The sequence below is a fragment of the Cytobacillus sp. IB215316 genome (assembly GCF_033963865.1).
Lineage (GTDB): Bacteria > Bacillota > Bacilli > Bacillales > SM2101 > Nanhaiella > Nanhaiella sioensis.
The window spans coordinates 1-57671 of record NZ_JAXBMC010000016.1; the positions used below are offsets into that span (position 1 = coordinate 1).

General features: G+C 36.1%; 57 protein-coding genes, 1 pseudogene, 1 riboswitch and 1 other annotated feature (1 of these 60 running past the window's edge). Of the genes and pseudogenes, 45 read left to right on the top strand and 13 right to left on the bottom strand.

Annotated elements, in window-relative coordinates; all coding sequences use genetic code 11:
• Positions 1-448: 448 nt before the first annotated feature.
• Positions 449-898, bottom strand: coding sequence for an Hsp20/alpha crystallin family protein (locus tag SLH48_RS18715; RefSeq protein ID WP_320259395.1), 450 nt, complete (start codon positions 896-898; stop codon positions 449-451).
• A 94-nt stretch (positions 899-992) separates the two neighbouring features.
• Here SLH48_RS18715 and SLH48_RS18720 point away from each other — a divergent pair, with 94 nt between their 5' ends.
• From SLH48_RS18720 to purD, 13 genes are all read left to right on the top strand, one after another.
• Positions 993-1196 (top strand): NETI motif-containing protein, encoded by a 204-nt coding sequence (locus SLH48_RS18720; protein WP_214484594.1) that lies wholly within the window; start codon positions 993-995, stop codon positions 1194-1196.
• An 83-nt stretch (positions 1197-1279) separates the two neighbouring features.
• Positions 1280-1381: riboswitch (purine riboswitch) on the top strand.
• 132 nt (positions 1382-1513) lie between these two features.
• Positions 1514-2002 (top strand): 5-(carboxyamino)imidazole ribonucleotide mutase, encoded by a 489-nt coding sequence (purE, locus tag SLH48_RS18725; protein ID WP_320259396.1) that lies wholly within the window; start codon positions 1514-1516, stop codon positions 2000-2002.
• Positions 1998-3134, top strand: a complete 1137-nt coding sequence (gene purK / locus SLH48_RS18730; protein ID WP_320259440.1) for a 5-(carboxyamino)imidazole ribonucleotide synthase — start codon at positions 1998-2000, stop codon at positions 3132-3134. Before purE ends, purK begins: the two co-directional genes overlap by 5 nt.
• The gene (gene purB / locus SLH48_RS18735; RefSeq protein ID WP_320208805.1) at positions 3131-4423 is read left to right on the top strand and encodes an adenylosuccinate lyase; all 1293 of its coding nucleotides are present in this window, start codon (positions 3131-3133) and stop codon (positions 4421-4423) included. Before purK ends, purB begins: the two co-directional genes overlap by 4 nt.
• Positions 4424-4448: 25 nt before the next feature.
• Positions 4449-5168 (top strand): phosphoribosylaminoimidazolesuccinocarboxamide synthase, encoded by a 720-nt coding sequence (gene purC / locus SLH48_RS18740; RefSeq protein ID WP_214484591.1) that lies wholly within the window; start codon positions 4449-4451, stop codon positions 5166-5168.
• Positions 5161-5415, top strand: a complete 255-nt coding sequence (gene purS, locus SLH48_RS18745) for a phosphoribosylformylglycinamidine synthase subunit PurS (protein ID WP_214484590.1) — start codon at positions 5161-5163, stop codon at positions 5413-5415. Before purC ends, purS begins: the two co-directional genes overlap by 8 nt.
• Positions 5412-6098, top strand: a complete 687-nt coding sequence (gene purQ / locus SLH48_RS18750) for a phosphoribosylformylglycinamidine synthase subunit PurQ (protein WP_320259397.1) — start codon at positions 5412-5414, stop codon at positions 6096-6098. The genes purS and purQ overlap by 4 nt, the downstream gene beginning before the upstream one ends.
• Positions 6082-8301: a phosphoribosylformylglycinamidine synthase subunit PurL gene (gene purL / locus SLH48_RS18755; RefSeq protein ID WP_320259398.1), complete on the top strand. Its 2220-nt coding sequence runs from the start codon at positions 6082-6084 to the stop codon at positions 8299-8301. Before purQ ends, purL begins: the two co-directional genes overlap by 17 nt.
• Entirely contained in the window at positions 8286-9704 is a 1419-nt protein-coding gene (gene purF, locus SLH48_RS18760; protein ID WP_320259399.1) for an amidophosphoribosyltransferase, read from the top strand. The genes purL and purF overlap by 16 nt, the downstream gene beginning before the upstream one ends.
• Positions 9705-9738: 34 nt before the next feature.
• Positions 9739-10779 (top strand): phosphoribosylformylglycinamidine cyclo-ligase, encoded by a 1041-nt coding sequence (gene purM, locus SLH48_RS18765; RefSeq protein ID WP_320259400.1) that lies wholly within the window; start codon positions 9739-9741, stop codon positions 10777-10779.
• Positions 10776-11360 carry a phosphoribosylglycinamide formyltransferase gene (purN, locus tag SLH48_RS18770; RefSeq protein ID WP_320259401.1) on the top strand — a complete coding sequence of 195 codons (585 nt, stop codon included), beginning with the start codon at positions 10776-10778 and terminating at the stop codon, positions 11358-11360. The genes purM and purN overlap by 4 nt, the downstream gene beginning before the upstream one ends.
• A 12-nt stretch (positions 11361-11372) precedes the next feature.
• The gene (purH, locus tag SLH48_RS18775) at positions 11373-12905 is read left to right on the top strand and encodes a bifunctional phosphoribosylaminoimidazolecarboxamide formyltransferase/IMP cyclohydrolase (RefSeq protein WP_320259402.1); all 1533 of its coding nucleotides are present in this window, start codon (positions 11373-11375) and stop codon (positions 12903-12905) included.
• Between the two features lie 345 nt (positions 12906-13250).
• On the top strand, positions 13251-14534 hold the full coding sequence (gene purD, locus SLH48_RS18780) for a phosphoribosylamine--glycine ligase (protein ID WP_320259403.1): 1284 nt from the start codon (positions 13251-13253) through the stop codon (positions 14532-14534).
• On the opposite strand, the gene SLH48_RS22540 is transcribed toward purD, so the two are convergent.
• Entirely contained in the window at positions 14497-14601 is a 105-nt protein-coding gene (locus SLH48_RS22540; protein ID WP_413785442.1) for an EYxxD motif small membrane protein, read from the bottom strand. The two genes, purD and SLH48_RS22540, sit on opposite strands and share 38 nt — an antisense overlap.
• A 264-nt stretch (positions 14602-14865) precedes the next feature.
• On the bottom strand, positions 14866-15123 hold the full coding sequence (locus SLH48_RS18785) for a DUF2892 domain-containing protein (protein ID WP_214484582.1): 258 nt from the start codon (positions 15121-15123) through the stop codon (positions 14866-14868).
• A 268-nt stretch (positions 15124-15391) separates the two neighbouring features.
• Between SLH48_RS18785 and SLH48_RS18790 the strand changes: the two genes are divergently transcribed.
• The 10 genes from SLH48_RS18790 (at position 15392) to trpS (ending at position 29349) form a co-directional block, all read left to right on the top strand.
• The gene (locus tag SLH48_RS18790; protein ID WP_320259404.1) at positions 15392-17134 is read left to right on the top strand and encodes an adenine deaminase C-terminal domain-containing protein; all 1743 of its coding nucleotides are present in this window, start codon (positions 15392-15394) and stop codon (positions 17132-17134) included.
• Between the two features lie 54 nt (positions 17135-17188).
• Complete coding sequence (locus SLH48_RS18795; protein WP_320259405.1) at positions 17189-18271, top strand: DUF3048 domain-containing protein; 1083 nt, start codon at positions 17189-17191, stop codon at positions 18269-18271.
• A gap of 118 nt (positions 18272-18389) precedes the next feature.
• Positions 18390-18689 carry a YerC/YecD family TrpR-related protein gene (locus SLH48_RS18800; protein ID WP_214484579.1) on the top strand — a complete coding sequence of 100 codons (300 nt, stop codon included), beginning with the start codon at positions 18390-18392 and terminating at the stop codon, positions 18687-18689.
• Positions 18690-18966: 277 nt separating this feature from the next.
• Positions 18967-19653, top strand: coding sequence for a heptaprenylglyceryl phosphate synthase (locus SLH48_RS18805; RefSeq protein WP_214484578.1), 687 nt, complete (start codon positions 18967-18969; stop codon positions 19651-19653).
• Positions 19654-19713: 60 nt separating this feature from the next.
• On the top strand, positions 19714-21918 hold the full coding sequence (gene pcrA, locus SLH48_RS18810; RefSeq protein WP_320259406.1) for a DNA helicase PcrA: 2205 nt from the start codon (positions 19714-19716) through the stop codon (positions 21916-21918).
• Between the two features lie 152 nt (positions 21919-22070).
• On the top strand, positions 22071-24077 hold the full coding sequence (ligA, locus tag SLH48_RS18815) for an NAD-dependent DNA ligase LigA (protein WP_320259407.1): 2007 nt from the start codon (positions 22071-22073) through the stop codon (positions 24075-24077).
• Between the two features lie 13 nt (positions 24078-24090).
• Entirely contained in the window at positions 24091-25281 is a 1191-nt protein-coding gene (locus SLH48_RS18820; protein ID WP_320259408.1) for a CamS family sex pheromone protein, read from the top strand.
• Positions 25282-25578: 297 nt separating this feature from the next.
• Entirely contained in the window at positions 25579-27126 is a 1548-nt protein-coding gene (gene pruA, locus SLH48_RS18825) for an L-glutamate gamma-semialdehyde dehydrogenase (RefSeq protein WP_214484574.1), read from the top strand.
• 197 nt (positions 27127-27323) lie between these two features.
• Positions 27324-27586: a binding site (T-box leader), on the top strand.
• Positions 27587-27679: 93 nt separating this feature from the next.
• Positions 27680-28249 (top strand): hypothetical protein, encoded by a 570-nt coding sequence (locus SLH48_RS18830; RefSeq protein WP_320259409.1) that lies wholly within the window; start codon positions 27680-27682, stop codon positions 28247-28249.
• Positions 28250-28359: 110 nt separating this feature from the next.
• Positions 28360-29349: a tryptophan--tRNA ligase gene (gene trpS / locus SLH48_RS18835; protein ID WP_250886844.1), complete on the top strand. Its 990-nt coding sequence runs from the start codon at positions 28360-28362 to the stop codon at positions 29347-29349.
• 386 nt (positions 29350-29735) lie between these two features.
• On the opposite strand, the gene SLH48_RS18840 is transcribed toward trpS, so the two are convergent.
• Positions 29736-31010, bottom strand: coding sequence for a helix-turn-helix transcriptional regulator (locus tag SLH48_RS18840; RefSeq protein WP_320259441.1), 1275 nt, complete (start codon positions 31008-31010; stop codon positions 29736-29738).
• A 514-nt stretch (positions 31011-31524) separates the two neighbouring features.
• Between SLH48_RS18840 and SLH48_RS18845 the strand changes: the two genes are divergently transcribed.
• Positions 31525-31761, top strand: a complete 237-nt coding sequence (locus SLH48_RS18845; protein ID WP_320259442.1) for a GNAT family N-acetyltransferase — start codon at positions 31525-31527, stop codon at positions 31759-31761.
• A gap of 267 nt (positions 31762-32028) precedes the next feature.
• Here SLH48_RS18845 and SLH48_RS18850 read toward each other — a convergent pair whose 3' ends face one another.
• Positions 32029-32166: a hypothetical protein gene (locus SLH48_RS18850; protein WP_320259410.1), complete on the bottom strand. Its 138-nt coding sequence runs from the start codon at positions 32164-32166 to the stop codon at positions 32029-32031.
• Positions 32167-32504: 338 nt separating this feature from the next.
• Positions 32505-32960, bottom strand: coding sequence for a metal-dependent hydrolase (locus tag SLH48_RS18855; RefSeq protein ID WP_320259411.1), 456 nt, complete (start codon positions 32958-32960; stop codon positions 32505-32507).
• A 242-nt stretch (positions 32961-33202) separates the two neighbouring features.
• Between SLH48_RS18855 and SLH48_RS18860 the strand changes: the two genes are divergently transcribed.
• The 8 genes from SLH48_RS18860 to SLH48_RS18895 all read left to right on the top strand — a co-directional run bounded on the left by SLH48_RS18860 (position 33203) and on the right by SLH48_RS18895 (position 41785).
• The gene (locus SLH48_RS18860; protein WP_320259412.1) at positions 33203-34123 is read left to right on the top strand and encodes a phosphotransferase; all 921 of its coding nucleotides are present in this window, start codon (positions 33203-33205) and stop codon (positions 34121-34123) included.
• Between the two features lie 34 nt (positions 34124-34157).
• A complete protein-coding gene (locus tag SLH48_RS18865) occupies positions 34158-34682 on the top strand; it encodes a cysteine hydrolase family protein (protein ID WP_320259413.1) in 525 nt (174 codons plus the stop codon).
• A gap of 101 nt (positions 34683-34783) precedes the next feature.
• Entirely contained in the window at positions 34784-36316 is a 1533-nt protein-coding gene (locus tag SLH48_RS18870; RefSeq protein ID WP_320259414.1) for a M1 family metallopeptidase, read from the top strand.
• Between the two features lie 292 nt (positions 36317-36608).
• Positions 36609-36899 (top strand): Asp-tRNA(Asn)/Glu-tRNA(Gln) amidotransferase subunit GatC, encoded by a 291-nt coding sequence (gene gatC / locus SLH48_RS18875; protein WP_320259415.1) that lies wholly within the window; start codon positions 36609-36611, stop codon positions 36897-36899.
• 13 nt (positions 36900-36912) lie between these two features.
• Positions 36913-38370 (top strand): Asp-tRNA(Asn)/Glu-tRNA(Gln) amidotransferase subunit GatA, encoded by a 1458-nt coding sequence (gene gatA / locus SLH48_RS18880; protein ID WP_320259416.1) that lies wholly within the window; start codon positions 36913-36915, stop codon positions 38368-38370.
• A gap of 14 nt (positions 38371-38384) precedes the next feature.
• Positions 38385-39815: an Asp-tRNA(Asn)/Glu-tRNA(Gln) amidotransferase subunit GatB gene (gene gatB, locus SLH48_RS18885; RefSeq protein WP_320259417.1), complete on the top strand. Its 1431-nt coding sequence runs from the start codon at positions 38385-38387 to the stop codon at positions 39813-39815.
• A 117-nt stretch (positions 39816-39932) separates the two neighbouring features.
• The gene (locus SLH48_RS18890; RefSeq protein ID WP_320259418.1) at positions 39933-40820 is read left to right on the top strand and encodes an aminoglycoside phosphotransferase family protein; all 888 of its coding nucleotides are present in this window, start codon (positions 39933-39935) and stop codon (positions 40818-40820) included.
• A 467-nt stretch (positions 40821-41287) separates the two neighbouring features.
• Positions 41288-41785: a DinB family protein gene (locus SLH48_RS18895; RefSeq protein ID WP_214483957.1), complete on the top strand. Its 498-nt coding sequence runs from the start codon at positions 41288-41290 to the stop codon at positions 41783-41785.
• Positions 41786-42049: 264 nt separating this feature from the next.
• Here SLH48_RS18895 and cyoE read toward each other — a convergent pair whose 3' ends face one another.
• Both cyoE and SLH48_RS18905 read right to left on the bottom strand, forming a co-directional pair.
• Positions 42050-42967: a heme o synthase gene (gene cyoE, locus SLH48_RS18900; protein WP_214483958.1), complete on the bottom strand. Its 918-nt coding sequence runs from the start codon at positions 42965-42967 to the stop codon at positions 42050-42052.
• A gap of 198 nt (positions 42968-43165) precedes the next feature.
• On the bottom strand, positions 43166-43498 hold the full coding sequence (locus SLH48_RS18905; protein WP_214483959.1) for a cupin domain-containing protein: 333 nt from the start codon (positions 43496-43498) through the stop codon (positions 43166-43168).
• 485 nt (positions 43499-43983) lie between these two features.
• Here SLH48_RS18905 and SLH48_RS18910 point away from each other — a divergent pair, with 485 nt between their 5' ends.
• Complete coding sequence (locus SLH48_RS18910; RefSeq protein WP_214483960.1) at positions 43984-44322, top strand: zinc ribbon domain-containing protein YjdM; 339 nt, start codon at positions 43984-43986, stop codon at positions 44320-44322.
• Between the two features lie 118 nt (positions 44323-44440).
• Here the strand turns inward: SLH48_RS18910 and SLH48_RS18915 are convergent, their stop codons facing one another.
• Positions 44441-45226, bottom strand: coding sequence for a DUF817 domain-containing protein (locus SLH48_RS18915; RefSeq protein WP_320259419.1), 786 nt, complete (start codon positions 45224-45226; stop codon positions 44441-44443).
• A gap of 465 nt (positions 45227-45691) precedes the next feature.
• A complete protein-coding gene (locus SLH48_RS18920) occupies positions 45692-46072 on the bottom strand; it encodes a nuclear transport factor 2 family protein (RefSeq protein WP_214483962.1) in 381 nt (126 codons plus the stop codon).
• A 334-nt stretch (positions 46073-46406) separates the two neighbouring features.
• Here SLH48_RS18920 and SLH48_RS18925 point away from each other — a divergent pair, with 334 nt between their 5' ends.
• Complete coding sequence (locus tag SLH48_RS18925) at positions 46407-46874, top strand: DinB family protein (protein ID WP_320259420.1); 468 nt, start codon at positions 46407-46409, stop codon at positions 46872-46874.
• A 75-nt stretch (positions 46875-46949) separates the two neighbouring features.
• Here SLH48_RS18925 and SLH48_RS18930 read toward each other — a convergent pair.
• Positions 46950-47270 (bottom strand): annotated as a pseudogene (locus SLH48_RS18930) (GNAT family N-acetyltransferase); the annotation flags it as partial.
• 20 nt (positions 47271-47290) lie between these two features.
• Here SLH48_RS18930 and SLH48_RS18935 point away from each other — a divergent pair.
• The 6 genes from SLH48_RS18935 to SLH48_RS18960 all read left to right on the top strand — a co-directional run bounded on the left by SLH48_RS18935 (position 47291) and on the right by SLH48_RS18960 (position 51326).
• Positions 47291-47698, top strand: coding sequence for an alpha/beta hydrolase (locus SLH48_RS18935; protein ID WP_320259421.1), 408 nt, complete (start codon positions 47291-47293; stop codon positions 47696-47698).
• Between the two features lie 124 nt (positions 47699-47822).
• Positions 47823-48251 (top strand): hypothetical protein, encoded by a 429-nt coding sequence (locus SLH48_RS18940; RefSeq protein WP_320259422.1) that lies wholly within the window; start codon positions 47823-47825, stop codon positions 48249-48251.
• Positions 48252-48328: 77 nt separating this feature from the next.
• Positions 48329-48532, top strand: coding sequence for a tautomerase family protein (locus tag SLH48_RS18945; RefSeq protein WP_214483971.1), 204 nt, complete (start codon positions 48329-48331; stop codon positions 48530-48532).
• A gap of 460 nt (positions 48533-48992) precedes the next feature.
• Positions 48993-49334, top strand: a complete 342-nt coding sequence (locus SLH48_RS18950) for a PadR family transcriptional regulator (protein ID WP_214483972.1) — start codon at positions 48993-48995, stop codon at positions 49332-49334.
• Positions 49331-49843 carry a hypothetical protein gene (locus SLH48_RS18955; RefSeq protein WP_320259423.1) on the top strand — a complete coding sequence of 171 codons (513 nt, stop codon included), beginning with the start codon at positions 49331-49333 and terminating at the stop codon, positions 49841-49843. Before SLH48_RS18950 ends, SLH48_RS18955 begins: the two co-directional genes overlap by 4 nt.
• 4 nt (positions 49844-49847) lie before the next feature.
• Positions 49848-51326, top strand: a complete 1479-nt coding sequence (locus tag SLH48_RS18960; RefSeq protein ID WP_320259424.1) for a serine hydrolase domain-containing protein — start codon at positions 49848-49850, stop codon at positions 51324-51326.
• 129 nt (positions 51327-51455) lie between these two features.
• Here the strand turns inward: SLH48_RS18960 and SLH48_RS18965 are convergent, their stop codons facing one another.
• Positions 51456-52436 (bottom strand): alpha/beta hydrolase family protein, encoded by a 981-nt coding sequence (locus SLH48_RS18965; protein ID WP_320259425.1) that lies wholly within the window; start codon positions 52434-52436, stop codon positions 51456-51458.
• 588 nt (positions 52437-53024) lie between these two features.
• Here SLH48_RS18965 and SLH48_RS18970 point away from each other — a divergent pair.
• A complete protein-coding gene (locus SLH48_RS18970) occupies positions 53025-54062 on the top strand; it encodes a serine hydrolase (protein WP_320259426.1) in 1038 nt (345 codons plus the stop codon).
• A gap of 114 nt (positions 54063-54176) precedes the next feature.
• On the opposite strand, the gene SLH48_RS18975 is transcribed toward SLH48_RS18970, so the two are convergent.
• Positions 54177-54260, bottom strand: a complete 84-nt coding sequence (locus SLH48_RS18975) for a hypothetical protein (RefSeq protein ID WP_413785443.1) — start codon at positions 54258-54260, stop codon at positions 54177-54179.
• A gap of 112 nt (positions 54261-54372) precedes the next feature.
• Here SLH48_RS18975 and SLH48_RS18980 point away from each other — a divergent pair, with 112 nt between their 5' ends.
• From SLH48_RS18980 to SLH48_RS18995, 4 genes are all read left to right on the top strand, one after another.
• Positions 54373-54981 carry a pyroglutamyl-peptidase I gene (locus tag SLH48_RS18980; RefSeq protein WP_320259427.1) on the top strand — a complete coding sequence of 203 codons (609 nt, stop codon included), beginning with the start codon at positions 54373-54375 and terminating at the stop codon, positions 54979-54981.
• A 175-nt stretch (positions 54982-55156) separates the two neighbouring features.
• Positions 55157-55885 (top strand): 5-oxoprolinase subunit PxpB, encoded by a 729-nt coding sequence (gene pxpB / locus SLH48_RS18985; protein ID WP_320259428.1) that lies wholly within the window; start codon positions 55157-55159, stop codon positions 55883-55885.
• 38 nt (positions 55886-55923) lie between these two features.
• Entirely contained in the window at positions 55924-56685 is a 762-nt protein-coding gene (locus SLH48_RS18990; protein WP_320259443.1) for a 5-oxoprolinase subunit PxpA, read from the top strand.
• Positions 56686-56688: 3 nt separating this feature from the next.
• On the top strand, positions 56689-57671 hold the 5' portion of the coding sequence (locus tag SLH48_RS18995) for a biotin-dependent carboxyltransferase family protein (RefSeq protein WP_320259429.1). The gene runs 25 nt beyond the window's last position; only the first 983 of its 1008 coding nucleotides appear in the window; the start codon lies at positions 56689-56691; its stop codon lies beyond the right edge, outside the window.

The window sequence follows — 57671 nt, forward strand, 5'->3', positions numbered from 1 at the left end:
TAAGCTCTTCAGCGCCGATGGTAGTTGGGGGTTTCCCCCTGTGAGAGTAGGACGTTGCCAGGCAATTAAAAAACACAGAGTACCTATACTCTGTGTTTTTTTTATGTCTATGTAAACAGCCAAAAGATCTAATAGTCCTTTAGCCGTTTTGTTTTTTATCGCTACGCTTTTTTGTGTTTCTATGTTCTTTTATTAATCAGCCCAGGTTTTCCTAGCGCCTATCCTCTCGAGTCACTTCGCCATTTTCTACGAAGGCAAAAAGCGCCTTCATAGAAAATGCCTCCAGTGCTTGTCGGGAATGGACAAGGTGCTTGCGCTTTTCTTTCTTGTCTAGTTCTGTCTCCTAACCTCTCGAGTCGTTTCACCTTTGCATCAGAAGACAAAAAGCGTCTTCAGTTGCAAAGGTTCCAACGCTTTTCGAGGTTAAACAGTCGACTCCACTTTTCCTTTAATCCTCTATTTTATGGACTTTTATTTTTTTCTTTGCATCTTTTGAGATTAACTTGTGTAAATGAATAATTAGAAGTCCATTATGATAGCTTGCGTCAATTCGATCATCTCTCACTGGAAACGGTAATTCAACATTTTTTTCTACATTTCCTTCTTGGATACCCTGTTCTTGTAGATCAAAGCCTTTAAATGTTAAGTTAATGCTGCCTTTTACTTCTAATGTTTGATTATTTTTATTTACATAGAGATCAACATCGCTTTCTTTATCAAGCCCAGGCATACTGACCACGACTAATAACTCATTATGAGATTGATAAATATTTACTGGTGCTTGAGATTGAAAGCCATTAAAAAGTGAATCAAACCCACTTAAAAAGTCCTTTCCGAAAAAATGTCCCCATTGATCTTTGAGGTTGTTAAGGTTTTTAAATTGATCAAAATCTAACATGTAAGACTGGCCTCCTTTACTGCTGTAATATTATATGTTATGGTTCGTTAAACGTGCCTAATAAATAGGAACTAGCATAGAAAGGAAATGTTTGATGAATAGTAAAAAGCCGAAGAAAAAAAAGTTTGTTGTTGCTGAAAATGAGACAATAAGTGATTGTTTGGATCGTATGAAAAAGGAAGGATATTCACCAACTAGACGAACGGAAGAACCGGTCTTTAAGGAAGTCGAAAAAGGCGGGGAAGTATCAGTTGTCCCTAGTGGGAGTACAATTGTCTTCGAAGGAAAGTTAATTTAGAAAACACGAACAATATAAAATAAATAAACTTAAATCGTTCGATGTTTCTGTTGACAATCTTTATCGTCCATTGTTAAGATGTCACTAGAGAAAATTATTTGCCTCATATAATAATGGGAATAAGGCCCAAAAGTTTCTACCCAATAACCGTAAATTATTGGACTATGAGGAAAAGTATTAAGCTGTAAATTAACAGCTTGGCCTGTAAAGTGGACACAAGGTGTCTTAGCCCAGGTAGAGTGCTTTTCCTTATTAGGGAGCGTTCTATGCTGGGCTTTTATTATAGGATCAAAGTGAATAATAAGGAGAGGAAAACAATGAAGCCGCTCGTTGGAGTAATCATGGGAAGTACTTCTGATTGGGAAACGATGAAACATGCTTGTGACATACTTGAAGAATTATCAATTCCATTCGAAAAGAAAGTTGTTTCAGCACACCGAACTCCAGATCTAATGTTTGACTATGCAGAATCAGCTAGAATGCGAGGCATTAAGGTTATTATTGCAGGTGCTGGAGGTGCTGCTCACTTACCTGGAATGGTTGCTTCAAAAACAACACTACCAGTTATTGGAGTGCCAGTACAATCTAAAGCTCTTAACGGCTTGGATTCGTTGCTTTCAATCGTTCAAATGCCTGGAGGAGTACCAGTAGCAACTGTCGCAATTGGCAAAGCAGGTGCAACAAATGCTGGGCTGTTAGCAGGTGAAATATTAAGTACACATCTTCCTGAGGTCGCAGCCTCATTAGAACATAGACGCGAAACTATTCGAAATAATGTATTAGAAAGTAGTGATATGCTTGATTAAGGATTGCATATTACCAGGAGAGACGATCGGAATCATTGGTGGTGGACAACTTGGTAGGATGATGGCGATTGCTGCTAAGCAAATGGGGTATAATATTGCTGTATTAGATCCTACGCCGAATTCACCTTGTGGTCAAGTCGCTGACATCGAAATCGTTGGTAATTTTGATGATATTGATGCTATTAAAAAGCTAGCACAATATAGTGATGTAGTGACGTATGAATTTGAAAATATAGATTATGATGCTTTAATATGGCTTGAACAGAATGTGCGTTTACCACAAGGTAGTCGTTTATTGGCGATAACACAAGACCGTTCGACAGAAAAAGCTACCATTGTGGATGCCGGAGTTGAGGTTGCTCCATATATATTAGTAGATTCTGAAGAGAAATTAATAGATGCATTAAAGCAAATGGAATTTCCTTGTGTGTTAAAGACATGTCGAGGTGGATACGATGGTAAAGGGCAAGCGGTAATTCGTAATGATGATGATATTAGCAAAGCATTACCACTCTTAGACCATGGTCCTTGTGTTTTAGAGGCTTGGATTTCTTTTGAGAAAGAAATATCAGTCATCGTTTCAAGAAGCCAGGCGGGGGAAGTAAAAGCATTCCCGGTTGCGGAAAATATTCATGTAGATAATATCTTACATCAATCGGTTGTACCTGCTAGAACTACTGATAAAATAGTTAATGAAGCGCATCAAATAGCAATAAATCTAGCAGAAAAATTGCAAATGGTCGGAACATTGGCAGTTGAAATGTTTGTTACAAATGAAGGCAAAATATTTATTAATGAATTAGCGCCAAGGCCCCATAACTCAGGGCATTATACGATGGAAGCTTGTAAAACCTCACAATTTGAACAGCATATTAGGGCGATATGTAATTTGCCACTAGGAGAAACGGACCTTTTGACACCAGTTGTGATGATGAATGTTCTAGGTGAGCATGTCGATGCTGTGATGGACAATATTACAAAATTCACAACGTGTAAGCTCCATCTATATGGGAAAAAAGAAGCGAAAGTAAAAAGAAAAATGGGTCATATTAACATTTTGGCGGATAATAATGAAGAAGCAATCAAGCAAGCAAATGAGCTAAATATTTGGTCGGAGGAGAATGATAAATGATTGAACGTTATACTCGCCCTGAAATGGGAGCAATTTGGACAGAGGAAAATCGCTTTAAAGCATGGTTAGAGGTCGAAATTTTAGCATGTGAAGCATGGGCAGAGCTAGGAGATATTCCAAAAGAGGATGTAAAGCTCATTCGACAAAATGCTTCGTTTGATATTAATCGGATTCATGAAATAGAGGAACAAACTAGACATGATGTTGTAGCCTTCACTCGTGCTGTTTCAGAAACATTAGGTGAAGAGCGTAAATGGGTGCATTATGGCTTAACATCTACTGATGTTGTTGACACAGCACTTTCTTATTTATTGAAACAAGCAAATGACCTTCTTCTAAAAGATATTGAAAACTTTGTTGCCATTTTAAAACAAAAAGCTCAGGAGCATAAATATACGGTTATGATGGGACGTACTCACGGTGTCCATGCTGAGCCAACAACATTTGGTTTAAAGCTTGCATTATGGTATGAGGAAATGAAACGTAATCTTGACCGTTTTAAAAGGGCTGCAGATGGTGTTAGAGTTGGAAAAATATCAGGAGCAGTAGGAACGTATGCTAATATCGATCCATTTGTAGAAAAGTATGTATGTGAAAAGTTAGGCTTAGAGGCAGCTCCTATTTCTACGCAAACATTGCAACGTGATCGCCATGCGGAATATATGGCAGCTCTTGCTTTAATCGCTACGTCAATCGAAAAATTTGCTGTGGAAATTCGTGGTCTTCAAAAAAGCGAAACACGCGAAGTGGAAGAATTCTTTGCCAAAGGGCAAAAGGGATCGTCAGCAATGCCGCATAAACGTAATCCTATTGGATCAGAGAATATGACTGGTATGGCAAGGGTCATTCGAGGCTATATGATGACAGCATATGAGAATGTCCCATTATGGCATGAGAGAGATATATCTCATTCTTCAGCAGAAAGAATTATTTTACCAGATGCGACAATAGCTCTAAATTATATGCTTAACCGTTTCGGTAACATTGTTAAAAACCTTACTGTTTTTCCAGAGAATATGAAGAAAAATATGGATCGTACACTAGGTTTAATCTATTCCCAACGAGTTTTATTAGCACTTATTGATACAGGAATGACCCGAGAAGAAGCGTATGATATTGTTCAACCAAAAGCTATGGAAGCTTGGGAAACACAAGTACCTTTCCGTCAGCTGATTGAGTCAACTGATATGATTACTTCACGCTTAACTAATGAGCAAATCAATGAATGCTTTGATTATAACTACCATATAAAAAATGTAGATGCAATCTTTAATCGTTTAAATCTTTAAGGCTTAATAAAGGAGGGCGCATGCAATGGAAAAATTAGCAATGCTATATGAGGGAAAAGCAAAAAAGATATATCGTACAAATGATCCAAACGTTGTGTGGGTAGAGTACAAAGATAGTGCAACCGCTTATAACGGTGAAAAAAAAGCACAGATATTTGGTAAAGGGCGACTAAATAATGAAATTACAAGCTTGCTATTTGAAAAGTTGCATCGCTCAAATATTGAAAATCATTTTATTAAAAAGGTGTCAGAAACTGAACAGCTTGTAAAAAAAGTTACAATTATTCCTCTTGAAGTTGTTGTGCGTAATTTAGTTGCAGGGAGCCTTGCTAAACGACTAGGAATTGAAGAAGGTACACCTATAAATCAACCTGTTGTTGAATTTTATTACAAAGATGATGATTTAGGTGACCCACTTATTACTGAAGACCATATTGCAATATTGCAAGTTGCAACAGATGAGCAAGTTTTACACTTGAAAAAAGTAGCATTAGAAATTAATAGAATATTAGCAGAACATTTTCATGGATGTGGTGTTCGTTTAGTAGATTTTAAACTTGAATTTGGAATCACTGAAGAAGGTGCGATCATTTTAGCAGATGAAGTTTCTCCAGATACGTGCCGTTTATGGGATATGGAAACGAATGAAAGATTTGATAAAGATGTCTTTCGTAGAGATTTAGGTCAGCTTACAGATGCTTATGAAGAAATACTAAAACGCTTAGGGGGCTCACAATATGTTTAAAGTGAAAGTGTTTGTTACGTTACGAGAGAGTGTATTGGATCCACAAGGAAGTGCGGTGAAAAACTCACTTCATAGCTTGTCATATAAAGAAGTTGAAGATGTCCGTATTGGTAAATATATGGAGTTGCAAATTGACAAAACTGATCGAGATATTGATGAAATCGTTCAAGAAATGTGTGAGAAGTTATTAGCAAATACTGTTATAGAAGACTACCGCTATGAAGTTGAGGAGGTCATCTCACAGTGAAATTTGCCGTAATTGTATTTCCAGGATCTAACTGTGATGTAGATATGTTTCATGCGATCAAAGATAGTCTAGGTGCAGAGGTAGAATATGTATGGCATGATGCTGTTGATATAGCTCATTTTGATGGAATCCTACTTCCAGGTGGATTCTCTTATGGAGATTATCTCCGTAGTGGAGCAATTGCTCGCTTCTCAAAGGTCATGACAGAAATTAAAAAAGCAGCAGATATGGGGAAACCTATTTTAGGAGTTTGTAATGGCTTTCAAATTTTATTAGAGGCAAATCTACTACCTGGAGCAATGAGACATAATAACAGTTTGAAATTTATTTGCCGACCTGTGGAACTTACTGTTGAAAATAGCGAAACGATGTTTACATCTAGCTATGAGCAAGGTGAAGTAATTACCATTCCTATAGCTCACGGAGAGGGAAACTATTATTGTGATAAAGAAACATTGCACAGACTGAAAGAAAACAAGCAAATTGTATTTAAATATAACTCTGAAAACCCTAATGGTAGTTTAGAAGATATAGCGGGCATTATGAATGAGAAGGGGAATGTACTTGGTATGATGCCACACCCTGAGCGAGCTGTTGAAGATTTATTAGGCAGTGCTGATGGCTTAAAGCTGTTTCAATCGATAGTGAAAAATTGGAGGGAAACTCATGTCGTTACTTCTTGAACCAAGTCCACAACAGATAAAAGATGAAAAAATATACAGAGAAATGGGATTAAGTGATGAAGAGTTTGTTACAATAGAAGGCATTTTAAACCGTCTTCCTAACTATACTGAAACGGGTTTATTTTCCGTTATGTGGTCAGAGCATTGTAGTTATAAGAACTCTAAGCCAGTGCTTAGCAAATTTCCAACAAGCGGTGAAAAAGTGCTACAAGGTCCTGGTGAAGGTGCAGGTATTGTTGATATCGGTGACAATCAAGCTGTCGTTTTTAAAATCGAAAGTCATAATCACCCATCCGCTATTGAGCCTTACCAAGGGGCTGCAACAGGTGTAGGTGGAATTATACGAGATGTTTTTTCAATGGGAGCTCGTCCAATTGCTTTATTAAACTCTCTACGTTTTGGTGAATTAGTTACCCCACGTATGAAATATTTGTTTGAAGAAGTAGTTGCAGGAATCGCTGGTTACGGAAACTGTGTAGGCATACCAACAGTAGGTGGAGAAATCCAATTTGAACCATCTTATGACGGGAACCCGCTTGTTAACGCGATGTGTGTCGGCTTAATTGATCATGAGGATATTCAAAAAGGGCAAGCAAAAGGGATTGGAAATACCGTCATGTATGTTGGTGCCAAAACAGGGCGCGATGGGATCCACGGAGCGACATTTGCGTCAGAGGAGTTATCAGAACAATCGGAAGAAAAGCGTCCTGCCGTGCAAGTTGGTGACCCTTTCATGGAGAAGTTATTGCTAGAAGCATGCCTTGAACTTGTAAAATGTGATGCATTAGTAGGTATTCAGGATATGGGAGCTGCAGGCTTAACAAGCTCTTCAGCAGAGATGGCAAGTAAAGCTGGTTCAGGAATTGAAATGAATTTAGATTTAGTTCCTCAACGCGAAACAGGTATGACTGGTTATGAGATGATGCTTTCAGAGTCACAGGAACGGATGTTAATTGTTGTTGAAAAAGGTAGAGAGCAAGAGATACAGCAAATTGTAGAAAAATATGGCCTTGATGCTGTAGCAGTTGGAAAAGTAACCGATGATAAAATGCTCCGTCTTTATCACAAAGGTGATGTTATAGCTGATGTGCCAGTTGATGCTTTGGCTGAAGATGCGCCAGTTTATCATAAGCCTTCTACAGAACCTTCGTATTATCAACAATTTCAGGAGATGGCTGTAGAAGTTCCTAAAGTAAACGACTATAAAGAAACGTTATTGCAGTTACTGTCACAGCCGACAATTGCAAGTAAAGAATGGGTATATGACCAATATGATTATATGGTACGTACGAATACAGCCGTATCCCCAGGGTCAGATGCAGCGGTCGTACGAGTTCGTGGAACAAACAAAGCGTTAGCAATGACAACGGATTGTAATTCTCGTTACCTATATCTAGACCCAGAGGTTGGCGGTAAAATCGCGGTGAGTGAAGCTGCAAGAAACATCGTCTGTTCTGGTGCGGAGCCACTTGCAATTACTGACTGCTTAAATTTCGGAAATCCAGAGAAACCAGAGATTTTCTGGCAGATTGAAAAAGCAGTAGATGGTATGAGTGTAGCTTGTGAAACTTTAAAGACACCAGTCATTGGTGGAAATGTATCTTTATACAATGAGACAAACGGAACGGCGATTTATCCGACTCCAGTTGTAGGAATGGTGGGCTTAATCAAAGATTTAGACCACATAACGACACAGCAATTTAAAGCTGAAGGTGATCTAATTTATGTAATTGGTGATTCGAAAGAGGAATTTGGTGGAAGTGAATTACAAAAATTAATTGAAGGTCGTATTTTTGGTAAGGCACCTGAACTGAATTTAGACGTTGAACAAACTCGTCAAAAACAGTTGTTAACTGCTATTCAAAGTGGAGTAATACAATCAGCACATGACATTGCTGAAGGCGGATTTGCTGTTGCTATTGCTGAATGCTTATTTGGTACTGAAGGTTTAGGGTGTAACGTTAAGATAAGTGGAAGTGCTGTCACTTCATTATTTAGTGAAACACAATCTCGATTTATTGTGACAGTGAAAAAAGAAAACCAACAAGCGTTTGAACAGCTTGTTCAAGCTACTTTAATTGGTGAAGTAAGCGCAGAACCAATGTTAAAGATCGATAACGAGCAAGGTGAAGATTTGATCCATATTTCGGTAGAAGAAGCTGAAAATGCTTGGAAAGGAGCTATTCCATGCTTGCTGAAATAAAAGGCTTGAATGAAGAGTGTGGGTTATTCGGTATTTGGGGTCATAAGGATGCGTCACAAATTACGTATTACGGCTTACACAGTCTTCAACACCGAGGACAAGAAGGAGCTGGGATCGTAGTAAGTGATGGAAAAAAATTAAAAGGTGTCAGAGGTGAAGGCCTTGTAGCAGAAGTTTTCAGCGGTGGGAAATTAACTGAAATTCAGGGCTCTGCTGCAATAGGCCATGTTCGTTATGCCACAGCAGGTGGAAGTGGAATTGAAAATGTACAGCCCCTCTTATTCCATTCGCAAAAAGGGAGCTTGGCTATGGCTCATAACGGTAACCTTGTTAATGCAATGGCTCTTAAGCATCAGTTAGAGAGCCAAGGTAGTATTTTTCAAACAACTTCAGATACTGAAGTATTAGCTCATCTTATTAAGAGAAGTGGCTTTTCTACCTTTAAGGAACGAGTGAAAAATGCCTTATCCATGTTAAAGGGTGCTTATGCCTTTTTAATTATGGATGAAACTCAAATGATGGTTGCGCTTGATCCGAATGGCTTACGACCGTTATCAATTGGGAGATTAGGGGATGCTTACGTTGTGGCTTCAGAAACATGTGCATTCGATGTAGTTGGAGCTACCTATGAACGTGATGTAGAGCCTGGGGAGCTACTCATTATTGATGAAACAGGCATTCATTCCGAAAGGTTTACAGTGACAATGAATCGTGCAATTTGTAGTATGGAATATATTTATTTTTCAAGGCCTGATAGTAATATAGATGGAATTAATATTCATACTGCGAGAAAAAGCCTTGGGAAAAAGCTAGCATATGAAGCACCTATTGATGCAGATGTTGTTACAGGGGTTCCGGATTCAAGTATTTCGGCTGCAATTGGCTACGCCGAAGCGTCTGGTATACCTTATGAGTTAGGTTTAATTAAAAATCGCTATGTTGGAAGAACGTTTATTCAGCCATCGCAAGCTTTACGCGAACAAGGTGTCAAAATGAAGCTCTCTCCTGTACGGGGTGTAGTGGAGGGCAAAAGAGTTGTAATGGTTGATGATTCCATCGTTCGTGGAACAACGAGCCGCCGTATCGTGACAATGTTAAGGGATGCGGGTGCAAAAGAGGTTCACGTTAGAATCAGTTCACCTCCAATTAAAAATCCTTGCTTTTATGGTATTGATACATCAACACATGAGGAGTTAATTGCATCCTCACATTCAGTTGAGGAAATACGGAAGATTATAGGGGCAGATTCAATTTCATTTTTAAGTGAAGAAGGGCTTGTATCAGCGATTGGAAGACCGTATGAAGGCGAATATAGAGGTCAGTGTATGGCATGTTTTACTGGGAAATATCCAACAGAAATTTACCCAGATACGGTTCTCCCTCACGAAAAAGTACTAACTTAACAATACCCAACATTTGATTTAGGAGGATAAACATATGGCGAATGCTTACAAACAAGCTGGAGTCGATATTGAAGCTGGCTATGAAGCGGTATCACGAATGAAGAAGCATATATTAAAAACAGGCAGACCTGAGGTGCTAGGTGCAATTGGTGGCTTTGGTGGCATGTTTGATTTATCAAAAATGAAGGTAAAAGAGCCAGTGCTTATTTCGGGAACAGACGGTGTAGGAACAAAGCTTATGCTCGCATTTATGATGGATAAGCACGACACGATTGGTATTGATGCTGTGGCAATGTGTGTAAATGATATCGTTGTACAAGGTGCAGAACCGATGTTTTTCCTAGATTACATCGCTTGCGGTAAATCCTCTCCTGAGAAAATAGAAGCGATTGTGAAGGGTATTGCAGATGGTTGTGAGCAAGCTGGTTGTGCTTTAATCGGTGGCGAAACTGCAGAAATGCCTGGCATGTATGACGAAGAAGAGTATGACTTGGCGGGTTTTACTGTCGGAGTTGCAGAGAAAAGTAAGCTTGTTACAGGTGAAGCTATTAAAGAGGGGGATGTCTTAATAGGTCTATCCTCAAACGGCATTCATAGTAATGGTTATTCACTTGTAAGAAAAATATTATTAGAAGAAGCTCAGCTTGATTTAACGAATACTTATGGTGACTGTACTTCAGCACTTGGAGAAGAATTATTACGTCCTACTAAAATATATGTCAAACCAATTTTATCCTTGTTAAAACAAAGTCAAGTAAATGGCATGGCACATATTACTGGCGGGGGGTTTGACGAAAATATTCCCCGTATGCTACCAAAGGGATTAGGTGCAGAGGTAGATTTCGGATCATGGCCAATACCTCCTATATTTGATCTTATTCAAGCAAAAGGAAAGCTAGATAAAAGAGAGATGTTTTCGATTTTTAACATGGGGATCGGTATGGTGTTGACGATGAGTGAAGAAAATATGCACGAAGCCATTCAATTGTTAGAAGCAGCTGGTGAAAAAGCATTTCTGATCGGTAGGGTAAAAGCAGGTGAAGGTGTAACGTACGGTGGAGGAGCACTAAAATGAAAAATATAGCTGTATTTGCCTCAGGGAGTGGCACAAATTTTCAAGCGATTGTCGACGCCGTTTATAACGGACATCTTGAGGCTAATGTAAAACTACTTGTGTGTGACAAACCACATGCGAAAGTCATACAACGCGCACAGCAAGCTAATGTTAATGTTTTTTCTTTTTCACCAAAAGGTTATGATAATAAGGAATCATTTGAGAAAGAAATCGTTTTAATACTTAAAGAAAATGATGTGGATTTCATTGTGCTGGCAGGTTATATGCGCTTAGTTGGTAGCACGTTGCTTTCTGCGTACAGTGGTAACATTGTTAACATTCATCCTTCTTTATTACCAGCCTTCCCAGGCAAGGATGCTATTGGTCAAGCATTCAGAGCCGGGGCAGCCAAGACGGGTGTAACGGTTCATTACGTTGATGAAGGAATGGATACAGGCCCTGTTATTGCTCAAGAAGAATTGCACATACATGCAGGAGAGACGATTGAAAGTATTGAGGAACGAATCCATCAAATTGAGCATCAATTTTACCCAAACACTTTACAAAAAATTTTTGCAGAAACGAATAACATGAGTAAATAGGAGGAAGAAACAGTGAGAAGAGCGCTAGTAAGTGTATCAGATAAGGAAGGAATAGTACCATTTGTACAAGGCTTAATTGATTGTGGTATTGAAGTAATTTCAACAGGTGGTACGAAAAAGGTTCTTGAGGACAATGGAATCAAAGTCATTGGTATTTCTGAAATTACTGGCTTTCCAGAAATACTAGATGGACGTGTGAAAACTCTTCATCCGAATATTCATGGTGGTTTATTAGCAGTAAGGGATAACGATGCTCATGTAAAACAAATAACTGAACATAATATCACACCTATTGATGTAGTTGTTGTGAATTTATACCCTTTTCAACAAACAATTGAAAAACCAGATGTAGCATTAAAAGACGCAATCGAAAATATTGATATCGGCGGGCCGTCTATGCTTCGTTCAGCAGCAAAAAACTATCAAGATGTAACTGTTGTAGTAGACCCAGCAGATTATGAAAAAGTACTTGCAGAAATTAGAGAGAACAACTCTGTAACATTTGAAACAAAGCAAAACCTTGCTGCAAAAGTATTTAGACATACAGCTAGATATGATGCACTTATAGCAGAATATTTGACAGAAGTGACAGGTGAAGAAAGTCCAGAGTCATATACAGTTACGTTTGAAAAGAAACAAGACTTACGATATGGAGAAAATCCTCACCAAAAGGCTACATTTTATAAGAAGCCTTTAGGAACTAATTACTCTATCGCAAACGCTGATAAATTACATGGTAAAGAATTATCTTACAACAATATCAATGATGCAGATGCAGCATTAGAAATCGTTAAAGAATTTAATGAGCCAGCTGCAGTTGCTGTTAAGCATATGAACCCTTGCGGCGTAGGTGTAGGCTCAAACGTACTAGAAGCATATAAAAAAGCATATGAAGCAGATGCTACATCTATCTTCGGTGGAATCGTTGTAGTGAATCGCGAAGTAGATAAAGAAACTGCACAGCTTATGCATGAGATATTTCTAGAAATCGTCATCGCTCCATCATTTAGCGAGGAAGCATTAAATATATTGACACAGAAGAAAAATATCCGTTTATTAAAAGTTGATTTTTCTAGCCAACAGCATGATGGCAAACGTCTTACTTCCGTGCAAGGAGGCTTACTTGTACAGGATGAGGATGCTAAGTCACTAACGGATGCATCAATCACAATTCCTACGAAACGTGAACCAACTGATCAAGAATGGGCAGATCTTAAGCTAGCATGGAAAGTTGTGAAGCATGTCAAATCAAATGCAATTGTCATTGCAAAGAATGATATGACAATTGGTGTCGGCGCTGGACAAATGAATCGGGTCGGTGCTGCTAAGATTGCAATCGAACAAGCAGGAGATAAAATTGAAGGATCAGCCCTAGGATCAGATGCATTTTTTCCAATGAGTGATACTGTTGAAGCAGCTGCTAAAGCGGGAGTTACTGCAATCATACAACCAGGCGGTTCAATTCGTGATGAAGATTCAATTAAAAAAGCAGATGAATACGGAATTACAATGGTATTCACGGGCATCCGCCACTTCAAGCATTAAGGAAGAAAAGCGAGAGCGCCTTGACCATCCCCGAAAAGCGTTGGAACTATTTCACATGAAGGCGCTTTTTGCCTTTAGGTGAAATAGTGAAACGACTCGAGGAGATAGGCGCTGTAGCTGGACAGGAAGAAAAGCGAAGCCGACTGCATTGCCTCGACAAGCGTTGGAGCTACTTCAAATGAAGGCACTTTCCTTCGGGTAAAGTAGTGAAACGACCTCGAGAGGCAAGGAGGCGGATCTGGACAAAAAGAAATGCAAGAAGCTCTTTTTATCCCAGAGATTATATCAAAGATAAATGTATGAGTTGTAATATAAAATGATAATTAGTAGCTGAGGTGAAATACGATGAATGTATTGGTAGTTGGTAGGGGCGGTCGTGAACATACAATTGCATGGAAAGTAGCTCAAAGTTCAAAGGTTAATAACGTGTTTGTAGCACCGGGTAATATAGGTATGGAGGATGTTGCAACGCTTGTAAATATTGACGAAAATGATCATGAAGCACTACTCGAATTTGCAAAGAGTGAGAAGATAGATTTAACGATTGTTGGTCCAGAGGTACCTTTAATAAATGGCATCGTAAATGCATTCCAAAGTAATAATTTACCCATATTTGGTCCGACAAAGGAAGCTGCTCTTATTGAAGGAAGTAAAACCTTTGCAAAGGATATAATGAAAAAGTATGAGATTCCTACAGGTCAATATGAGTCCTTTACATCTTATGAGGAAGCAAAGAACTATCTATTAAATGTAGGAGCTCCAATCGTCATTAAAGCAGATGGTCTTGCAGCTGGAAAAGGTGTAACTGTTGCAATAACGATGGAAGAAGCACTTGAAAGCCTACATGAAATGATGAATGAGGAGAAGTTTGGTGAAGCTAGTACTCAAGTTGTCATTGAGGAATTCTTAGCGGGTGAAGAATTTTCATTAATGGCATTTGTAAATGGAACAGAAGTTTATCCAATGGTCATTTCCCAAGATCATAAACGTGCGTACGATTTTGACAAGGGTCCAAATACTGGTGGGATGGGTGCATACTCTCCTGTACCACAAATTTCAGACGTTGTAGTTGAACAAGCTATTCAAACGATCTTGAAGCCTACTGCAAAGGCGATGGTAGCTGAAGGTCGTTCCTTTACAGGTGTGTTATATGCAGGCTTAATTAATACTACAGATGGACCAAAAGTGATTGAGTTTAACGCTCGATTTGGTGATCCAGAAACGCAAGTAGTTTTGCCAAGACTTGAGAGTGATCTTGTAGAGATATTATTGCAAATTTTGAAAGAGAATCGAGTGACGTTAACTTGGAATGATTCAGCAACTATCGGAGTTGTGTTAGCTTCAAAAGGGTATCCAAATCAATATGATAAAGGTGCTGAAATTGCAGGCTTAAATAATGTGAGCGATAAAACATTAGTTTTTCATGCTGGCACAGCAAAGCAGCATGACAAGGTTGTAACGAATGGCGGCCGTGTCTTAGCTATCGTAACAACTGGGAGCTCATTAAAAGAAGCTCAAAACAAAGTTTATCAAGAAATAGATTACATCCAAAGTGAAGGATTATTTTACCGCAAGGATATTGGTAATAAAGCTATCGAACCCGTTTCTTACGAACATACACAAAAGTAATTGCGATAATACTTCCTATTAATATGGTGAGAACAAATGTCATGTCTGTGAAATATTCTATTAGCATAAAATCAACTCCTTAAAGAGTAGCCTCCTGCGGTAAAAATTGCAGGAGGTTGTTAAAGGTAAGAATCATTTTGTAAACTCTTTTTTTTCCGGTCTTATTTTAAACTGCACGGTATTTTATAAAATTTTGTGATAAAAAAAATAGTAGCTTAATTCTTATTGCGATAAACAACTCGTTGTGCAAAAAAGCTAGAGAAAAAGAAGCTGTAATTTATCTGAATTTTCACCTACCCTACGCATCTTCAAAAATACTCAGCTGTTGTAATTAAGATGGGTTGATTGAATCCATATCATTATTAAGGTTAATTCCTTGTTCATTTTTAGATGTATATTTTTCTATACAAGCAGTTAATGGACAAAATCGAGTGATTCCTTCTCCAATTTTCATACCAGCAATCATTGCAACAACCAAATATGATTCTCTCCAGGGTCTCTTCACCATCTTTGCAGTAGCCCATGACAGTAGAGTAAAACCACAGGTAATGCGCATTAATGCATTGATTATACTAATGTTTGGTTTCATAGATGATTACACACCTTCCTATATCGATATCATTTGTTCAAATTACTTTCGTACGGTAAAATATAAATAAGCCCATATATTGTTCTTAGCAGATTTTTAGAAGGACAAATAACAATAATTGTGACAAAAACTAAATAAAATAAAGATGGTCAATATGTTGATGAAAACGCATACATAGACGTATGATTTTTATCTCAACAAGTTGATTTACTCCAGAGCATTTCGGAGCAAAGCTCTTCTTATAATTCTGTTTGAATGGAGGAATTCCATGCCTGACCAACGATATAGGTGGAAGAATAAACACCTACGTGAACATGTAGCTGTTATTGATGGAATCATACCACCAACATTGGTTTTAACCAATGCAATATATTTAAATCAAGCGTTAAATCAGTGGGTTAAAGGAAATATTTGGATTTACTATGAGAGAATTATTTATGTTGGTAAAGAACTACCATCTCATAGTGATAAATGTGAAATCGTTGATTGTAATGGGTACTATTTAGTACCAGGATACATAGAGCCTCATGCGCACCCATTTCAGTTATATAATCCCCATTCATTAGCTGAATATGCATCTCAATATGGCACAACAACGTTAATAAACGATAATATGAGCTTGGTTTTACAATTGTCAACAGAGAAAGCGTTTTCTTTTATTTCTAAATTGAAACATATACCATCAACTTTATACTGGTGGTGTAGGTTTGATCCGCAAACAGAAATTCAAGATGAAGAATTAATTTTTTCTCATACTACTGTTAAGTCCTGGCTTGAGCATGATGCGGTTCTTCAAGGTGGTGAGCTTACTGGCTGGCCGAAGCTTCTTGCTGGTGATGATATGATGCTTCTTTGGATTCAAGAAGCAAAGCGCTTACGCAAACAAATTGAAGGTCATTTTCCAGGGGCATCTGAAAAAACACTTGCAAAAATGATGTTGTTAGGTGCGACAAGTGACCATGAGGCAATGACTGGTGACGAAGTTTATTCTCGTTTGATGCAAGGCTATACGACTTCACTTAGGTATTCATCTATTCGACCAGACTTACCTATGTTGATAGATGAAATACATGCTCTTGGAATTAACAAATATGATCATTTATTCTATACAACAGATGGGTCTACACCATCATTTTATAAACAAGGCTTTATTGACAACATGATTAACATTGCAATAGACAAAGGTGTTCCACCAATTGACGCATACAATATGGCAACAATCAATGTTGCTAGATACTATCAAATAGAGTATTTACATGGCAATATTGCAACGGGAAGGGTAGCGAATATCAATTTCTTAAGCGAGAAAGACAACGCGACTCCTGTATCAGTCCTTGCAAAAGGAATGTGGTTAAAAAAAGATGGTCGTAATACAAATAACTTTGGTCATTTTTCTTGGGAAGAGGTAGATTGGCCTCAATTAAATATGAAATGGGATTTAAAATCGGAAGACTTACAGTTCTCTATGCCTTTAGGGTTGAAGATGGAAAATGATGTAATTATGAAGCCGTATTCGGTAAATATTGATGTCTCTGTGGACGAATTATCAATAAGCCATGATGAGAGCTTTTTAATGCTCGTTGACCGAAATGGTAAGTGGCGCCTTAACACAATTATAAAAGGGTTTGCCTCAAATTTATTAGGTATGGCAAGTTCATTTTCAAATACAGGGGATTTGATCTTAATTGGTAAAAATAAAGCTGACATGCTAACTGCTTACACACGGATGAAAGAAATAGGTGGTGGAATAGTCATAGCTGAAAACAATTCCATCATCTTTGAAATTCCTTTAAAGCTTAATGGAGTCATGTCTTCGCAGCCAATAGCCGAACTCATACCACAAGAACAGCAATTTAAATTAGTGTTACGTGAACGTGGCTATCAATATGAAGATCCTGTATACTCATTATTATTTTTACAATCGACACACTTGCCATATGTTCGCATCACACAGCAAGGAATTTACGATGTGATGAATAAAACTGTACTCTTTCCAACAATAATACGTTAAAATATAAAAGTATAGATATATTATGATAACATTGATAGATAAGGTTGTGTTTTAATGAGGGTTGGGAAATTAGGTATGGCTGTTCTATTAGGTATTGCTATTACTGGATGTAGTAATGAAGACGAACAGGTTGTTAAAGAAGCAGAAGAAATTACAGAGCAAGTAGAAGAAGAAGTCGATGAAACTTCGACAACTGTAGTTGAAGAAGAACAGTTTGAATACAATTATCCTTTAACAGGGATCGGTACGAATGATGAATCGGTTCATCAACGTGCTGTTGCGGTTATGGTTAATAATCACCCAAATGCTCGTCCTCAAACGGGGTTAAATCAAGCAGACTTAGTGTATGAAATGCTTACTGAAGGAGATATTACTAGACTATTGGCTTTTTACCAGAGTGATATTCCAGCAAAGGTAGGTCCAGTAAGAAGTGCAAGGCATGATTTTATTGAACTTAGTGATGGATATGATGCATTGTATGTTTACCATGGTACTTACACAATACTAGAGCAAAAATTACGAAACGGCCTTATCGACAATATTAGTGGAAGTTACCATGATAATGATGGTACTGTTTTTGAACGTGCAAACTACCGTAAAGCACCTCATAATTCCTATTTATTATTTAATGGTTTAAATGGAGTAGCTACTGATCGTTATAACTACTCAGTTACAAATGAAGCTGGTATTCCACCTCTACCATTTATGAGTGATGACGAGGAGATAAGTGGAGATGACGTTCAATCAGTGATGATTACGTATTCAAATAGTTACTATGCTACTGTCGAGTATGTATACGACCAAATGAAGGAAAAATATACACGCTTCACTGGTGAAGATCAAACAAAGGATTTCGAATCTGATAAACCCGTCTTAATAGATAATATTATGATTGTTGAAATGGATCATCAAATCATTGATGAAGTAGGTCGTCGGGATATAAATTTACAATCTGGCGGTAAAGGCTATCTACTTCAAAAAGGTAAACTTCAAGAAATTGATTGGCAAAACGTAGATGGGAGAATCCTTCCATATAAAGATGGACAAGATGTAAAATTCCTACCAGGGAAAACATGGATTAATATTATTCCAACATCACCAGGATTGGCTGGCGCTGTATCAACCGGAAATGAATAGATAAATAAGATTATGTTGAGTATCTAAAAACAGGTGGCAGTTATTATTTTACCTAAAAAAATTTCATATTTTGTGTACAAAAAACTATATTAATCAAGAGAAGAAGGATGGGATTGTCATGCAAATAGATAAATTACGTGGCAAGGAGCTAGATCAATTATTTAAAGCTGTTCTCTCTCTACGGGATCTAGAAGAGTGCTATAAATTTTTTGATGACTTATGTACAGTCAATGAAATTCAATCGCTTGCCCAACGATTAGAAGTCGCTAGAATGTTACAGGATGGCTTCACTTATCATAAAATAGAAACAGAAACAGGAGCGAGTACAGCTACTATTTCACGTGTGAAGCGTTGCTTGAACTATGGAAATGATGCATATATAATGGCATTAGATAGAGTAAATGACGAAGATAAATAAAGAACAAAAGCCGTTGCACTTAGCTCCGGCTTTTTTGTAGCAATTTTAAGGCTTGATGTTGAGAATCTAATTTAAGTAATAATCATCAAAAAGAAAAAATGCATATCCAGTACGCATGCGATTTCCTATCCGCACATTCTAGGTAACTTAGCTCATTTATCGGAATGTATAGATCGCCCTTAAAAAGGAGTTTCTGTGCTTGGCGGGAATAGCCTGTGCGCGAGCACTTTTCTGTTATAATAGTTTAATGGATATTTGATTGGAGGAAGCATAGGTAATGTATGATTATAGGGAATGGCGTCATGTTTTTAAGCTTGACCCAAATAAAGAGATTTCAGACGAGCATTTAGAAAGAATATGTGAATCAGGTACCGATGCAGTTCTTGTCGGGGGTAGTGATGGTGTCACACTTGAAAATGTACTACATTTAATGTCAAGAATTCGTCGTTATACAGTTCCTTGTGTACTTGAGATTTCTACAATTGCTTCTGTAACCCCAGGGTTTGATTTTTATTTTATTCCTACTGTATTAAACAGCCAAAATATTCAATGGACCATTGGTATGCACCATCAAGCTATTAAAGAGTATGGAGATATCATGAATTGGGAAGAAATTTTAGTTGAAGGTTACTGCATATTAAATGGTGACAGTAAAGCAGCACAACTAACAGAAGCTAACACTTCCATATCAAATGAAGATGTCATTGCATATGCAAGGATTGCCGAAAATTTATATCACCTGCCAATTTTTTATCTTGAATATAGCGGAATATACGGTGATGTAAATATTGTTAAAGATGTCAAAGACGAGTTATCTCATACGAAGTTATTTTATGGTGGCGGAATTTCATCAAAGGAACATGCCTTGGAGATGGCTAAGTATGCGGATACGATTGTAGTTGGTAATATTATTTATTCAGATATTGATGCTGCTCTTGAAACTGTTCAAGTAGTAAAAGAGTAGTTTGTCAAAATGATATATATACGATAAAATAGAACGTATGTTTGTATAGGCGGTGAGGACATGCAGTATATTAGTGAAAGATTGTTAACAGGATTAAATCCTCAGCAACAAGAGGCAGTAAAGGCAACAGATGGGCCACTTCTGATCATGGCAGGAGCAGGCAGCGGTAAGACTAGGGTATTAACGCATCGGATCGCATATTTGATGACAGAAAAAGAAATTGCTCCGTGGAATATTTTAGCGATTACTTTTACAAACAAAGCAGCAAGAGAAATGAAGGACCGTATTCAATCACTTCTAGGCCCAGCCGCTGAAGAAATTTGGATATCTACGTTTCATTCTATGTGTGTACGTATTTTACGCAAGGATATTGACAGAATTGGTATAAACAGAAATTTCTCAATTCTAGATTCTTCAGATCAGCAATCAGTCATAAAAAACATACTTAAAGAAAAGAATATTGACCCTAAAAAGTTTGACCCTCGAACGATCTTATCAACAATTAGTAGTGCCAAAAATGAATTGATTGACGCTGAAGAATATAGTAAGCAAACGGGTAGCTATTATGAAGAAACAGTAAGTAATGTATATAGTGAATATGAAAGCCGTCTTAGAAAGAATCAAGCGCTAGACTTCGATGATCTCATCATGTCTACTATTCACTTATTTAAACGTGTACCAGAAGTGCTTGAATATTACCAGCGCAAGTTTCAGTATATTCATGTTGATGAGTACCAAGATACGAACCGCGCGCAATATATGCTCGTAAAGATGTTAGCAGAACGACTAGAAAATTTATGTGTCGTAGGTGATTCCGACCAGTCTATTTATCGTTGGCGTGGAGCGGACATTGCAAATATCCTATCCTTTGAAAAAGACTACCCAGATGCAAATGTTATCTTATTAGAACAAAATTATCGATCATCTAAGCGCATCTTGCAAGCAGCAAATAAGGTGATTGAACAAAATATGAACAGAAAGCCTAAAAATCTTTGGACAGATAATCCAGAAGGTAATAAGATTTCATATTATCGTGCAAATAATGAATTTAGTGAAGCTCAGTATGCAGCTGGAAAAATCAATGAGCTTGTGGGTAGTGGAAACAAGAAGCTTTCAGATTTTGCAATTTTATATAGAACAAATGCACAATCTAGGGTTGTAGAGGAAGTATTATTAAAATCAAATATCAACTATACAATCGTTGGTGGTATTAAGTTCTATGACCGTAAGGAAATAAAAGATATTCTTGCTTATTTACGTGTGATTGCTAACCCCGATGACGATATCAGTCTAACGAGGGTTATTAATGTACCCAAACGTGGGGTAGGTGCTGCCTCTGTAGATAAAATTGCGAACTATGCGATTGCTAATGAGCTATCATTGTTTCAGGCCCTTGAGGAAATAGACATGATTGGTGTAAGTACGAGAGTTAGAAATGCGCTAACAGATTTTCGTAATATGATTCGCCATTGGACTAGCATGCAAGAGTATTTATCTATAACGGAGTTAGTTGAAGAAGTCCTCGAAAAAAGTGGCTATCGAGAAATGTTAAAAAATGAAAAGACGCTAGAATCACAGAGCAGATTAGAAAATATAGAAGAATTTTTATCCGTTACAACAAATTTTGAAAAGCAAAATGATGATAAAAGTTTAGTTGCATTCCTAACTGATCTTGCTCTGGTTGCAGATATAGACCGCTTAGATGAAGAGGAAGAGCAGGATAAGGAAGCTGTTGTTCTGATGACTTTACATTCAGCAAAAGGACTTGAGTTCCCTGTTGTATTTCTATTAGGCATGGAAGAAGGAGTTTTTCCACATAGTCGCTCACTTGATGAAGAGGCTGAAATGGAGGAAGAACGTCGACTAGCTTATGTTGGAATTACACGTGCAGAAAAAGAACTACATTTGTCCAATGCTGAAATGAGAACCTTGTTTGGACGAACGACAATGAATAGTGAATCGAGGTTTATAGGAGAAATTCCTGAAGAATTACTCGATGTTATCGCAGATAATCAAAAGCAAAATACCCCATTCACATCTAGAAGTTCCGTGTCAAAAACTAGCTTCAAATCTGTAGCAAAATCAACTGGTGGAGATACGATTGAGTGGCAAGTAGGTGACAAAGCTTCACATAAAAAGTGGGGCACCGGGACAGTAGTAAGTGTAAAAGGAGAAGGTGAAGGGAAAGAACTGGATATAGCTTTTCCAAGTCCAACAGGTATAAAGCGCTTGTTAGCTAAATTTGCTCCTATTACTAAATCTTAAAAGACAAGTATGGAAGTAGGATTTTACAATTGAATGAACTAAAGAGGTTTTCATTGTGTAATAGTATGTCATAATAATTATTTAAATCTCTTTGTCCAATAACGATGATATAGCAACTCTAAAAGTGTGTATTTATGAAGGAGGGTAAACAGATGGATCGACAAATAGCGGTAACACGTGTACAAGAATTGAGTACATTAATAACTAAATACAACTATGAGTATCATGTACTAGACCAACCGACAGTGTCTGATTACGAATATGATCAATTAATGCAAGAATTACTTGCAATTGAAGAACAATTTCCAGATCTTAAATCAGCTGACTCTCCTTCACAGCGTGTTGGAGGGGAAATATTAGATTCATTTTCAAAAGTGGAACATGATGTGCCGATGCTTAGTCTTGGAAACGCATTTAATGAAGTTGATTTATTTGATTTTGATCGACGTGTACGTCAAGAAGTAGGGGACGAAATTAGGTATGTTTGTGAACTGAAAATAGATGGTTTAGCTGTATCACTCAAATACGAAGACGGTGTATTTGTTCGCGGTGCGACAAGAGGAGACGGTACCGTTGGAGAAGAGATCACAGCTAATTTAAAGACCATTCGATCAATTCCATTGCGGTTAAATAAGCCAGTTAGTTTGGAAGTTCGTGGAGAAGCCTATATGCCAAAATCCTCATTTAAGAAATTAAATGAGGATAGAATACAGCTTGGAGAAGAACCATTTGCAAATCCTCGAAATGCAGCTGCAGGGTCGCTTAGACAACTTGACACAAAAATAGCAGCCTCTAGAAATTTGTCTATATTTATATATAATATCGCGGAAATGAGTGCTACAAATATCCAGTCACATAGTGAAGGCTTAGCTTATTTAGAGAATATAGGTTTTAAAGTGAGTAACGAGAAAAAAGTTTGTGGGGATATAGAGGAAGTCATAGAGTATGTTTTAAGCTGGCATGAAAAACGTCCTAACCTTGCTTATGATATAGATGGCATAGTTATTAAGGTTGATTCTTTGGAACAGCAAGAACAGTTAGGCGCTACTGCTAAAAGTCCACGTTGGGCAATTGCATACAAATTCCCAGCTGAAGAAGTTGTTACAAAGCTATTAGAAATTGAGCTTAGTGTTGGACGCACTGGTGTGATTACACCTACAGCTATTTTAGAGCCAGTGCAGGTAGCAGGAACAACTGTACAAAGAGCATCACTGCACAATGAAGATTTGATTCGAGAAAAAGACATTAAAATCGGCGACTACGTTACGATTAAAAAAGCCGGAGACATTATACCAGAAGTTGTCAATGTTATTGCTGAAAAACGCTCTGGAGATGAGTTAAGCTTTCATATGCCTACACATTGCCCAGAGTGTAATAGTGAGCTTGTTAGGTTAGAGGAAGAAGTTGCCTTAAGGTGTATTAATCCTAAATGTCCTGCACAAATTCGTGAAGGGCTGATTCACTTTGTATCTCGAAATGCGATGAATATAGATGGTCTAGGTGAAAAAGTCATCACACAACTATTTGCGAATCAGTTGATTGTGGATGTTGCTGATTTATATAAGTTAACTAAGGAAGAGCTACTAAATCTGGAACGTATGGGTGAGAAATCGGCTTCAAACCTCATTCAAGCCATAAATAATTCGAAGCATAACTCATTAGAACGTTTATTATTTGGTCTAGGGATTCGCCATGTTGGAGCAAAGGCTGCTAAAACATTAGCTATGGAATTTGAGACAATTGAAAAACTTCAAGCAGCAACATTCGAACAGTTAATTAGTATAAATGAAATCGGAGAAAAAATGGCTGAATCGATTGTTACATATTTATCAAGCTCTGAAGTTCAAGCATTGATTGAGGAACTGAACAACTTAGGGGTAAATACAAATTTTACTGGGATAAAAGCCCTATCACCAGAAAACGGTGATTCATTTTTTGCAGGAAAAACAGTTGTATTAACTGGGAAGCTTGAACAGCTTACTAGAAACGATGCAAAAGAAAAGATTGAAGCTTTAGGTGGAAAAGTAACGGGAAGTGTGAGTAAAAGCACCAATTTAGTCATTGCAGGTGAAGCAGCGGGTTCTAAATTAACAAAGGCTAAACAGCTATCAATAGAAGTTTGGGACGAACAACGATTAATTACGGAATTTGAAAAATAAGAGGTGTATGATATTGCGGAAAATTATTGCCTTAACTTTATCAACATTATTACTACTCTCTGCGTGTGCACCGAAGTTTGAGAAACAACAAGAAATTGTTAATGAATCAGAAGATACAACTGAACAAGCAATCATTCCTAAGTATCAAATTTCTGATCAATTTTATCGAACAGTTTTAACTGAGGATAATCAAATCAAACCAAGTGAATCAAGAGGGCTGGTTGTTTCAGGCCTGAATACACGATATGACATAGATGAAGTGGAACGAGGACTTATGCGCATTGCACAAGATACCTTTTCTCCAGATGAATATTTTTTCCAAGAAGGACAATATTTAGATCGCCAGACGGTCCAAAGCTGGTTAAATCGAAAATTGACACCAGAACAGCTTCAAGAAAAACTTAACGAGGATCAAAATTATGTAGATTTAGGGCTAAACCCTAGTATTGATAAGACTGCAGATGCAACTCTCACAGATTTAAATCAAGAAAGCCCTATCTATCTTGCACACATATTGGAACATAATTATTTAGTAGAGAAAGATGAACAAACTGTTGAATTAGGCGGGATTGTCATAGGTCTTGCATTAAATTCGGTTCATTATTTCAAACAAGAACAAGGATATGATAGAGAAGTTAGCATTGACCGATCTGTGCTTGAGAAAGAGGGTAAGAAGATTGCCGAAGAAGTTGTAAAGCGAGTGAAATTAATAGACGGGCTCGGGAATATTCCAATTGTTGTCGCATTATTTGAACAACAAAGCAAATCTTCGATTGTACCCGGAAATTTCTTTACGCAGGGAAATGTTAAAGCAGATAGTTCATCTATTGATAAATGGTCCGATATTAATGAACAATATTATTTATTTCCTTCCGACGAAGCTGAAAACGAACATCGTGAGGATGTCGTTACATTTAATAGGCTTAAAGATAGCATTGCTCAATTTTTTCCAAATTACACAGGCATTATTGGCAAAGGGTTTTACAAAGACGATACCCTTCAACAAATGACGGTAGAAATACCGATGCAATTTTACGGTAAGTCAGAAGTCATTGGCTTTACGCAATACGTTACAAATGAGGCATTGGAAATATTCCCTAACTATATATCTTTGCAGATGTATATATCATCAGTTAGAGGTCAAGAGAGTATTGTTATTCGTGAAGCTGGTGAAGAAGAACCTTTCGTTCATATTTTTCAATAATAAGCCTGTTATTGCTTCTCAGAAACAAACACGAAAATACAATGAGAGTTTCGTAACATCTTATCTTCTAAAAAACGGTTACATGGACAGCTACCGTCTAAATAGAACGATGATGTTACAAGCTCTCTTATTTTACGTGTAATCTGATTATAACCTGAATAAAAAGAGCATAGTTAAAGTGTACTATTCTTTTTAAAATTCCGACTATTTTCACGATGTTTGATGTAACTGATTTTATCAGTTAGAATGGTAAATGTAATATGTGTAAACGCTTAAAACAGTGGGGAGGAACGAAAAATGGTATTACCATACAAGCATGAACCATTTGTTGACTTTACTGTAGAGGAAAACAAACAAGCATTTGAAGCAGGGCTTGCAACTGTTGAATCTTATTTAGGTAAAGATTATCCACTAATCATTGGTGGGGAACGAATTACAACTGAGGATAAAATCACTTCAGTAAATCCTGCACAAAAAGATGTACTAATTGGTACTGTATCAAAAGCTAATCAAGAACTTGCTGAAAAAGCAATGCAAGTTGCTGACGAAACATTTAAAACATGGCGTAAATCAAAGCCAGAAATGCGAGCGGACATTTTATTCCGTGCTGCGGCAATCATTCGTCGTCGTAAGCATGAGTTCTCAGCATTACTTGTTAAAGAAGCAGGTAAACCTTGGAGAGAGGCAGATGCTGACACTGCTGAGGCTATTGATTTCTTGGAATATTATGGACGTCAAATGCTATCGTTAAAAGATGGCGTTCCAATTGAAAGTCGCAAAATTGAATATAATCGATACAACTACATACCTCTTGGAGTAGGTGTCATCATATCACCGTGGAATTTCCCGTTTGCAATTATGGCTGGTATGACAACAGCTGCACTTGTATCTGGGAATACCGTTTTATTAAAACCAGCTAGCACAACACCAGTTGTTGCAGCGAAGTTCATGGAAGTACTAGAAGAAGCAGGGCTTCCAGCAGGCGTTGTAAACTACATTCCAGGTAGTGGTGCAGAAGTTGGTGACTACTTGGTGGATCACCCTCGTACACGTTTCATTAGTTTCACGGGTTCTCGTGATGTAGGTGTACGTATTAATGAGCGCGCAGCAAAAGTTCACGATGGACAACTTTGGTTAAAGCGTGTTATTGCTGAAATGGGTGGAAAAGATACGATAGTAGTAGATAAAGAAGCTGACCTAGAATTAGCAGCACAATCAATTGTTGCTTCAGCATTTGGCTTCTCAGGTCAAAAATGTTCAGCTTGCTCTCGTGCTGTTATTCTTGAAGAAGCATATGACCAAGTATTAGATAGAGTTGTAGAGCTTACGAAAGAATTATCAGTTGGGAATCCAGCTGAATATGGTATGTTTATGGGTCCTGTAAATGACCAAGCTGCTTTTGACAAAGTGATGAGCTATGTTGAAATTGCTAAATCAGAAGGTAAGATCGTTGCTGGTGGTGAAGGTGATGACTCAACTGGCTGGTTTATTAAACCTACTGTAGTAGCAGATGTTGCAGAAGATGCTCGTCTTATGAAGGAAGAAATCTTTGGACCAGTCGTTGCATTCTGTAAGGCAAAAGATTTCGATCATGCGATGGATATTGCTAATAATACAGATTATGGTTTAACTGGTGCAGTTATTTCTAATAACCGAGACCATATTGAGCAAGCACGTGAAGATTTCCATGTAGGTAACCTATATTTTAATCGTGGTTGCACAGGTGCAATCGTTGGTTATCAGCCATTTGGTGGATTTAATATGTCAGGTACAGACTCAAAAGCAGGCGGACCTGATTACTTACTACTTCACATGCAAGCAAAAACAACGTCAGAAACGCTATAATTTTTTCTGATAAACATTTTATATGATCGTATACGAAGGTGACTCAAAATCTGAATCTGGAGTTCTAACTGTGGGGTTTTAAAATCAAACTGTAGAGCTGCGATCAGCATTTTTTGAGCCACCTTCTGTTGTTTTTTTCCATGGCATATGGTAATATTTTTTAACAACAAAAGAAGAATTTAGAATTATGAATTCTCGAAGAAGCAATGAAGAAGAAGAGTAAGTATGACGGAAGTTTTAGAGAGCTGACGGCAGGTGCAAGTCAGTAGCGGAAGTTGTACTGAATGGGCTCCTGAGCTCCAAACCGAAAGATTTGTTCAAGTAGGATTTGGCGACCATGCCTCTGCGTTAAAGAGGCGCATATTCGTACAATACGTTGTACCGATATGTTTGTGAAGTGAGCTTTTTCGTATGTATGAAAAGCTAATGAAGGTGGTACCGCGGGTTTCTCGTCCTTTTATAGGACAGAGGCCCGCGGTTTTTTAGTTTACAAGAGGGGAGTATCTTCTCGAAGCAATTGAGAATAAGGTATTTGTACAGAAGGCACCAGCTTTTGGATAGTAAAGTGTCCAAGTTGGATAGAAAGCACCCAGTTTGGACAGTAAAGTGCCCAAGTTGGGCAGAGAGCGGCTGCGTTAGGACAGAAAGCGCCCGTATTTGGATAGAAAGTGTCCGTATTTGGATAGAAAGCGGTGGTATTTGGATAGAAAGCGCCCGTATTTGGATAAAGGGGCAGGATTTGGATAGAAAGTGTCCGTGTTTGGATGTAAACGTCCAAGTTTGGACAGAAAGCACTTGTATTTGGATAGTAAGCGGCCTGTATTGGATAGAAAGTGTCCGTGTTTGGATAGAAAGCGCTCGTGTTTGGATAGTAAAAGTCCAAGTTTGGATAGTAAACGCCCGTATTTGGATAGTAAGTAGCGGTATTTGGATAGTAAATGCCCGTATTTGGATAGAAAGTGTCCGTGTTTGGACAGTAAACGCTCGTGTTTGGATAGTAAACGTCCAAGTTTGGATAGTAAACATCTGTATTTGGATAGTAAGCCACCCAAATTGGACAGTAAACGCCCACTTTTGGACAGAAAGCCACCAAAAGGACAGTAAACTAAAGCAATTAGCTTGATTAAATTCATCAACACTGAAAGGAGTGATTTTTTATGGAAGATGGTTGGTGGTGTAGGTTAAATGTAATGGCATATAACAACATTCATATTTATCAATGGAGGGATTTTGATGACTAAATTAGTGTCGGGAATACGACCAACGGGAAATATACATGTAGGGAATTATTATGGTGCAATGAAAGGGTTAATCGAACTGCAAAATAAGTATGATGCCCATTATTTTATAGCTGATCTTCACTCATTAACAACTCATCGTCAAGGTGAAAGATTAAGAGAGAATGTCATAAATGCTGCTCGCGATTACTTATCGGCTGGACTTGATCCAACAAAGTGTACGTTGTATGCACAGTCTTCAATTGCTAAACATATATGTGAATTGCACACATACTTTAGCATGGTTATGCCAATGGGAGAATTAATGCGTTGCCCCACATTTAAAGAAAAAGCAAAACGGCATCCAAGTAATGTTAATTATGGTTTAGTTGGTTATCCAGTGCTCATGACAGCAGATATAATGATTCATAAAGGTGAGGTAGTGCCAGTTGGAGAAGATCAGCTTGTCCATTTAGAAATTGCTAGAACGATCGTCCGCAAGTTCAATCATTTATATGGTGAGGTTTTTGTTGAGCCACAGTCTATTATTGACAATGCTGTAAGAATTCCATCCTTATCTGGGAAAGGAAAGATGAGTAAATCTGATTCAGATGATTCATATATTAGTATGACAGATCATCCACAAATCATTCAAAGCAAGGTCAAGAGAGCATACACAGATCCTAATAGAATATACCGTTCAGATCCGGGTAATCCAACTAAGGATGGGTGTAATGTATTTCATTTACATTCATATTTTACAGAAAAACAAATTGTAGAGGACATTCAACAACAGTGTAAAAATGCTGAAATCGGTTGTATGGAGTGTAAGAACATGCTCTCTCAATCTATTATTAATATTTTAGCTCCCATTCAAGAACAAAAAGTACAATACTCAGATGTTGATGTAATTGATATTTTAAAAATGGGGCAAAAGAAGGCAGAAAAATCGGCTGAATTGGTTATTGCTGAAGTTCGTAAAGCAATGGGGTTTATCATGTATTAGTATAAGGGGCTTTTCGAAATGCTCTTTGCGTAAACTTTGTAGCCATTGAAACTAACTTAGGACAGGAACAAATAAATTTAAGCAATTGACTTTGTTATAGTTTATAAGCAGTTATTTTTTAATATGAAAAGTAACAATTATTATGCAAACAGTTTTTCGTAAACTTATATTTAATTAGAACAGTTTCATGAGATTATATGCGCTCTTACATTTTAAAAGATACTACAAACGTTAGTGGGTGTGCATGTTCATTTCTTAATACAGAAAACAACAATCAATTCGAAAACGATCTATTATAAAGAGAGGGAGGTCAACGTTGATCCTCCCTTTTTTTCTATAGGTTATAGTAATTAAACGATCTTCTTACATCAAACAGTTTTTCTAACTCATAGCTCCATGCCTTTTTTAACATAATCATTAATCAGATCTTGATCTACAAAAGCAATAATCGGTAATATCTCTGAAATTCCTTTCGTTGAAACAGCATCTAAAGCGAGTTCGTTGATCAACTCCTTGTCAATAAAAGGGCATATAGAGGTTAATGAGCTTATACCATTTTCATTATAGCTGTATTTTGCGATGTCACTTAACGTATCACTACTTAAAAAAGGTGCGATTGATGTTAGAGCTTTAATTCCATTACTACGAAACTCTTTTTTTGCACAATCATTAATAACGTCTTGAGTAATAAAAGGAGCAATAGCTGTAAGACCTTTAATGCCATTGACCTCAAACTCTTTTTTTGCATAATCAACAATTACATCTTGAGTAATAAAAGGAGCAATAGCTGTAAGACCTTTGATACCATTGACCTCAAACTCTTTTTTTGCATAATCAACAATAATATCTTGATTAATAAAAGGTGCAATAGCTGCAAGGCCTTTAATACCATTGACCTCAAATTCTTTTTTAGCACAATCATCAATAACGTCTTGATTAATAAAAGGCGCAATAGCTGTAAGGCCGTTAATACCATTGACCTCAAATTCTTTTTTAGCACAATCATCAATAACGTCTTGATTAATAAAAGGCGCAATAGCTGTAAGACCGTTAATACCATTGACCTCATACTCTTTTTTAGCACAATCATCAATAACGTCTTGATTAATAAAAGGCGCAATAGCTGTAAGACCGTTAATACCATTGACCTCAAATTCTTTTTTAGCACAATCATCAATAACGTCTTGACTAACAAAAGGGGCAATAGCTGTAAGACTGTTAATACCATTGATTTCAAACTCTTTTTTAGCACAATCATCAATAACGTCTTGACTAACAAAAGGCGCAATAGAAGATAACTCTTTATTTGAAAGCTTACCTTTAATGGTATGAAAAACCTCATCAGCCTTATCTGTTTGAATTAAGGGTGCGACATTTGAAAATTCTTCTACAGAAACATCATTTTGTTCTAAATATTCTGCTGTATTATCCTCTATTATATTTTTTATTAATTGTGTTCCGTCTCCGTTGTTAAGGATCTCATCAATTGTCACATCAAAAATTTGAGCAAGTTCAGGGAGTTTAGAAATATCAGGCATCGTTTTACCGCATTCCCAATTACTAATTGCTTGAAAGCTAACTCCCAGTTTATCTGCTAACTCCATCTGTGTAATTCTTTTTGACTTTCTAAATTGTGCAATTTTTCTACCAACCATATTCATGTCAAACAAAACTATCACCTCTTTGATTTTTGATGCTTTAATTGTATCGGTTTAATTATTTAGTGTACATCAACTGATAGTTGAATAACGTCATTCTATATTTCAAGTAGTAGTTGAAGGATGTTTTTCGTATTAATGTTTAAACACATGGTTACAACAAGAGATTAAATCATTTTAAATATTGGACAACAATGACAAATAAAACGATTGCTGCCGTATTTATGTAAAATAAAAACAAAGTATATGAATAGCGTTTAATTAAAGGGAATGAAATGAACTATAGATGTTTAATAGAATTACTATCATTTTATTATCAATAAATGGTAAAGTAAAACAATTGAAGGAAAATGGAGGTTTATGGCTTATGAAGATTCTTAAGGCAACAGTAAGTGAGCTTTAAGTGTTAACGGAATTATTTGATTTGTATCGGGTATTCTGTAAGCAAAAGTCTGATGTTGGTGGTGCAAGAAAGTTTTTACGAGAAAGGTTGATTAATTAAGAAACAGTCATATTTATTACTTTTAATGGAGAAGACCCTCTTGGTTTTGTTCAGTTATATCCCTCATTTCCCTCTATAAATATGAGGAAGACATGGGTGTTGAATGATTTGTATGTGAAAGAAGCTGCCAGAGGTAAAGGGATTGGCGAAAAATTACTAAAGAGAGCGATAACCTTTGCTGAAGATACTGGAGCAAAGGGAGTACTTGAAACAGCAGAAGATAACATAACAGCTCAAAGACTGTATGAGTAAAACTATTTCAAAAGAGAAAGAAATCGTTATTATTTTTATACGATTTGAAGATTGGTAAAATTTAATGAAAGTAGGTAACTAGCTCTTTTCTTTTACTTTGGTTGATTTCGAATTAATTGTTGCTTTTCGTAATAAAGGTAAAATACATTTTAGGGGGATCTTTTCACATTTAAAGTCTCTAATACACATTAGTTGCTAACTTTTAAGTGAAAATTATGAAAATAGCCTTTACTTGTTTTTACTAAGCTGAAATCGTAAAAGGTATATTTAGATACCACCCCCACCACCATCATAATCACTGGGAAAACGGTGAGGTTTATCATCTTTATTATTGTCCCTTAAGGACAAGATTACAATAACTAGTAATAATAAAATGATAAAAATAATTAATAAAATCCACCACATATTACTTCACCTCCTATACAATTTACATAATAAAATGTAAAGCTATAAGAATGGATTCTTTGTAGAATATTCAAAAACATAAGACTGTTTTAGCAAAAGTTTGTATCCTTCTTAGGTGAAAGCAGATGAGTGTATTGACAAAGGCTATATGTTGTTATTGAGTGATCATTTATTGGTTTTTCCTGTTTATTTTTATTAATTTTTCACGTCTAAAGGTGAACTCTTTCAATGAGGTGGGGTAGAGTTTCCACCTCATTCACCGATCTTCAAGCTATGCTATAATCTAATGTTCAAGAACCACATATAGATGAGATTCCTGTAGTGGGAAAAAGTATAATTTAGGATATAAGCTTGTACGAGATAAAAATAAACGTAAAGAAACAAATTTGTTCGATGCTGCCTCCTGTTTTAAAAGTTATTGGTAAACGAATATAACGTCCAAATGGGTAGAAAAGCTTTACCCCAGCTGGTGTAAGCATATCGCCTAAGATATGTGAAGCTGTTCCAAATATGATTCCTGTCACGAGTGAAGTAGGTAATAAGCCATATAAAAAAGTTAATATTCCTACAAAGAGTAGACTATGAAAAAATGTTCTATGAGTAAAGAACCTTGAAATTATTGATGGTAGGATCGGAACTTTGTTACTTATTTTGCTTTTTGGATGGTCGATGTCTGGTAGGAGAGCGCCAATGGCTAGCCCAATAAAATATGATGTTGGGTCAGGAACTTGAGCCCATTCTATCATTGATAACCCTACCATTCCTGAAAATGCTAGATGAGTATGATATTGCATTCGATTCCTCCATGTTGATTTATCTATGATGTTTAATGCCTGTGTATTGTTTATACACGAAATAATGTGATATTTCAATGATTCTTTCATAGCATGTCGTTTGTCACGTTAGGAACTGAAGTACTTGTACTTGAGAACTTGAAAAGTTAACAAATATTTAAACAAACGTTTGATTAAAACTGTTTTATATAGAAATTACCAATCTTGTGTGAAATATTGATATTAACTTGGAGGTGTAACGTATGACCAATCCGTGGGATGCTGAGCAGGTAGTGTCACCTAAGCTTGCAAAGGATTTAATTGAAACACAGTTTCCGGATCTATATCCTGTTACGGTTTCATTAATGGGTAAAGGTTTTGATAATACTGTTTATCTTGTTAATGAAAAGTATGTCTTTCGATTTCCACGAAGAACAATCGCAGTTGATTTATTAAATACAGAAAATAGCTTACTTCCTATTTTATCGTCAGTTCTTCCACAAGCGATATCACATCCTATTTTCTTTGGAAAAAGTGTTACTGGAAAGTATCCGTGGCCTTTTACTGGGTATTATCGTGTTGAAGGTACACCGCCAAATACATTGTCAAAGCTTGAGAGAATGAACTCTGCAAAAATACTAGCAACTTTTCTCCGCTCTCTCCATGACTTTCCTGAAGAAAAAGCTAGATTGTTAGGTGTACCGTTTGATGAACTAAAACGATTAGATATTAGGAAAAGAAAGCCGGTTGCAGAAAAATATATAGAGCAAATAAAAACGCTACAATTATATGATCAAGTCTCATCATTAATGTCATACATAGAGCAAGTTGATCATATTGATGTAGAGCAAAAAAGCACACTTGTACATGGTGATATTCATATTCGTAATATACTAGTAAATGAGAACAACACAGTTTCAGGGTTCATTGATTGGGGTGACGTTCATATCGGACACCCTGCTGTTGATTTAAGTATTGTATATAGCTTTTTACCTCCTGAAGGCAGGAGCGTATTTTTTAGACATTATGGAAAAGTTGATGAAGAAACTTTATTGTTAGCAAAATTTAAAGCTGTATTTACGACAATCATACTTCTTATGTACGGTTATGATCACAATGATAGGAAGTTAATTGAGGCAAGTAAACAAAGTCTTGATCTAATTTTTTGTGAAGAAAATACTTGAACGTTGTCTAGATCAAAAAAATGGAGGATAAAAAATGAACAACTCAGCCTTACTTATCATTGATGTACAAAATGGTATGTTTTCTGAAAAAGACCCAGTTTACAAAGCCTCATGTCTATTAAAAACGTTGAAACAACTAATTTTACGAGCTAGATCGAAATCTGTACCAATCATTTACATTCAGCATAATGGACGTGAAGGACATCCGTTGGAATTAGGAACACAAGGTTGGGAAATCCATTCAGCAATAGAGCCGATGGCTACTGATGAAATCATTCAAAAAACTACACCAGATTCATTCTTTCATACAAGCTTAGCTGAAAAACTAGCGGAAAATAAAATAAATCATCTTGTTATTGCAGGAATCCAATCCGATATTTGTGTAGACACAACTTGTCGACGAGCTTTTAGTATGGGGTTTGATATTACGTTAGTTTCTGATGGGCATAGTACTTGGGGATCGAATGGTTTAACAGCTCAACAAATTATTGATCATCACAATGGCGTATTACAATGGTTTGCAAAAATAGCAAGTGTAAAAGAGATTCATTTTTCTTAGAACTTAGAAATCATCTAAGTTCTTTTTTCATGCACTTTATAGAATTTGAAGGATTTTACAATTATGTGTCGAATTGTATATGAATTAGGAAGGGGATAAACATGACAAAAAGAAAATTAACCAGTTTAGTACCTATTTTTATAGTTATTATTATAGTTATAGCAATAGGAGCATTTTTATATGTTCGAGAAACAGCAGAGACAACAATGAATAACGACGAACCTATGAATGAAAATAACATAGAAGACGAGATAGTAGAAGAAGCTGACACCCAAGATGAGCAAGTAGAAGAAGTTAACAATCAAAATGAGCAGGTTGAAGAAGTTGAGGAGCCAACATATAATGTTCTTGCACCTTTGCCGGGTGCTTCAGCTGATTACGACATTTCGTTAACTTTAGATGATCAAGGCGTTTTTCATATATCATCAACAATTGATGTGGAAAATCTCTCAGATGATGTTTGGCACGATGTAGCCTTTTATTTAGTTCCTAATGCCTTTATCGAAGAAAATAAACCAGAATTCATAGAGGGCAAAGCGGAAGTGTCAATCTTGTCAGTGGATCAAAATGGACAAGAGGCTACGTATGACTTACATAATAATAATTTGGTTATTCAACTAAATGAAGAAATAAACTCGGGACTAACTTCAACTATTTCTATAGACTACACACTAAAAATACCTGAAAAGGGCCTTCGCCTCTCTCAAAAAAACGGCAATTATTATTTAGCACATTGGTATCCAATGATAGCTCACTATCAAGAAGGCTGGAATATTGAGAATTATATGGCGAGAGGAGAATCTTATCATACCCCATACGGGAATTACACGATTTCTTATAAGTTACCAAAGGAATACTTCGTTGTAAGCTCTGCACCAGATGGTGAAGCAAAACCTTCTACCTCTGGAACGCTTCATGGAGAAAAAATAAAAGATTTCTATTTAGGCATATTAGAGCCTGATGAATGGCTAACAACTTCAATTAAGGTAAATGATACAAATTTACGTTTATTTGTACCTGTTGATGCTGATGACCTCTTACAAGAAGGTATGAAAGAAGCTGAAAAAGGCTTTAATTATTTTGAAAAGAACATTGGTGATTATCCATTTGAAGAATTAGATTTGATTGGTAACGATGGTGGGATGGAATATCCAAATGTAGTGGAAGTGTCTGATGCTCTACGTGAACAATCATTGCATACAATTATTCACGAAATTGCACATCAATGGTTTTATTATCTCGTTTCAAATGATCCATATCATGATGCATGGTTAGATGAAGGAATGACGGAATTTGCAACGACTGTATATTTTTATGAGCAAACAAAAGATGAAGACTTTAGTTTTGAATTTGCAAAACGCGTATCAACTTTAAATGAAACCGAAGAAAAAGTTAATTTAAGTTTAGATGAATTTACTAATAGTTATACAGGAACACTATACGGGAAAGTCCCCCTTGAGTTATGGGCGTTCTTCCAAACTAACGGAGGGCATGAAGAAGCTGTTAAGTTTTTATCAGCATATTATTCGGAGTTCCAATACGAATATGTTACGACTACAAAATTTGTTTCATTTTTTAATGCTTATTTTCAGAAGGATTATAGTGATTTTTTAGCTAACTGGCTAGAGTTTTAAGCGGAGCACGGAATCTATATGATGAGATTCCGTGTTTTTTATGGTTGCTTTGGCATTGATTTGTTGCTTTTACTACTAAAATAAACATTTGCACATTAAAATGGAGATCAATTGCATAAATGTAGTTGTTGCTGTCCTAAATTAGTCTCAATAGCACAATTTTCTTATTAATTAAGGTAGAGTGAAGTGATTATTTTGACTGGAATTGTATACTTCTATTGCTTTAATGGGCTAAAATTTGATATTATCAGTATATTGTGAACGGTCGAACAACCAATGGAGGTGACTTTATATGTCAAGGATTTCAGTCGATCAAGTGAAGCACGTAGCAAACTTAGCACGATTAGCGATTACAGAAGAGGAAGCAGCGAAGTTTACGAATCAGCTTGATGCAATTATCTCTTTTGCTGAAGAGTTAAATGAACTTGATACAACAAATATTGAACCAACTTCTCACGTGTTAAACATGACGAATGTTTTACGAGAAGATGTTGCAAAAGAAGGTTTACCTATCGATGAGGTGTTAAAAAATGCGCCTGATCACAAAGGTGGACAAGTACGTGTGCCATCAATTATAGAATAAGGAGGGGCGAGGCATGTCATTATTTGATCATAAAGTATCAGAATTACATAAACTTTTACACAAAAAAGATATTACAGTTACAGATCTTGTTGATGAGTCGTATAAACGAATTAACGAGGTTGAAGATAAAGTCAATTCCTTTTTAACGTTAAATGAAGAAAATGCACGTGCATATGCGAAACAATTAGATGAAGCGATTGGGAATAAGGATGAATATGGCCTTTTATTCGGACTTCCAATAGGACTTAAGGATAACATCGTCACAAAAAATCTTCGTACAACATGCGCGAGTAAAATCCTAGAAAACTTTGATCCGATTTATGATGCTACTGTTGTTAAAAAGTTATATGATGCTGAAACAGTTACAATTGGTAAGTTAAATATGGATGAATTTGCGATGGGATCTTCGAATGAGAATTCTGGTTTTCACGTAACAAGAAACCCGTGGAATACTGACCATGTACCTGGAGGTTCAAGTGGTGGCTCAGCAACTGCAGTTGCAGCAGGTGAAGTACTATTTTCACTTGGTTCTGATACGGGAGGGTCAATACGTCAGCCAGCAGCATTTTGTGGAGTTGTTGGATTTAAACCGACATATGGTAGGGTGTCTCGCTTTGGCTTAGTAGCTTTCGCATCATCATTGGATCAGATCGGACCAATTACACGTACTGTTGAGGATAACGCTTATTTATTACAAGCAATTGCAGGGCATGATCAAATGGATACTACTTCAGCTGACGTTGAAGTGCCTGATTTTATATCTTCCTTAACTGGAGATGTAAAAGGGTTGAAAATTGCTGTTCCAACTGAATATATTGGTGAAGGTGTATCTGAAGATGTTCGTAAGTCAGTTCTCGAAGCGCTAAAAGTTCTTGAAGGCTTAGGTGCTACATGGGAAGAAGTCTCACTTTCACATTCAAAATACGCATTGGCTACGTATTACTTACTTTCGTCTTCAGAGGCTTCGGCTAATCTTGCACGCTTTGATGGGGTGCGTTATGGTTACAGAACGGATAATGCTGAAAGCTTAATCGACATGTACAAGCAAACACGTAGCGAAGGCTTTGGCGAAGAAGTTAAGCGACGTATCATGCTTGGTACGTTTGCACTAAGCTCAGGATATTATGACGCATATTATAAAAAAGCGCAGCAAGTTCGGACATTAATTAAAAAAGATTTTGAAGATGTGTTTGAAAAATATGATGTGATTATAGGCCCTACAACGCCAACACCAGCATTTAAAATAGGCGAAAATATTGAGGATCCATTAACGATGTATGCCAATGATATTCTCACAATTCCAGTGAACCTTGCTGGAGTACCAGGTATTTCAGTTCCATGTGGACTCTCAAACGGGCTTCCGCTAGGCTTACAAATAATCGGTAAACACTTTGATGAAGCAACGGTTTATCGTGTTGCACATGCATTTGAACAAGCAACTGACCATCATAAAGCAAAACCAGTATTGTAAGGGGTGAGAAGAAGATGAACTTTGAAACGGTAATAGGGCTTGAAGTCCACGTAGAACTAAAGACAAAATCAAAAATCTTTTCAAGTAGTCCGACTGATTTTGGTGCCCCCCCAAATACGCAAACGAGTGTAATTGACCTTGGTTACCCGGGTGTGCTACCTGTGTTGAATAAGCAGGCAGTCGAATTTGGAATGAAGGCAGCCATGGCACTAAATTGTGAAGTAGCAACACATACTAAATTTGACCGTAAAAATTATTTTTATCCGGATAATCCAAAGGCTTACCAAATCTCTCAATTTGACAAACCAATAGGAGAAAACGGTTGGATTGAAATAGAAGTAAACGGTCAAAAGAAAAAAATTGGCATTACCCGCTTGCATTTAGAAGAAGATGCAGGAAAATTAACACACTCTGGGGGCGGCTATTCATTAGTTGATTTCAACCGTCAAGGAACGCCACTTGTAGAGATTGTTTCAGAGCCAGATATTCGTACACCTGAGGAAGCATATGCATATTTAGAAAAACTAAAATCCATTATTCAATTTACTGGAGTGTCAGATTGTAAAATGGAAGAAGGCTCACTGCGCTGTGATGCTAATATTTCTTTGAGACCAATTGGGCAGAAAGAATTTGGTACGAAGACAGAACTGAAAAACTTAAACTCATTTGCTTTTGTTCAAAAGGGTCTTGAATTTGAAGAAAGACGCCAAGAAGCAGTGTTACGTTCTGGTGGAATTATTGAGCAAGAAACACGTAGATATGATGAAGCAAGTAAAAAGACGTTGCTCATGCGCGTCAAAGAAGGTTCTGATGACTATCGTTATTTCCCCGAACCAGATTTAGTTGCTTTACATATTGATGACGAATGGAAGGAACGCGTACGTTCTGAAATTCCAGAGCTCCCAGACCAAAGGCAAAAAAGATATGTAGAAGAACTTGGGTTACCTGCCTATGATGCACAAGTACTTACACTAACTAAGGAAATGTCTGACTTTTTCGAAGCTACCGTTAACCACGGCTCGGACGCTAAGCTTGCTTCAAACTGGATAATGGGTGAAATCTCCGCCTATTTAAACGCTAATCAGCAAGAAATTACTGATATAGCCATTTCCCCTGAAGGGTTAGCAAGCATGGTCAAACTAATCGAAAATGGTACAATTTCATCAAAAATTGCTAAAAAAGTCGTTAAAGAGCTTATCGAAAAGGGTGGAGACGCCGAGAAAATCGTTAAAGAAAAGGGCCTCGTTCAAATCTCTGATCCAGCCCAGCTTACTCCTATTGTTGTTGAAGTGCTTGATGCAAATCCACAATCAGTTGAGGACTTCAAAAGCGGGAAAGAAAAAGCCATTGGCTTCTTAGTTGGACAAATTATGAAAAAAACAAAAGGTCAAGCGAATCCACCAATGGTCAACAAACTGTTGATGGAAGAAATAAAAAAGAAATAAGATATTACAAACACTCTTCAACTAATGCTTGAAGAGTGTTGTTTTGTTATAATAGAATTTATATGGAAAAATATGTATGTCGGATAAGGAGTTTACATTAGTAAGGGGGAGAATCAGTTGAAGTTTAATACGATTCCATTTCTAAAGGATGCTAAAAATGCAAAATTAATTCATGAAGGCTTTTCTGAAGATGAAAAATGGAAAATTGATGAATGTTATTTATTGAGATTCTATCCTAAGAGCAATATAGAAACTTTGACTTGGCAAGCTAATTTAATCGAGCAAGCATATGAGTCTGGTTGTCAGGTTCCAAATGTATATGATTTAGGTGTATGGGAAGAAATACCTTATATGATTGTTGATTATGTAAAAGGTAAAAATGCAGAATTGATGATGGATAAGTTATCAGAAGATGAGCAGTATGAACTTGGTAAGGAAGTGGGGGAGCTGCTTACTAAATTACATGCTGTACCTATTGCTGAGTCTTCAGTATGTTGGGAAGAGCTTTGGACAAAACGTGTTGAACGACTTTCACCACAATATAAAGAGATTTTTCAAAGTTCGTCAAGACACCTTTCAGTTCTGGACTTTATTAAGGACAATCTAGTATTAATGGCTAATCGCCCTGTTGCTATTCAACATTACGATTTACATCCTGCAAATATAATCGTTAAGCACAAAAAGCTTGTTGGTATGATTGATTTGCAGAAAATCACTATTGCTGACCCTTATCATGAATTTTATAAAATGGAGTATTTCACAACACCTATTAGTCAAGCATACGCTCGTGGTATCATCGATGGCTATCATCAGGATGGTGTGCCAACATTATTTTGGCAACTTCATCGTTTATATGCAGCGATACATATTATTTCTGCTAAAGTATGGGGACATCAAGTTGCTTTAGATCAAAAGGATAAATTTATGCGCCATACACTTAGAACGCTAGATGAATGGGACGATTTCAAAAGAGAGATTCCTAGTTGGTATAATAGCAATCATTAAAGAGATTAATAATGATATATTAGGTAGTTTAGTTATATTTTTTTGCATGTTTAATTAACATGAACATCAAAACTAACTTGTTTAATACATTCTCTTCGTAATTACACATATACAAATATCCGTAACTTCTAATTTACGTGTTTAGTACTTTTAAGGAGCGCTGTTTTACATACAGTTGTTTCTTTCCATACTTATAAACTATCGTTCGAGATACCTTGTCAACTTTCTGAATTTAAGAGTCCGGTTACAAAGGCTGTTTTCGCTTGTTTATTGCTTTTCGTTCTTAGATATATGAACGTACATCTAGCGTTTCTTTTCTATTTTTACAATTGTTGAAGTTTCATAAAACTCAAACAACAAATTTTACGAAACGACCCTTAATAAAAGTGTCTATGATAAACATGAAATCTGCTTGGGGATAATAAAATGTATTATCAAATAGTCCTTTAAAGGAGGCTACGATTAAATTGGATCAAAAAGAAGTTTTATTAGAACAAATGATAACTTGTCATGAGCAAAAGAATTGGTTTGTACCACTTACTGTTGCCCTTGAAGGGGTTTCAGCGGATCAGGCTATGTGGAAAGAAGGGGACAGCAACTCCATATGGGAAATAGTTAACCATTTAACTTTTTGGAATGAGCGATATTTGAAGTTTTTTAAGGGAGGTCCACTACCTCAAGGTAAAGTCGTTAATGATGATACGTTTGATTTGTCTAAGGTGAATGATTCTAACGAAGAATGGGTAACTGCCGTATCTCATCTTTGTAACATTATGTCTGAATGGATAGCTGTCGTGAAAGAAAGTGATCAAGATAAACTTTATAGCATAGCGCATATTGAGTATGGTACATCATGGTCTTCAATGATTGCTAACTTTAATACTCATAATGCATATCATATTGGCCAAATTGTTCAAATACGAAAGATACAAGGGATATGGGATTCATCAGCTGGAGTCAACTAAATCTCTAAAATTAAGCTGTTATCATTTACACCTTTTGTTAAGGTAGTTATGTGATAATGGAAAATGTTGTTATTTGTAAGGGTGGAAAACAGCTAAACTTTGTGGCAGTAGGTCTAAAATCAGTATCTCCATAAAAATGGTAAGAGTGCCAAAATGTCGACGCTGATACATCACCACTATCTGCATAAAGATTAGCTGTTTTTATATTGGAACTGGGAATGTAAATTTCTTTGAAAGTTACTAATGCCATCTTCAATATATGTTTTACAAGTCAAACAAAATTCCCATGAGAGAATAGATGATTACAGTTGAAAATAAGATAGTCATATGGAAAAGAGAAAATATAAACATTGACTTTGCCCATTTTTCCGAATCCATTCTTTTATAACCATAAATACTTAAAACAAGCCATGAAATACTTAACAGAAGTGCCACGAGCATTAACCCGGTGCTTAAAGATACGAAAAGAAAACTAATTAAAATTAATACAACTAAGTAGACATTTGTTTGTATATATGTTCTTTTAACCCCTTTGATTACTGGAAGCATTGGAACATTTGCAGCTTGATATTCACTGTGTTTCCGAATAGCAATAGCATAGAAGTGAGGCATTTGCCAAATAACTGTAATGACAAAAAGACCGAGAATGGCAGGGTGTGTAACATCTGGATAAATAGCAGCCCAACCTATAAGTGGAGGCATTGCTCCAGAAATACTTCCAATTTCTGTATTGTAAATTGTTCTTCTTTTGCTCCACATCGTATAAGGGACAACATAAAAAAACAAGCCCAAAAACCCGAGAAGTGCTGCTAAAGGAGTCGCTAATGATAATATTATTATTCCAATGATGGACATGAAGCTACCTAGCCATAGGACGGTCTTAGGCTGTATTTCTCCTGTCACAGTGGGTCTGTTTTTTGTTCTTTCCATTATTGAATCAATATCTCTGTCATACAAGTTATTAAAAGCTCCAGCTGCACCCATTACTAAAATAGAACCGATGGTAGCATAAATTATTTCAGGTATTTTCTCAATGAGATTCAATTGATACGTATATAAAGCCAATGTCAACCCAGCAAACATAGGAAACAGATTGGATTTAATGATCCCAGTCTTAACAGTTTGCGCTAAAATTTCCGATAATGTACGCTTTGACATTGTTAAGTTTTCTTCCTTATTCATGATGACCCTCTTCTCTTTGGACTAGATGATCTGAATGTTTATTACTATACTCGAGAATAACATGATTGATGTTGATCTACAAAATTAAAAGCTTACATTTTACATTTCATATTGAATTTACAAACTAATTGGTATGTTTGTCAAGAGAAGGGAGTTATAACTTATCTATTTGAAAAATGGTTATGTTATGCAATGTTATCATTTTGCAAGAGTGTACTCTGCTGGTGAAAAAATTACGATGACGGTAAGGTCTTTTTTTATGTCATAAAATTGATGTTTCACATTTTTCTCTACAAATACAAAAGATCCGTCCTTAACTGTAAAGTGATTCTCACCGACGAACATTTGTGATTCACCACTTATAATAAAATAAAGCTCATCCTCTGTATGTGGTTGTTGAGTATCAATCTCACCAGCTTTTAGCTCATATATACCTACACTCATTGAAGAGGTATTAAAAAACTCATTATATGAGTGTTCTGAGCCTTTGAATTTATTCATCAGCTCCTGTAGGTTAAATATATTCTCCATTTCGAATCAGCTCCTTATTAATCATTTATTATTCTGAATATTCTATAATATATTAATGAATTTTACAATTACATTTATATTTAAAATGAAAAACGAATATTAGAAGTTAGTTTGTTTTTCGTAATTGTTATTATTTGGGTTGTGAAAGGGGAGAATTCTACATTTTTGTAAAGGCTTTTTTCTAAATGGTATTAATTTAATAACAATATCAACAAAGTAAAAAAATCCTTAGAAATCGTTGTTTTCGCAATAATTGTAGCTTGTCGTAATAGAGCTAAATACGATTATGATTAACGTTCGTGGCATTTTTTCTATTTTTAAAATCTATGTGCGCTCATAAAACTCATCGTACTTCTCATTATTAATAACAATAGTAACAAAGTTAAAAAAGCCTTAGTAAATGTAATACAATGTTAACGCGATCGATAAGAAATGATAATATAGTTTCTATCGTTCAACTTATAGGAATGGATGGAGGAAAATAAATGAGCTTGCCAAATTGTCCGAAATGTAATTCACCATATACGTACGAAGATGGGATTCTACTAGTGTGCCCAGAATGTGCTCATGAGTGGAGTTCTGAGGGAGACGTCGAAAATAATGAAGATCAGAAGGTGATTAAAGATTCGAATGGGAATGTCTTGAAAAACGGTGATTCTATAACAGTCATTAAAGACCTTAAAGTTAAAGGTAGCTCATTAGTCGTAAAGATGGGGACCAAAGTAAAGAACATTCGTCTAGTTGAAGGAGATCATGATATTGATTGTAAAATTGATGGCCTTGGGGCTATGAAGTTAAAATCAGAATTTGTTAAAAAGGTATAGTGACACACAGCAGAAATATTGAACATTACATAAACATTTAGGTATATGATGTGGCTGTTAAAATGGAGACAAGTTATTAAAAAAAGAGAAGGAAGCTCCAAGTGGAGTTTTCTTCTCTTTAAATGGATATTTCACTTGACGGCTTCCTGTTGTTTTTTACATGTTTAAGCTCAGCAACGATCATGAAGCTGACAATAACAAGTAGGAGCCAAGAGCTGATTTTTCCAATATGCACAATCTCCCATGTCTGTTCTTGATTCGGATACGCCCATGCACCAAAAAAGGTAGCGATATTCTCTGCAATCCAAATAAAAAATCCTATTAGGATAAAAGAAAGTGCTAGAGGCATTTGATAAATTGTTTTGTTAACCGTAAAGGATACGAATGTTTTAAGGAAAACAAAGAGAATTGTAAGCTTTAATACCCAGCGAACATCAAAGATGAAGTGATGTGTGTAAAAATTAAAATAGATTGCAGCTCCTAAAATGATTACAATCCATGAAGGAGGCCAACTGTTCAATTTTAAATCAAATCTTCTCCATGCCTGACACATATAACTAGCTACACTTGCATACATAAACCCGCTATACAGAGGAACACCGTATATTTTTGTAACTGCGTTCTCAGGGTAAGACCATGATCCCATATGAACCTTATATAACTCAAGAGCAAGTCCAATTAAATGGAAAACAAAAATAACTTTAACTTCATCTGCAGTTTCATACTTAAATATTACTAATAAAATTTGAGTTATTACGCAAATGAGCAGTATAAGGTCATATCGAGCAAGAAAGGGAATTTCAATAAATTTTGTAAGTGCAAGGGAAAGAAAAATAATAACGGGAAAGACGCAGGACCGTGCCTGTTCAAAACCAAAATAGAAAAAGTTACGTAAATGTTTCATATATAAAGCACCTCATAAAACCCCAGTAATATAGTTGTAAGTATGGGTGGAAATGAAAAAAAAATCTATAGTAATAATTGGTTATATGTACTAATATTGGTTATTAATCGTAATAGTAGCATAGATGACTGCAAAGTACGATACACTAAGTAACAATTTAGTGAAGTTAAGTTAATTTCTAGTTAACTATCTATGCAAAAACGACAAGAAACAGCCCCGATTTTTTTCTTTAAAGGCTGTTTTCGCATTGATTGTTGTTTTTCGTACAACAAGAGTTCGTGACAGCTTTTCCTTTGTACAACGAAGACTAACAATAAAGACGACTGTTTATGGTAATGATAACAAAAACACCAAAGTTTACGAAAAGAGGCTTATATGGAGCTACGAATCGTTCTATGTAATGGTTATGTCGTAGGTGTGTGATTAAGAATAACGTAAATTGATGCGCAGGGAGTAACTTGTATGTTATTTCTCTATCTCAATGAATTCTCTAAGTAACTTCCAATTGTTTTCTTCTCGTCTCCAAATAAACATGCATTTCGCATATGCAGGTGAACCATTTATTATGCTAACCTTTGTGCCTAAAATGATATGTTCATCTCCATTATTACGTTCTGTAATAGAAAGGGGTTCCAATGTCATTTCAGTATTCTCATCATATTGTTGTAAGACTGCATTAATATCATAATTGTAGTCATATTGTTCGGGATGATTAAGGTTTGAATTTCCCCAAAACCCTATAAAATTTTTTGACAAATATTTTCTAATGTCATCTCCATTTTTACTTTTAAATCCCTCATTCCAAGACTTATAATATCGGTCCAACACTTCTTGAATGGTATCCATAGCATTCCCTCCTTATAAAATGATACGTATTAAATTTCAATAAAGACACTATTAATCCTTCAATAAATGTTCGACATGATATGTCAAGCTATACTTTCTCGTGCAACTGATGCTAGCTTTCGTGTCCGAGATTACTAGAAAAATGAATGGTCAATAAAAAGGGTTATATGATCATTTTGTTAATGTGCAGGAATTAAAACATCATGAATCGAAGCATATTTTATAGAGTAATATGCAATTTAATTGTAGGAAAAATAGGATTGGAAGTTGATAGACGTAAATGATCGTGTAATTTCGATTGTAACTAAGCTAAGCAGGTGTTAAGGAGGATAAGATGTGTAAAGATTATATAATTAAGAAAAAATTAATGTTAACTGACTGGAGTCAGTCATTAAATAATATGAGAGAGGAATTATGGCTCAAGCCTATTAAAAAGGGGTCTTGGGCTACAGGTGACATTATCTCTCATTTTAAGTTATGGGATATATTTCTAATAGAGAATAGGCTCTGTTATTTAGTTAGAGGAGAAGCTTTTCCAAAAATAGAAGTTGATGTTGAAGGTATGAATAAAAAAGCTTCTGACTATGCTAGGTCGGGTATTTCAAAGAATGATTTAATAGGTGAATTTATTTCAGTTCGTAAAGAATTGGTTTCTATAATAAATCATATTCCTGTAGAAAAATTTAATCAACCGTGTAAAGGTAAAGAGCATTTAACTTTATGTGATTATCTTTCAAGCATGGTAGATCATGATATACATCATAAAAAACAAATTGATGATTTCTTAGCAATGTCGTTGTGAAAAGCCTAGCTATTAGGATGGTTATATAAATCAATCAAATATACTCCGATAAAAGAGTATATTTGATTGATTCTGCTAATCTTTTTTACTTAATCGATATTCATCCTCTAACATACTCATTAAAATAGCATCATGGTATTGATGATCGTAATATAGTCTGTCCCGTTGTATACCCTCTTTTTTAAACCCCAATTTCTCATAAACATGTAATGCTCGTTTGTTAAACGAAAATACCTCCAGTTCGATACGATGAAGGTTTAATATTCCGAATCCGTATTCCAACATTAAGGAAATCGCTTCACTTCCGTAACCTTTACCTTGATGTTGATCAGCATCTATAGCAATACGTATGCTAGCACTGCGGTTAATAGTATCAATATCCTGTAAGGCGATGTCAAACACCTGTGCTTGGGTCATTGCTTTTACATACGTTATTAAAGTCACCAATAGGAAAAGGTTTAGCTCATATTACGGTTACTGAGACGTTTAAACCTGAACGTGTGCCTGAAGGCTATAAAGAAGAATTTTATACTTTAGCATTCCGCCCAGTTAATTTTAGAGCTAATCGGAAAGATGTACTTACGTTTCCAATCACATCAAAGAAGATAAGTGAAAAATATAAAGAGATCAAAGCGCCACTCCTCATAATGGTAGGGGGAAATGATCCATTTCGTTCTACAAGAGAACAAGGGCAGCGGTTAATGAAAGATATTCCACACGCACAATATAAGCTTATTCCAAATGCAGGTCATATGATACCAGATATACATCCAAAGCTAGTTTTACATCATATTAGCACTTTTTTTACTGAAATAAATATATAACACAACCTAATACAATAGAATATGCGCGCATAAAATAGCAAACATTTGGTATTTTATGTTAATCTAGTAATGATTAATACTTAGATTGTCGGTAGTGTAAGAGCATGACGTGAAGGAGGGTGAAATGAAGTTTAACCATGTTTGTAAACTTGTATTAATATTTTCTTTCACACACATGTTACTATTACCAAGCAGCTCTTTTGCAACTGAGTGGGCGTATGAATTTGTCGTATGGAAAGGTTATTCGTATGAAGTGCTTGATGAAGCTGTGACGAATGTAAGTAGGAAAATAGGTAAAGTAACTAGATATTCAGATATGGAATCTTACTCAGGTAATTTTTCGAATGCTTATAAGGAAGGTACGAAATATTACGCTATTCAAGGTATAAGTACAGATGAAGCCATTGCAGTGCAAGTTGAAGATGGGGTTTATAAAAAAGCTGTTAGAAGAGGGGAACATAAGGGTGTTTCATCGCCAGCTTTATTTATTATAGGAGCTTTTGTACTCCTTATCATTGGTGCATTCTATGTTGAAAAGAAGTTGAAGAAATGAAAAATTGTTATTGAATGATATAAAATTGTCACCTGCTTACATGGGGTGCGGTTAATAGAATTTATGGGGGTGAAGAAATGCCTTATATTAATCTTCAAATAACAAAAGGTGCAAGTCGAGAACAAAAAGAGCAAATCGTTAAAGATTTTACAGAAACTCTCGGTCGTGTATTAGGAAAAAAGCCCGAGCACACTCATATTGTTATACAAGAAATTGAAGATGAAAACTGGGGATTTGCTGGTGTTTTAACGGACGAATATCGCAAAAACACTTCACAGTAATCATTTCAATAGGCTGTTTTCGTATTAATTACTTTTGCTTTTCCTAATTAAAAGCTAATCATGAATATTTAGGGGGATCTTTTCACCTCTAAAGTACATCAATTAATCAAATGTAAGGGAAAAAGAAACAAAATTTACGAAAATAGCCTTTCAATAAAATGTTATAACTTCTTGTCCTTATATCTAGATCCAGTAATAACAAATATAATAAGTTCATTTGCAAAGCTGATCCTGTTACAAAATAGGAGTCAGCTTTTTTATTTGGTTGTTTTATTATTTGATTATTGTTGTTAGTAGGTTTGTTTGACTCGGTAGGAATCGTGTAAGCATTACTTAACGGTGTTATTTTAGTGCAGTTTGTACAAGGTAATATTACTATCTACACCATTATTTCCAAAAAAAGTACATTTTTTTATTTTATATACTTGAAAGAAGTATATGTATGTGTTAAATTTATTTCATGAATAGAATAAGTTTAATAAAAGGTCATTTAGAAATGTGTGTACTGTCGATTTTGTCAAAGAAAAAAAGCTATGGGTATGAAATTATGAAGGAGTTAGAACAACACAATTTAAAATTGAAAGGAGTAGGCAGTATTTACCCAATATTGACGAAGTTAAAAGATCAAGAATGGGTAGATACTTATCGTGAAATGACAGATAGTGGTAAAGTTCGTGTGTATTATGAAATTAACGATCAAGGAGAATTGTATCTTCAAAAGAAAATTGATGAATGGTTAGAGTTACAGAGTGATATTAAATCTTTACTAAATAGTGGATTAAAGGGAGAGGATTTTGAATGAAAATGGAATTAAGCATTGCAGAACAACAATATGTAAACAAAGTGCTTGATGAGTTAAAAAGGTACCAAATAAGCTCAAAAGAAAGAAGTCGTATTAAAGAGCAGCTTCTGGAACATATACAAGAAGCTCGTGAGCATGGTGATGATGCGATTAGTGAATTAGGAGATCCTGCTACATTTATTACTGATTTTTTGGAAGTCAACGGTATAGATTCAGCTGCTGGACTTAAACAAATACAACAAAGTAAACCAAAGAAAGGTATGTTATTTCCAATAGGAGTGCTTACCCTCATCGTAACCTATCTTTGTACACAGTTCATATTTTCTATGTCATTAACTAGAGCATTTGATCCAACATACTCGAATGATACGTTTAACTATAATATTTTATACCAGATCTCAGATAATACATGGTGGAATGCTATGCTAATGGTTTTTAGTCTTGCAATTTCCTTGTTAGTGTCATTACTAGTAGTGGTTTATTTACGTAAAGTAAGATATAAGAGGTGAAGATATGAACGTAAGAAAAAGTATAGGTAAAGTTATACTGGTATCCTTATTACTTCATCTGTTTTTCTTCAATCAACAAGAACCTCGAGCTTTCGCAGAAGAAGACTTGAAGAATACGATCGGAAAATATGTAGAGTCTTACTTAGAGGAGCAACGAATACCAGGTGCTTCAATTGCAATTGTTAAAGATAAAGAACTATTTTTTTCGCAAGGCTGGGGGGTGACTGGAGAATCTGAGGAGGAGGTTACGACTCGAACTCCGTTTACTGTTGGATCAATTAGTAAATCCTTAACGGGCTTAGCGGTTATGAAATTAATTGAAGAAGGTACCGTTCAACTAGACGATCCTATTCAAATGTATCTTCCTTGGTTTTCCCTTAAAGATAAAGAAGCAGCATCTAAAATAACGATCGAGCAATTACTTACTCAAACGAGTGGTATAAGTACATACTCTGGCTTATTATTATCAGACCAAGGTTCTCAAGGTTTCAATGCGATTAAGAACAATGTGGAAAGTCTCTCAGACACTAAGTTAACAGCTACACCAGGAGAAAAACATCAATATAGTAATGCTAACTACTTAATTCTTGGTGCCCTTATAGAGGAAGTAACGAATCAAACATATAGTGAGTATATGGAAGAGCAAGTATTTTCGCCGTTAGGTATGAATAATGCTGCAGCAGATAATGATACAGCATATGAAAGAGGGTATTTAGCTGGGTACCAGTCATGGTTTGGAATTCCACGAAAAAGTTCAGTAACATATGATAATGGTGGAGCACCCTATGGGTACATCACGGCTAGTGCAGATGATATGGTTCAATTCATACATTTTCTCAGTCAACAAGATGGAAATTCATTGCTAAATGAAAAATATATGAACCTTTATTTAACTCCTCATGTTCAAACAGGTGATAATCGATTCTATGGTTTAGGTATTAGAATTTCAAACCCATATTCTGAGGATAAAATAGTATGGCATTCAGGTTCTACGCCTGATTCGCACTCTGAAGTATTTTATCTTCCTGAATCAAAGTGGGGTGGTGTCATTCTCACTAATAAAAATCATGCTTTAGAAGAAATGGCACTTGTAAACCTTAAACAAGGAATTTTAAACATTTTACATGGTGATGAACCAGTTGAAATATCGAAGTTCAATCCTATCGCTCAGTTAATTATATTAGGAATAGTTGTTCTATTAATTATGTTGTTTGTTTACCGTTTAATTACCGTTAAATCAGTAAAAGTTCGACGAAGAAAAGGGTGGAGCATCATTGGTATGTTGCTATTAGTATTAGCATTTGCCATCAAGCCGGTATTTAGTTTTAGCGTTGGATCACCTTGGCATTCAATTAAAGTATTCGGTCCGGACGTTGCGATCCTTACTAATTTAATGATGATTCTTCTAGCATTGAACGGCATATTATCAATCTACATTTCTTTAAAATATAAAAAGTCGAAGGAACATGTAATAGCAGCATAGTTTTATCGATCAGAAGCTACGTCTTCCAGTCTCTCAAGTCATTTCGTCAAAGGGAACAGTGCCTTGAAACGAAATGACTCTTAGGCATGTCGGAGAAGACCATAGTGCTTACGCTTTTCATACAGTCATTTATTTTAAAATAAACTGAACTAATTTTGTGCTTAGTTCTTCGTCAAGAGGCAAATTTGCATTTGTATATGTTGCAAGATTTCCTGTTCTATCAGGAGGAGCTTGTTTTAATATATGATTCATTCCTTCTATAATAAATAATTCAGCTTGAGGGTTTGCTTCTTTAAGCAGATGTGCTTCTTTTTCAGTTACTTGTATATCGTTTGTCCCATTTACAATTAATAGGGGTATGTTGAGTGAACTAATAATATCTACTGGATTATATGTAAACCAAGAAATTAAATAAGGTTGCACAGAAGGCCTAAATAAAACATTTAATTCTTGAGAAACATCTGTTACTTGTTTTCCTTGCTTAAGTTGATTCAGAATATTTTTCGTTTCGTCCATTAATTTTGGCGGTAATTGTCCATCAAGTTGTTCGAGCAAGAGCTTATCGGCCGACTGCCCTACACCAGCTAAAGAAATAAATTTATCAACCGCCACTTCTTGTGCAGCTATCATTCCAATTAATGAACCTTCACTATGTCCAATGATATTTACTGAAGCAAATCGGCTATCTTTTTGTATATAATGAACAATTGCTACAACATCATTTACGTATGATTCGATTGTTAAGTCTTCTTCCTTGTTAAAGAGGTCTGTATTATCTCCTACACCTCGTTTGTCATAGCGCAGAGTTGCAATACCACGTTCATTCAAGGTATCAGAGAGCATTTTTAGACTATTGTTCTTACCGTTTGCCCCGACTGTATTCCCATCTTTGTCTGTAGGACCAGAGCCCGCAATAATAATAGCAATAGGTAGAGAATCCGTTCCCTCTGGTATGTCGAGAACAGCTGTTAAAGTACCATTTTCAACTGGAATTGAAAGTGTGTTTTTCTCTATTGTCCCGTTTTTTAGCTGTTCTTCAGATTGATTGGAACAGGCTATAATTAATAAGGACATGATTAACAAAATCCCTTCAGTCAGTGTTTTCTTCATTGTAAATCACCTCTTAATGTAAGACTGTTTTCCCGTTAGAACATATATGTATACAGAACTGGGTGCGTGTCTTCTATTATTCTATATAAACAATGACAGCCGTATAAACCTCCATCTTACTGCTTTCATTTTATTGCCTTTTTTCACTTATTATGAATAACTAAAAATCCAATTTTATAGCCTGTAGAGAAGATAAGAAGCTGAACGTGAGTAGCCCTTATGTTGAAAAGCAACAATTAAAACAAAAACAGCCATGAGTCATTACTTGTTGAACATAGGTGAGAAAAAAATTGGAGTGAAGGTCTGATTGTTTTTATACTTTGACATATCTTATCCATGTTGTAGTTGAGATCTCCTTCTCACAACAAATGATACGAGGCAAGATAGTGTAAAAAATGACTATTATTATTCTAGGTATATTTTTATCTTGTGTGATAAATATATAATAGATTATGAATTGTGTAGAAAATTATTCCTTGTTAATTGAAGAGTAACTAGATTGAGTAAATTAATTATCTATCTTATAGGTAGAGAGTATCGATAATACGATGAATATAAAAATAACAAGTAATGAAAGGGACGATAGTTATGCAAATTAAAAGAACAGACATCAATTCAGTGATATCAAAAGTTGTTAAAGAAACAACGTTTTCTGGAGTCATTTTACTAAAGGATGACAAGAATAATATTTTTGAAGAAAGTCATGGCTACGCAAATAGATCAGAAGAGATTGCTAACACAATAAAAACACGCTTTGGAATTGCCTCTGGCTGTAAATTATTCACTTCTATTGCTATTTGTCAGTTAGTAGAGAAGGGATTATTATCATTCAATACAAGGCTCGATGAGTGTTTAGAATTTGAATTCCCACACTTTGATGAAGCAGTAACGATTCATCACCTGTTAACCCATACTTCAGGTATCCCTGACTATTATAACGAGGAAGTTATTGAAGATTATGAAGACCTGTGGAAAGATAGACCAATGTATGTGATGAACACTTTAAGAAGCTTTCTGCCAATGTTCCAAAACGAGAAAATGTTGTTCACACCTGGCGAGAGATTTCATTATAATAATACCGGATTTATCTTGTTAGGACTCATTGTAGAGCAACAAACAGGTTTAAGTTTTACAGAGTATGTCGAACAGCATATTTTTATGCCATGCGGTATGAGAGAGTCAGGTTATTTTTCACTTGACAGACTACCTAAAAACACAGCTATTGGCTATATAGATAACGATGAAGAGGGTACATGGAGGACAAATACTTACGCTATTCCTATAAAAGGTGGTGCTGATGGTGGTGCATTTATAACTGCCCCTGATATGATGAAATTTTGGAATGGGCTATTTAGTTATGAATTATTAAGTGAAAGGTGTACTAACGAATTGTTAACTCCACATACTCATGAAGATGGTGATGACTACTATGGGTATGGTATATGGATTAAGAAAAAGAATAGTAGAATTTATAAATATCATGTAATGGGGTACGATCCAGGCTTATCATTTCACTCATCTTTTTACCCTGATAGTGGTGTGACGATGGTCATCACTTCAAATGATGAAAAGGGAGGCCCATATAAAATAACTAGAACGCTAGAAGAGCATGTATTGGATGTTTGATAGGTTACAAAATTGCAGGAAATACTATTGTTAATCTCAGACGAAGTAGCAGCTAAAGTCAAGCACTGTTCTTTAGCTGCTTTAACTTTGTTAGCAATTTACTAGACATGCATTTTATTTACTCCAACGAAAGGTAATCCCTCCCCATCCAAGACCCGCGCCGCAACCAACTAGTACGATTAAATCTCCATCATTAATGTTTCCTTTCTTTCATTTTATATGGAGCAATCATGTTACAAGTTTTCCAGGTCGTAAATTATTATTAAAGTAGTTTGTAGCATGCTATACTTCTATTAGGAGGGTTACTACTATGAAAAAACTACTATTAACAGGATTTGTTCCGTTTTTAGATAATCCTATTAATCCAACTGAAGACATTGTGAAAAAATTAGATAAAACGACTATCGGAAATTATGAAGTGTTTGGTCGTGTGCTACCAGTGGAATTTGCAAAGTCAGGTAAAGAAATAATAAAGCTATATGAGGACATTGAACCTGACGCTGTTATTTCGTTAGGATTAGCGGCTGGCAATAACCGAATAACACCAGAAAGAATTGCAATTAACTGTAATGATGGTGCTGTTGACAATACGGGTGCAGCTATGAAAGACCAGCTGATAAATATTGAAGGGCCTGATGGTGTTTTTTCAACATTACCAATTCGACGTTTTGTAGATGCTTTACAAGAGGAAGGACTCCCTGCAGAAATCTCTAATTCTGCTGGCACTTATTTATGTAACAATGTGATGTATACTATGCTTACATATTTGCACCAGCATAATAAACCAGTTCCGTCAGGGTTCGTCCATATTCCAGCTTCCCATGAGCTTGCCTTGAAAAATAGGAAGCTACCAAGTTGGTCTAGTGAAGATTTAATAAAGGCAGTTACAACGATGATTGGTGTGTTAGATGAAGCGTAATTAACCAAAGGTTGTTTACAATCACCATTTAATTAGTAGTGAGTATTTAGCAAATAAACTGTATACTCGCTACTATTTTAGTTGTATAGAATTATGGTTGAAAAAATGTGTGGGGTCACGTCGAACATTTATCATTATTAACCTCTCACAATGACAAAAATATAGGGTGATCGATTTGAAGCCATTTGCATTTTATCCTATTGGTGATTCAGGAATAAAGATTCAATTAAGCGATGATATCTCGTTACATACTAATAAGAATATTCATCAAGTCTGTAAGGTGTTAGAGGAGAGAAAGGTAGATGGAATCGTAGAGATTGTGCCATCCTACCATTGCTTTTACGTATACTATAACCCACTGAAACTGAAAATAATTCATATTGTCGATTCAGTAGAGCATGCCTTTCACCAGCTTGGAGCTCAAGGTGAGGAGCAGAATGAGGTCGTTTTAGTCCCAACTTTATATGGTGGGGAATATGGCATAGATCTCACTCGAGTGGCGCAAGAAAATGGTGTTTCAGAAAGTGAAGTTATTCAAATACACTCCAGTATAGATTATTTTATATACATGATGGGTTTTTTACCTGGATTTCCTTATTTAGGCGGAGTTGAAGAGGCAATTGCTACACCTCGTCTTACAAATCCTAGAACAAAGGTTGCTGCTGGTTCTGTTGGAATTGCTGACCGTCAAACAGGGATTTATCCAGTTGATTCGCCAGGTGGCTGGAACATCGTTGGGAGGACGCCTTTACCACTTTTTAATGCTGACTCTGCAAAGCCGTTTCTTTTTCATGCTGGACAGTATATTCGCTTTACACCTATTTCAGAGGATGAGTTTTACTTTATTCAGGAACAGGTGAATAACGATACGTACGTAGTGAAGGTAGTAAAAAAGTATAACTAAAAGAGCTATGACCATAGGGATAAAGAGGTGACTTTATGTTGAAAAGCATTGACTTAAACTGTGATTTAGGAGAGAGCTTTGGTGCATATACGATCGGGCAAGATGAGGCTGTCCTTGAGTATGTGACATCTGCAAATATTGCTTGTGGATTCCACGCTGGGGACCATAACGTCATGGCCAAAACAGTAAAACTTGCAAAGGAAAAAAATGTAGCTATCGGTGCTCACCCAGGGCTTCCAGATTTAATTGGCTTCGGTAGGAGAGAAATGAAAGTGTCTCCGGAAGATGTATATCATTTTGTTATCTATCAACTAGGAGCCTTACAAGCATTTTGCACAGTTCATAATGTAGACATGCAGCATGTGAAGCCACACGGAGCACTGTACAATATGGCTGTAAAAGATAGACAAATTGCCGCTGCTATAGCTAAGGCCGTTAAAGATGTAGATCCACAGCTCATCCTTTTTGGTTTAGCAAACAGTAAGCTTATCGAGGCCGGCCATGAACTGGGATTAACAACAGCATCTGAAGTATTTGCTGATCGGACATATCAACAAGATGGAACATTAACACCTCGCAGTGAACATAATGCACTCATTCATGATGACAATGTAGCAGTCAATCAAATAATTGGTATCGTTCAAGAAAAAACTGTAACGGCTATAACAGGAGAAAATATACATTTACATGCTGACACAGTTTGCGTTCACGGGGATGGTCCACAAGCGTTGATGTTCGTAAAGAAACTGTATAAAACATTAACAGACAAAGGATTTTCAATTAATAAAGTAGGTGGCTAGTATATGGGTAAGCCAATATTTTTTGTGAAAAAGAAGGGGTTATTTACAACATACCAAGATTTAGGTCGATATGGCTACCAAAAATATGGGGTGCCTGTTTCTGGTGCAATGGATCAATTGGCATTAAAGGTCGGTAACTTATTAGTTGGAAATTCCATACGTGAAGCGGGAATTGAAATTACGATGCTTGGGCCACTATTAATTGCAGAAAATAAATGTCTCATAGCAATCACCGGCGCTCATTTAGGAGCAAAAATAAACGGCAAGCCAGCACCATTGTGGAAAGCATTTTTGTTGAACAAAGGTGATGAACTCTCATTCTCTGGTCCGCAGAAAGGTATGCGTGCTTATATTACTGTAGCTGGTGGCTTTGATGTGCGTACAGTAATGGGAAGTAAATCAACTTATGAAAAGGCTGATATTGGGCAAGCAATCGATGATGGAGATATTATAAAATGTAATAATTCATATGAAGAGCACACGAAATCAAAACTACATCAAAACGGTAATGTCATACGAAATCATTGGCTTGCAACACATACTGTCCCTACATACGGAAAACATATTGTTGCTCGCATCATTAGTAGCCCTCATAGGGAACAATTCACGAGCACAAGTTTAAAAACATTCGCTCAAACTACGTATACAGTTAAACAAGCTGATCGCATGGGCTATCGCTTAACATCACCTTCACCCATTGAACATAACATCGGTGCGGACATCATCTCTGAACCAATACCAGTAGGCACAATCCAAATACCCGCAAGCGGTCAACCTATTATTTTAATGTCCGACAGACAAACGATTGGTGGTTATACAACGATAGGAACGGTCATCACTGCTGACATACCAAAAATCGGACAGCTCCCATCAGGTGGCACGATTCGATTTCAAGTTGTTACTGTAGATGTTGCACATATGCTAATAAAAGAAGAACGCACGATGCTTGCTCAAATCGCTTTAGGTGTTACTGGGTGTGGGGCACA

Excerpts from the sequence above, each read along its gene's own strand:
- SLH48_RS18715 (WP_320259395.1), bottom strand. The coding sequence starts at position 898 with ATGTTAGATTTTGATCAATTTAAAAACCTTAACAACCTCAAAGATCAA.
- SLH48_RS18720 (WP_214484594.1), top strand. The coding sequence starts at position 993 with ATGAATAGTAAAAAGCCGAAGAAAAAAAAGTTTGTTGTTGCTGAAAAT.
- purE (WP_320259396.1), top strand. The coding sequence starts at position 1,514 with ATGAAGCCGCTCGTTGGAGTAATCATGGGAAGTACTTCTGATTGGGAA.
- purB (WP_320208805.1), top strand. The coding sequence starts at position 3,131 with ATGATTGAACGTTATACTCGCCCTGAAATGGGAGCAATTTGGACAGAG.
- purC (WP_214484591.1), top strand. The coding sequence starts at position 4,449 with ATGGAAAAATTAGCAATGCTATATGAGGGAAAAGCAAAAAAGATATAT.
- purS (WP_214484590.1), top strand. The coding sequence starts at position 5,161 with ATGTTTAAAGTGAAAGTGTTTGTTACGTTACGAGAGAGTGTATTGGAT.
- purL (WP_320259398.1), top strand. The coding sequence starts at position 6,082 with ATGTCGTTACTTCTTGAACCAAGTCCACAACAGATAAAAGATGAAAAA.
- purF (WP_320259399.1), top strand. The coding sequence starts at position 8,286 with ATGCTTGCTGAAATAAAAGGCTTGAATGAAGAGTGTGGGTTATTCGGT.
- purM (WP_320259400.1), top strand. The coding sequence starts at position 9,739 with ATGGCGAATGCTTACAAACAAGCTGGAGTCGATATTGAAGCTGGCTAT.
- purN (WP_320259401.1), top strand. The coding sequence starts at position 10,776 with ATGAAAAATATAGCTGTATTTGCCTCAGGGAGTGGCACAAATTTTCAA.
- purD (WP_320259403.1), top strand. The coding sequence starts at position 13,251 with ATGAATGTATTGGTAGTTGGTAGGGGCGGTCGTGAACATACAATTGCA.
- SLH48_RS22540 (WP_413785442.1), bottom strand. The coding sequence starts at position 14,601 with ATGCTAATAGAATATTTCACAGACATGACATTTGTTCTCACCATATTA.
- SLH48_RS18785 (WP_214484582.1), bottom strand. The coding sequence starts at position 15,123 with ATGAAACCAAACATTAGTATAATCAATGCATTAATGCGCATTACCTGT.
- SLH48_RS18790 (WP_320259404.1), top strand. The coding sequence starts at position 15,392 with ATGCCTGACCAACGATATAGGTGGAAGAATAAACACCTACGTGAACAT.
- SLH48_RS18795 (WP_320259405.1), top strand. The coding sequence starts at position 17,189 with ATGAGGGTTGGGAAATTAGGTATGGCTGTTCTATTAGGTATTGCTATT.
- SLH48_RS18800 (WP_214484579.1), top strand. The coding sequence starts at position 18,390 with ATGCAAATAGATAAATTACGTGGCAAGGAGCTAGATCAATTATTTAAA.
- SLH48_RS18805 (WP_214484578.1), top strand. The coding sequence starts at position 18,967 with ATGTATGATTATAGGGAATGGCGTCATGTTTTTAAGCTTGACCCAAAT.
- pcrA (WP_320259406.1), top strand. The coding sequence starts at position 19,714 with ATGCAGTATATTAGTGAAAGATTGTTAACAGGATTAAATCCTCAGCAA.
- ligA (WP_320259407.1), top strand. The coding sequence starts at position 22,071 with ATGGATCGACAAATAGCGGTAACACGTGTACAAGAATTGAGTACATTA.
- pruA (WP_214484574.1), top strand. The coding sequence starts at position 25,579 with ATGGTATTACCATACAAGCATGAACCATTTGTTGACTTTACTGTAGAG.
- trpS (WP_250886844.1), top strand. The coding sequence starts at position 28,360 with ATGACTAAATTAGTGTCGGGAATACGACCAACGGGAAATATACATGTA.
- SLH48_RS18840 (WP_320259441.1), bottom strand. The coding sequence starts at position 31,010 with ATGAATATGGTTGGTAGAAAAATTGCACAATTTAGAAAGTCAAAAAGA.
- SLH48_RS18850 (WP_320259410.1), bottom strand. The coding sequence starts at position 32,166 with ATGTGGTGGATTTTATTAATTATTTTTATCATTTTATTATTACTAGTT.
- SLH48_RS18855 (WP_320259411.1), bottom strand. The coding sequence starts at position 32,960 with ATGCAATATCATACTCATCTAGCATTTTCAGGAATGGTAGGGTTATCA.
- SLH48_RS18860 (WP_320259412.1), top strand. The coding sequence starts at position 33,203 with ATGACCAATCCGTGGGATGCTGAGCAGGTAGTGTCACCTAAGCTTGCA.
- SLH48_RS18865 (WP_320259413.1), top strand. The coding sequence starts at position 34,158 with ATGAACAACTCAGCCTTACTTATCATTGATGTACAAAATGGTATGTTT.
- SLH48_RS18870 (WP_320259414.1), top strand. The coding sequence starts at position 34,784 with ATGACAAAAAGAAAATTAACCAGTTTAGTACCTATTTTTATAGTTATT.
- gatC (WP_320259415.1), top strand. The coding sequence starts at position 36,609 with ATGTCAAGGATTTCAGTCGATCAAGTGAAGCACGTAGCAAACTTAGCA.
- gatA (WP_320259416.1), top strand. The coding sequence starts at position 36,913 with ATGTCATTATTTGATCATAAAGTATCAGAATTACATAAACTTTTACAC.
- gatB (WP_320259417.1), top strand. The coding sequence starts at position 38,385 with ATGAACTTTGAAACGGTAATAGGGCTTGAAGTCCACGTAGAACTAAAG.
- cyoE (WP_214483958.1), bottom strand. The coding sequence starts at position 42,967 with ATGAATAAGGAAGAAAACTTAACAATGTCAAAGCGTACATTATCGGAA.
- SLH48_RS18905 (WP_214483959.1), bottom strand. The coding sequence starts at position 43,498 with ATGGAGAATATATTTAACCTACAGGAGCTGATGAATAAATTCAAAGGC.
- SLH48_RS18910 (WP_214483960.1), top strand. The coding sequence starts at position 43,984 with ATGAGCTTGCCAAATTGTCCGAAATGTAATTCACCATATACGTACGAA.
- SLH48_RS18915 (WP_320259419.1), bottom strand. The coding sequence starts at position 45,226 with ATGAAACATTTACGTAACTTTTTCTATTTTGGTTTTGAACAGGCACGG.
- SLH48_RS18920 (WP_214483962.1), bottom strand. The coding sequence starts at position 46,072 with ATGGATACCATTCAAGAAGTGTTGGACCGATATTATAAGTCTTGGAAT.
- SLH48_RS18925 (WP_320259420.1), top strand. The coding sequence starts at position 46,407 with ATGTGTAAAGATTATATAATTAAGAAAAAATTAATGTTAACTGACTGG.
- SLH48_RS18940 (WP_320259422.1), top strand. The coding sequence starts at position 47,823 with ATGAAGTTTAACCATGTTTGTAAACTTGTATTAATATTTTCTTTCACA.
- SLH48_RS18945 (WP_214483971.1), top strand. The coding sequence starts at position 48,329 with ATGCCTTATATTAATCTTCAAATAACAAAAGGTGCAAGTCGAGAACAA.
- SLH48_RS18950 (WP_214483972.1), top strand. The coding sequence starts at position 48,993 with ATGAATAGAATAAGTTTAATAAAAGGTCATTTAGAAATGTGTGTACTG.
- SLH48_RS18955 (WP_320259423.1), top strand. The coding sequence starts at position 49,331 with ATGAAAATGGAATTAAGCATTGCAGAACAACAATATGTAAACAAAGTG.
- SLH48_RS18960 (WP_320259424.1), top strand. The coding sequence starts at position 49,848 with ATGAACGTAAGAAAAAGTATAGGTAAAGTTATACTGGTATCCTTATTA.
- SLH48_RS18965 (WP_320259425.1), bottom strand. The coding sequence starts at position 52,436 with ATGAAGAAAACACTGACTGAAGGGATTTTGTTAATCATGTCCTTATTA.
- SLH48_RS18970 (WP_320259426.1), top strand. The coding sequence starts at position 53,025 with ATGCAAATTAAAAGAACAGACATCAATTCAGTGATATCAAAAGTTGTT.
- SLH48_RS18980 (WP_320259427.1), top strand. The coding sequence starts at position 54,373 with ATGAAAAAACTACTATTAACAGGATTTGTTCCGTTTTTAGATAATCCT.